This is a genomic window from Pseudomonas sp. GL_103, assembly GCF_057835175.1.
Genome location: NZ_CM174420.1, coordinates 4,857,381 through 4,914,265, shown reverse-complemented (window position 1 = coordinate 4,914,265; position 56,885 = coordinate 4,857,381). Strand labels below are relative to the sequence as shown.

At 59.3% G+C, this 56,885-nt stretch carries 48 protein-coding genes, 3 tRNA genes, 1 pseudogene and 1 riboswitch (1 of these 53 only partly in view); of the genes and pseudogenes, 30 read left to right on the top strand and 22 right to left on the bottom strand.

The genetic code is table 11. From position 1 onward, the window contains the following. Positions 1–250, bottom strand: partial view of a LysR family transcriptional regulator gene (locus AC3IP0_RS22030; protein ID WP_489316994.1) — the beginning only. 605 nt of this gene lie to the left of the window's left edge; 250 of the gene's 855 nt are visible here — the first part of the coding sequence; it begins with the start codon at positions 248–250; its stop codon lies beyond the left edge, outside the window. Positions 251–340: 90 nt separating this feature from the next. Here AC3IP0_RS22030 and AC3IP0_RS22025 point away from each other — a divergent pair, with 90 nt between their 5' ends. Next, entirely contained in the window at positions 341–775 is a 435-nt protein-coding gene (locus AC3IP0_RS22025) for a multidrug/biocide efflux PACE transporter (protein WP_489316993.1), read from the top strand. A gap of 54 nt (positions 776–829) precedes the next feature. On the opposite strand, the gene AC3IP0_RS22020 is transcribed toward AC3IP0_RS22025, so the two are convergent. Then, positions 830–1,852 carry a transporter gene (locus AC3IP0_RS22020; protein WP_489316992.1) on the bottom strand — a complete coding sequence of 341 codons (1,023 nt, stop codon included), beginning with the start codon at positions 1,850–1,852 and terminating at the stop codon, positions 830–832. A gap of 271 nt (positions 1,853–2,123) precedes the next feature. Here AC3IP0_RS22020 and AC3IP0_RS22015 point away from each other — a divergent pair, with 271 nt between their 5' ends. After that, the gene (locus tag AC3IP0_RS22015; protein ID WP_489325915.1) at positions 2,124–3,749 is read left to right on the top strand and encodes a methyl-accepting chemotaxis protein; all 1,626 of its coding nucleotides are present in this window, start codon (positions 2,124–2,126) and stop codon (positions 3,747–3,749) included. 198 nt (positions 3,750–3,947) lie between these two features. Here AC3IP0_RS22015 and AC3IP0_RS22010 read toward each other — a convergent pair whose 3' ends face one another. Then, on the bottom strand, positions 3,948–4,256 hold the full coding sequence (locus AC3IP0_RS22010; RefSeq protein WP_477778352.1) for a PepSY domain-containing protein: 309 nt from the start codon (positions 4,254–4,256) through the stop codon (positions 3,948–3,950). A 151-nt stretch (positions 4,257–4,407) separates the two neighbouring features. Here AC3IP0_RS22010 and AC3IP0_RS22005 point away from each other — a divergent pair, with 151 nt between their 5' ends. Next, positions 4,408–5,295, top strand: a complete 888-nt coding sequence (locus AC3IP0_RS22005; RefSeq protein ID WP_489316990.1) for a sterol desaturase family protein — start codon at positions 4,408–4,410, stop codon at positions 5,293–5,295. 1 nt (position 5,296) lies between these two features. On the opposite strand, the gene AC3IP0_RS22000 is transcribed toward AC3IP0_RS22005, so the two are convergent. Both AC3IP0_RS22000 and AC3IP0_RS21995 read right to left on the bottom strand, forming a co-directional pair. Then, positions 5,297–5,980 carry a helix-turn-helix transcriptional regulator gene (locus tag AC3IP0_RS22000; protein ID WP_489316989.1) on the bottom strand — a complete coding sequence of 228 codons (684 nt, stop codon included), beginning with the start codon at positions 5,978–5,980 and terminating at the stop codon, positions 5,297–5,299. Beyond that, positions 5,981–7,105, bottom strand: coding sequence for a glycerophosphodiester phosphodiesterase (locus AC3IP0_RS21995; protein WP_489325913.1), 1,125 nt, complete (start codon positions 7,103–7,105; stop codon positions 5,981–5,983). A 211-nt stretch (positions 7,106–7,316) separates the two neighbouring features. Here AC3IP0_RS21995 and AC3IP0_RS21990 point away from each other — a divergent pair, with 211 nt between their 5' ends. Further along, positions 7,317–7,643: a DUF2025 family protein gene (locus AC3IP0_RS21990; protein WP_046042374.1), complete on the top strand. Its 327-nt coding sequence runs from the start codon at positions 7,317–7,319 to the stop codon at positions 7,641–7,643. A gap of 142 nt (positions 7,644–7,785) precedes the next feature. Here AC3IP0_RS21990 and AC3IP0_RS21985 read toward each other — a convergent pair whose 3' ends face one another. Then, a complete protein-coding gene (locus AC3IP0_RS21985) occupies positions 7,786–8,109 on the bottom strand; it encodes an antibiotic biosynthesis monooxygenase family protein (protein WP_489316987.1) in 324 nt (107 codons plus the stop codon). Continuing rightward, on the bottom strand, positions 8,106–8,813 hold the full coding sequence (locus tag AC3IP0_RS21980; protein ID WP_489316986.1) for a CTP synthase C-terminal region-related (seleno)protein: 708 nt from the start codon (positions 8,811–8,813) through the stop codon (positions 8,106–8,108). The genes AC3IP0_RS21985 and AC3IP0_RS21980 overlap by 4 nt, the downstream gene beginning before the upstream one ends. A 15-nt stretch (positions 8,814–8,828) precedes the next feature. Here AC3IP0_RS21980 and AC3IP0_RS21975 point away from each other — a divergent pair, with 15 nt between their 5' ends. After that, complete coding sequence (locus AC3IP0_RS21975; protein ID WP_489325911.1) at positions 8,829–9,770, top strand: LysR family transcriptional regulator; 942 nt, start codon at positions 8,829–8,831, stop codon at positions 9,768–9,770. A gap of 120 nt (positions 9,771–9,890) precedes the next feature. On the opposite strand, the gene AC3IP0_RS21970 is transcribed toward AC3IP0_RS21975, so the two are convergent. Further along, on the bottom strand, positions 9,891–10,502 hold the full coding sequence (locus AC3IP0_RS21970; protein ID WP_489316984.1) for a TetR/AcrR family transcriptional regulator: 612 nt from the start codon (positions 10,500–10,502) through the stop codon (positions 9,891–9,893). A 215-nt stretch (positions 10,503–10,717) separates the two neighbouring features. Between AC3IP0_RS21970 and AC3IP0_RS21965 the strand changes: the two genes are divergently transcribed. Then, positions 10,718–11,776, top strand: coding sequence for an MBL fold metallo-hydrolase (locus tag AC3IP0_RS21965; protein WP_489325909.1), 1,059 nt, complete (start codon positions 10,718–10,720; stop codon positions 11,774–11,776). A 47-nt stretch (positions 11,777–11,823) separates the two neighbouring features. Here the strand turns inward: AC3IP0_RS21965 and AC3IP0_RS21960 are convergent, their stop codons facing one another. Together AC3IP0_RS21960 and AC3IP0_RS21955 are read right to left on the bottom strand one after the other, a co-directional pair. Beyond that, positions 11,824–12,141 (bottom strand): helix-turn-helix domain-containing protein, encoded by a 318-nt coding sequence (locus tag AC3IP0_RS21960; protein ID WP_046042301.1) that lies wholly within the window; start codon positions 12,139–12,141, stop codon positions 11,824–11,826. Positions 12,142–12,260: 119 nt separating this feature from the next. Further along, positions 12,261–13,226, bottom strand: a complete 966-nt coding sequence (locus AC3IP0_RS21955) for a hypothetical protein (protein WP_489325907.1) — start codon at positions 13,224–13,226, stop codon at positions 12,261–12,263. Positions 13,227–13,344: 118 nt separating this feature from the next. On the opposite strand from AC3IP0_RS21955, the gene AC3IP0_RS21950 reads away from it, so the two are divergent. The 3 genes from AC3IP0_RS21950 (at position 13,345) to AC3IP0_RS21940 (ending at position 19,097) form a co-directional block, all read left to right on the top strand. Then, positions 13,345–15,111 carry a SulP family inorganic anion transporter gene (locus tag AC3IP0_RS21950; protein WP_489325905.1) on the top strand — a complete coding sequence of 589 codons (1,767 nt, stop codon included), beginning with the start codon at positions 13,345–13,347 and terminating at the stop codon, positions 15,109–15,111. Positions 15,112–15,284: 173 nt separating this feature from the next. Next, positions 15,285–18,788, top strand: coding sequence for an alkaline phosphatase family protein (locus tag AC3IP0_RS21945; protein ID WP_489325903.1), 3,504 nt, complete (start codon positions 15,285–15,287; stop codon positions 18,786–18,788). Between the two features lie 63 nt (positions 18,789–18,851). Then, positions 18,852–19,097 (top strand): type II toxin-antitoxin system Phd/YefM family antitoxin, encoded by a 246-nt coding sequence (locus tag AC3IP0_RS21940; RefSeq protein WP_489325901.1) that lies wholly within the window; start codon positions 18,852–18,854, stop codon positions 19,095–19,097. A 365-nt stretch (positions 19,098–19,462) separates the two neighbouring features. On the opposite strand, the gene AC3IP0_RS21935 is transcribed toward AC3IP0_RS21940, so the two are convergent. The 8 genes from AC3IP0_RS21935 to AC3IP0_RS21900 form a co-directional block, all read right to left on the bottom strand. Further along, entirely contained in the window at positions 19,463–19,831 is a 369-nt protein-coding gene (locus tag AC3IP0_RS21935; protein WP_489325899.1) for a hypothetical protein, read from the bottom strand. Between the two features lie 17 nt (positions 19,832–19,848). Beyond that, positions 19,849–21,261 carry a PAAR domain-containing protein gene (locus AC3IP0_RS21930; protein WP_489325897.1) on the bottom strand — a complete coding sequence of 471 codons (1,413 nt, stop codon included), beginning with the start codon at positions 21,259–21,261 and terminating at the stop codon, positions 19,849–19,851. Then, positions 21,258–21,755 carry a hypothetical protein gene (locus tag AC3IP0_RS21925; protein ID WP_489325896.1) on the bottom strand — a complete coding sequence of 166 codons (498 nt, stop codon included), beginning with the start codon at positions 21,753–21,755 and terminating at the stop codon, positions 21,258–21,260. Before AC3IP0_RS21925 ends, AC3IP0_RS21930 begins: the two co-directional genes overlap by 4 nt. Before the next feature lie 507 nt (positions 21,756–22,262). Continuing rightward, entirely contained in the window at positions 22,263–22,976 is a 714-nt protein-coding gene (locus AC3IP0_RS21920; protein WP_489325894.1) for an HNH endonuclease, read from the bottom strand. Positions 22,977–23,092: 116 nt separating this feature from the next. Then, positions 23,093–23,626 carry a BRO-N domain-containing protein gene (locus AC3IP0_RS21915; RefSeq protein WP_489325892.1) on the bottom strand — a complete coding sequence of 178 codons (534 nt, stop codon included), beginning with the start codon at positions 23,624–23,626 and terminating at the stop codon, positions 23,093–23,095. Between the two features lie 408 nt (positions 23,627–24,034). Then, positions 24,035–25,282: a ribonucleotide-diphosphate reductase subunit beta gene (locus tag AC3IP0_RS21910; RefSeq protein WP_046042310.1), complete on the bottom strand. Its 1,248-nt coding sequence runs from the start codon at positions 25,280–25,282 to the stop codon at positions 24,035–24,037. Between the two features lie 527 nt (positions 25,283–25,809). Further along, complete coding sequence (locus AC3IP0_RS21905; RefSeq protein ID WP_489325891.1) at positions 25,810–26,085, bottom strand: hypothetical protein; 276 nt, start codon at positions 26,083–26,085, stop codon at positions 25,810–25,812. A 189-nt stretch (positions 26,086–26,274) separates the two neighbouring features. Further along, positions 26,275–26,538 (bottom strand): DUF2790 domain-containing protein, encoded by a 264-nt coding sequence (locus tag AC3IP0_RS21900; RefSeq protein WP_489325890.1) that lies wholly within the window; start codon positions 26,536–26,538, stop codon positions 26,275–26,277. Between the two features lie 474 nt (positions 26,539–27,012). Here AC3IP0_RS21900 and acs point away from each other — a divergent pair, with 474 nt between their 5' ends. From acs to argR, 6 genes are all read left to right on the top strand, one after another. Then, entirely contained in the window at positions 27,013–28,968 is a 1,956-nt protein-coding gene (gene acs / locus AC3IP0_RS21895) for an acetate--CoA ligase (protein WP_489325888.1), read from the top strand. A gap of 703 nt (positions 28,969–29,671) precedes the next feature. Continuing rightward, positions 29,672–30,448, top strand: coding sequence for an ABC transporter substrate-binding protein (locus AC3IP0_RS21890; protein ID WP_489325886.1), 777 nt, complete (start codon positions 29,672–29,674; stop codon positions 30,446–30,448). 90 nt (positions 30,449–30,538) lie between these two features. Next, positions 30,539–31,228, top strand: coding sequence for an ABC transporter permease (locus AC3IP0_RS21885; RefSeq protein ID WP_150726078.1), 690 nt, complete (start codon positions 30,539–30,541; stop codon positions 31,226–31,228). Continuing rightward, positions 31,225–31,923 (top strand): ABC transporter permease, encoded by a 699-nt coding sequence (locus tag AC3IP0_RS21880; RefSeq protein WP_150756319.1) that lies wholly within the window; start codon positions 31,225–31,227, stop codon positions 31,921–31,923. The genes AC3IP0_RS21885 and AC3IP0_RS21880 overlap by 4 nt, the downstream gene beginning before the upstream one ends. 37 nt (positions 31,924–31,960) lie before the next feature. After that, positions 31,961–32,725, top strand: coding sequence for an ABC transporter ATP-binding protein (locus AC3IP0_RS21875; RefSeq protein ID WP_489325884.1), 765 nt, complete (start codon positions 31,961–31,963; stop codon positions 32,723–32,725). Positions 32,726–32,928: 203 nt separating this feature from the next. Beyond that, positions 32,929–33,909, top strand: coding sequence for a transcriptional regulator ArgR (gene argR, locus AC3IP0_RS21870; protein WP_046042318.1), 981 nt, complete (start codon positions 32,929–32,931; stop codon positions 33,907–33,909). 17 nt (positions 33,910–33,926) lie between these two features. Here argR and AC3IP0_RS21865 read toward each other — a convergent pair whose 3' ends face one another. After that, positions 33,927–38,957: a dermonecrotic toxin domain-containing protein gene (locus AC3IP0_RS21865; RefSeq protein WP_489325883.1), complete on the bottom strand. Its 5,031-nt coding sequence runs from the start codon at positions 38,955–38,957 to the stop codon at positions 33,927–33,929. 309 nt (positions 38,958–39,266) lie between these two features. Here AC3IP0_RS21865 and AC3IP0_RS21860 point away from each other — a divergent pair, with 309 nt between their 5' ends. From AC3IP0_RS21860 to astE, 7 genes are all read left to right on the top strand, one after another. Beyond that, a complete protein-coding gene (locus AC3IP0_RS21860; RefSeq protein WP_095944564.1) occupies positions 39,267–40,487 on the top strand; it encodes an aspartate aminotransferase family protein in 1,221 nt (406 codons plus the stop codon). A 214-nt stretch (positions 40,488–40,701) separates the two neighbouring features. Continuing rightward, positions 40,702–41,721 carry an arginine/ornithine succinyltransferase subunit alpha gene (aruF, locus tag AC3IP0_RS21855; RefSeq protein ID WP_046042322.1) on the top strand — a complete coding sequence of 340 codons (1,020 nt, stop codon included), beginning with the start codon at positions 40,702–40,704 and terminating at the stop codon, positions 41,719–41,721. A gap of 80 nt (positions 41,722–41,801) precedes the next feature. Next, positions 41,802–42,827, top strand: coding sequence for an arginine N-succinyltransferase (gene astA, locus AC3IP0_RS21850; RefSeq protein WP_110658819.1), 1,026 nt, complete (start codon positions 41,802–41,804; stop codon positions 42,825–42,827). Then, the gene (astD, locus tag AC3IP0_RS21845; protein ID WP_489327831.1) at positions 42,824–44,293 is read left to right on the top strand and encodes a succinylglutamate-semialdehyde dehydrogenase; all 1,470 of its coding nucleotides are present in this window, start codon (positions 42,824–42,826) and stop codon (positions 44,291–44,293) included. The genes astA and astD overlap by 4 nt, the downstream gene beginning before the upstream one ends. Positions 44,294–44,459: 166 nt before the next feature. Further along, entirely contained in the window at positions 44,460–45,806 is a 1,347-nt protein-coding gene (gene astB, locus AC3IP0_RS21840) for an N-succinylarginine dihydrolase (protein WP_007971027.1), read from the top strand. 61 nt (positions 45,807–45,867) lie between these two features. Further along, a complete protein-coding gene (locus tag AC3IP0_RS21835) occupies positions 45,868–46,158 on the top strand; it encodes a hypothetical protein (RefSeq protein WP_046042326.1) in 291 nt (96 codons plus the stop codon). A 12-nt stretch (positions 46,159–46,170) separates the two neighbouring features. Further along, a complete protein-coding gene (gene astE / locus AC3IP0_RS21830; RefSeq protein WP_489325881.1) occupies positions 46,171–47,181 on the top strand; it encodes a succinylglutamate desuccinylase in 1,011 nt (336 codons plus the stop codon). A gap of 112 nt (positions 47,182–47,293) precedes the next feature. Here astE and AC3IP0_RS21825 read toward each other — a convergent pair whose 3' ends face one another. Beyond that, the gene (locus tag AC3IP0_RS21825) at positions 47,294–47,803 is read right to left on the bottom strand and encodes a 6,7-dimethyl-8-ribityllumazine synthase (RefSeq protein ID WP_489316967.1); all 510 of its coding nucleotides are present in this window, start codon (positions 47,801–47,803) and stop codon (positions 47,294–47,296) included. Positions 47,804–47,906: 103 nt separating this feature from the next. Further along, positions 47,907–48,077: riboswitch (FMN riboswitch) on the bottom strand. 196 nt (positions 48,078–48,273) lie between these two features. Between AC3IP0_RS21825 and ltaE the strand changes: the two genes are divergently transcribed. The 7 genes from ltaE to AC3IP0_RS21790 all read left to right on the top strand — a co-directional run bounded on the left by ltaE (position 48,274) and on the right by AC3IP0_RS21790 (position 54,242). Then, positions 48,274–49,278 (top strand): low-specificity L-threonine aldolase, encoded by a 1,005-nt coding sequence (gene ltaE / locus AC3IP0_RS21820; protein WP_489325879.1) that lies wholly within the window; start codon positions 48,274–48,276, stop codon positions 49,276–49,278. Positions 49,279–49,424: 146 nt separating this feature from the next. Then, positions 49,425–52,046 carry an alanine--tRNA ligase gene (alaS, locus tag AC3IP0_RS21815; RefSeq protein ID WP_489325877.1) on the top strand — a complete coding sequence of 874 codons (2,622 nt, stop codon included), beginning with the start codon at positions 49,425–49,427 and terminating at the stop codon, positions 52,044–52,046. Positions 52,047–52,137: 91 nt separating this feature from the next. After that, positions 52,138–53,379: an aspartate kinase gene (locus AC3IP0_RS21810; protein WP_007971040.1), complete on the top strand. Its 1,242-nt coding sequence runs from the start codon at positions 52,138–52,140 to the stop codon at positions 53,377–53,379. Positions 53,380–53,567: 188 nt separating this feature from the next. Beyond that, positions 53,568–53,756 (top strand): carbon storage regulator CsrA, encoded by a 189-nt coding sequence (csrA, locus tag AC3IP0_RS21805; protein WP_002554426.1) that lies wholly within the window; start codon positions 53,568–53,570, stop codon positions 53,754–53,756. 62 nt (positions 53,757–53,818) lie between these two features. Next, positions 53,819–53,909: transfer RNA gene (locus AC3IP0_RS21800), tRNA-Ser, on the top strand. Positions 53,910–54,016: 107 nt separating this feature from the next. Further along, positions 54,017–54,093, top strand: a tRNA-Arg gene (locus AC3IP0_RS21795). A gap of 72 nt (positions 54,094–54,165) precedes the next feature. Further along, positions 54,166–54,242: transfer RNA gene (locus tag AC3IP0_RS21790), tRNA-Arg, on the top strand. A gap of 20 nt (positions 54,243–54,262) precedes the next feature. Here the strand turns inward: AC3IP0_RS21790 and AC3IP0_RS21785 are convergent. Then, positions 54,263–54,490, bottom strand: a pseudogene (locus AC3IP0_RS21785) (cell envelope protein SmpA); the annotation flags it as partial. A gap of 314 nt (positions 54,491–54,804) precedes the next feature. On the opposite strand from AC3IP0_RS21785, the gene mgtE reads away from it, so the two are divergent. Then, the gene (gene mgtE / locus AC3IP0_RS21780; protein WP_103397747.1) at positions 54,805–56,247 is read left to right on the top strand and encodes a magnesium transporter; all 1,443 of its coding nucleotides are present in this window, start codon (positions 54,805–54,807) and stop codon (positions 56,245–56,247) included. Between the two features lie 101 nt (positions 56,248–56,348). On the opposite strand, the gene AC3IP0_RS21775 is transcribed toward mgtE, so the two are convergent. Further along, complete coding sequence (locus AC3IP0_RS21775) at positions 56,349–56,675, bottom strand: Arc family DNA-binding protein (protein WP_003178899.1); 327 nt, start codon at positions 56,673–56,675, stop codon at positions 56,349–56,351. Positions 56,676–56,885 lie beyond the last annotated feature (210 nt).

Sequence of the window (56,885 nt, the reverse complement as noted above, 5' to 3'; positions counted from 1 at the left end):
TGGCGGCTATTTCCAGGCGACTGGTGGCGGCCAGGATCTCTTCGGCCCGTTGCAGCATGACGTGCCCGGCCGGGGTCAGCCCAGGCTTGCGGCTGCTGCGGTCGAACAGGGTCAGGTTCAGGTCGATTTCCAGGCTGGCCACCGCCGCGCTGATGGTCGACTGACTGCGGCCCAACTTGCGCGCCGCGGCGGAAAACGAGCCTTGGGTCGCGGCTTCGACAAACGCCAGCAACACTTCGTGAGAGGCCATGAACTATCGCCTTGATCGATGGTTATTGGTTATGAAGTATCGGCGTGATGACAGATCATGGCAACCACAGTCACTCAAGGGAGTTCGGCCATGAGCGCCAACAAATCCATCACTGAACGTATTTTTCAAGCCATCGGCTTCGAACTGCTGGCCATCCTGATCTGTACCCCGTTGCTGGCCTGGATCATGAAGAAACCGATGCTGGAAATGGGCATGGTCACCATCCTCATCGCCGGCCTGGCCCTGGCCTGGAACGTGGTCTTCAACGGTCTGTTCGATCGGCTGCTCAAGCGCCTCGCCATCGCACACAACGCCTGGGTCCGCGTGGTGCATGCGCTGTTGTTCGAAGGCGGTCTGGTCGCCCTCGGCGTACCGCTGATCGCCTGGTGGCTGAATGTCAGCCTGTGGCAAGCGTTCCTGCTGGATATCGGCGTGTTGCTGTTCTTCCTGCCGTACACCTACGTCTACCACTGGGCGTATGACGTGGTTCGGGAGCGCATGCTGGTGACTCGCGAGGTTTGCTAAGTAGCGTTTTTGTGGCGAGGGCGCTTGCTCCTTCGCCACAGGGGTTAGCAGACGTTAATAATCCCGCTGCTTGCGAAACGCCCAGCGCCCGGCGATCACGGTAAAGGTCGCGACCAGTGCCACCAGGACCCAGAAACCCTGCGGATCATCGGCCAGCGGAATGCCGCCAACGTTCATGCCGAAGAAACCGGCGATGATGTTGATCGGCAGCGCCAGCACCGTCACCACTGTCAGGGTGAACAGCGTGCGGTTGGTCTGCTCGTTGATGTTGGCGGCGATCTCTTCCTGCAACAGCTTGATCCGCTCACCCAGCGCCGTGAGGTCGTTAATGATCAGTGCGAACTCCTCGGTGGATTTGCGCAACTCCTTCACGTCTTCCTTTTGCAGCCATTGCGGTGGCCGGTTGAGCAGTCGCAGCAACGAGCCCGGTTCCAGCGCCAGCAGCCGTTGCAATCGCACCAGCACCCGGCGATTGGCGCCCAGCTCGGCGCGGTTGGTCGACAGCCGCGAGGACAGCAATTCATCTTCGATCTGATCCACGCTCTGACTGGTCTTGCGCACGATCTGGGTCAGCACTTCACCTTGGTCGCGCAGCAAATGCACCAGCAACTCCAGCGGGGAGCGAAAGCACTCCCGGGCCTTCACCGACGAGCGCAATTTGTCCACCGAGTGCAGCGGTTGCAGGCGTGCGCTGATGATCAATTGGCTGCGGGCGCACACCCACAGGGTCGAGACATCCGACGAGACCATGTTGCTGAGGTTGAACACCACATCGTTGACCACCGCCAGCAACGCGGAGTCGACATGCTCGATTCGCGTCGAGCGCGAGCCTTCGTGCAGCGCTTCGAAAAATTCCTCGGGCAATTCCAGATGGCTTTTCATCCAGCGCTCGCACGCGGCGTGGGCGAGGTTCAGGTGCAGCCAGAGAAATTGCTCATCGCTTTCCGGTTGTTGCAGGTACTGCAAGGCCTCGGCGGAATTGATTTCCCGGCCGGCCTCACCGGGGCGAAAACTGAAACCGTAAAGCAGGCCGAACAGATCCGTATCGCGATGACTGTGATCGATGCTGTGGTTCATGAGGGCTCGCAAGGGGAGACGCCTGTCGCAGGTTTCGCAGGTTCACTTGAGCGGCATCATCGCAAGGCGGGATGACGTTTTTGTGACGGGAAAATAACGCAAACGATTGCTCTACCGGCGGTCGGGATGTTCTCAAGAAACGCTCTGGCTAGCCGATCACGCTTGGGTTGAGTTGCGCGCCGCAGGCCTAGGCCGGGACCGCAGACAGGGATGTCCGGACACTTTTCACGCCTTAACGGGCGTGCCTCATTCCTGTCATGAGTACCCTGCGATGCTTTTGCAAAAGTCCCTGAGAGCACAAATTCTCGCCCTGCTGAGCGGCAGCCTGCTGGCGATGCTGTTGATCGCCCTGGCGTGCTTTCACTTCCTGTCCAGCGGCGTGCAGAACTACGCCAATCTGATCGAAGGCCCGCTGCATACCTCGCAATTGATCGATGAAGCCAACCTGCAATTCAAGGTGCAGGTGCAGGAGTGGAAAAACGTCCTGCTGCGCGGCAAGCAATCGGCCGACCTGAGCAAGTACTGGGGGCAATTCGAGGACCGTCAGCGCGATGTGCAAAACATCCTCGGCGAACTGGCCGCGCAGAAGGGTATCGAGCCGCAACTCAAGAGCCGCATCGAGCGCTTGCGTGACGAACATCGCCAGTTGGGCGCGGCCTATCAGAAGGGCCGGGATGCGTTCGTGGCTGCCGGTGGTGACCCTGCGGCGGGCGACGCGGCGGTCAAGGGCGTGGACCGCGCGGCCAGTGATCAGATGAGTGAGCTGGTCAGCGAATTGCGCAAGCAGGGCGCCGAGCAATCGACACTGATCAGCGCCAGTGCCGATCGCACGGTGTTGCTGGGGCTGGTCGTGATGCTGGTTTCGGGGGTGCTGATCGGCCTGCTGAGCCTGTGGCTGGTCAACCGCAACCTGGTCGAGCCGATCCGCAAATTGATCGAATACGTGGCGCAGCTCAGCCAAGGGCGTATTGCCGAGCGAGTGGCCAGTACCCGTCAGGACGAGCTGGGCAAACTGGCGATGGCCGCCAACACCCTGCGCGATTTCCTCGCTGAAACCTTCAGCCGTTTGCAGCGCAGCGCGTCGGACCTGGACAGCGCCAGCGGTGAGTTGAATTCGATCGCCACCGTGATGGCCGGCGGTACCAATGAGCAGTTCAACCGCACCGATCAGGTGGCCACGGCGATGAACGAAATGTCCGCTACGGCACAGGAAGTCGCCCGTCATGCCGCCGAAGCGGCGCGGGCCGCCGACGATGCCGACCAGTCCGCCCAGCAGGGCGAAAAAGTCATGCAGGGCACCATCCACACCATCACCCAGATGCGCGGCGAAATCGCCAACACCGCCACGGTCATCCGCCAACTGGAAACCGACAGCGGGCGTATCGGCAAGGTCCTGGAAGTGATTCGCGGGATCGCCGAACAGACTAACCTGCTGGCACTCAACGCAGCCATCGAAGCGGCCCGTGCCGGTGAGGCTGGACGCGGATTCGCGGTGGTGGCCGATGAAGTGCGCAGCCTGGCCCAGCGCACGGCGGCGTCGATCATCGAGATCAACCAGATCATCCAGACCGTGCAGACCGGTGCAATCGAAGCGGCCCAGGCGATTGAAAGCGGTCAGTCGCGCAGCGAACAAAGCGTGCAGCAAGTGACGGAGGCCGGCGCCATGCTCGAACGCATCACCCTGGCCGTGGAAGCCATCCGCGACATGAACCGCCAGATCGCCACTGCCGCCGAAGAGCAGACCTCGGTGGCCGAAGACATCTCGCGCAACCTCACCGAGATCACCAGCATCGCCAGCACTAACCTGGACAACGTGCAGCGCACTGAAGCGGCCAGCACCAACCTGCACGGTTTGTCGGGGCGGTTGAATGAGGTGACGGCGCGCCTGAGCGCTTGATGAAAGGGACTGTGTACCGGGTTCCTTATCGAGTCGGTACACAGTCGGTCTCAAGTGCAGATATAGGGTGTCGATGACGGGTTGAACCTGAATCCACATTGGAAAAAAAACGCCATGGTCAGCACGTCGGCCTGATCAATCATCCAGACGCAGAAAAGCCGCACGATCCGAAAACCGTGCGGCTCTTTGTTGTGTGCATCAGACGTCTTTTTTGTTCTTCAGGACTTCGCCGGTGGTGGCGTTCAAATCCACGTCCCATTCAACGTTGCTGGCGTCACGCAGTTCGACTTCGTACTCGTAGATGGCAGAGTGTTTGTCCAGGTCGCTGTCGGTAATGGTGGCCCCCGGGTGCAGCTTCAACACGATCTGGTTCAACTCTTCCATAGGCTTGATCTTGCCCTCCTTCACCAGCTGAGGGATCTGGTCGACGGGAACGTCTTTGGCCTGGGCCAAACCAGCGGTGAGCGTCAGGGCGGCAGCGGTGAAGAGGGCAGTCAAAGTCTTCATGAGTTCTTTCCTTGGGATAGTTGTTCAAGTGGGATCAGGTTAGTCGTATCAACTTAATTCACCCTTAAAACTGAGCGTTCGATTGCTTCGTTTGTTCAATTCTGTGCCCGGATCAACTCGCATGCTTTGCCTTCAATCAATGGAGGTGGCGATGAAAACTATCATTGCGGGGTTGTACGCACCGGTATTCTGGGGCGGATTCATCGGGGCAGGGGTGTGGCTGATCGGTGTCGGTGGCCTGTCGACGCTGTGGTTGATGCTGCTGTTTATTGCAGCCTTGCTGGTGTCGTTCCTGGCTGAATGGGCACTGCCCTATGAGGCTTGCTGGAACCGCAGCGCCGGCGATCGTCGGCGGGACATCCTCCACGCACTCATCAACGAAACCTTGGGCGCCCTCGGGCTTTTGGCATTGCCGGCTCTGGTGGCGTTGCTGGCGATTGATGGTGCGTGGCCACGGGGCTGGCCGTTATGGCTGCAACTGGGGCTGGCGATTTTCGTGGCAGACGCCGGGGTCAGCCTGATGCACTACGCCAGTCATCGACTGCCCTGGCTGTGGCGATTGCACGCGGTCCATCACAGTGTGCAACGCCTGTATGGCTTCAACGGCTTGATGAAACATCCGCTGCATCAAATGCTGGAAGCCTCGGCGGGGCTGTTGCCGCTGCTGGTGCTTGGCATCCCTCAAGATATTGCAGCGCTGTTGGCGTTCGCCATGGCGATCCAGCTTTTGCTGCAGCATTCGAATGTCGACATGCGCCCCGGTCCCTGGCGCTGGATCTTTGCCTGGGCACCGATGCACCGCTTTCACCACATCAAGTACGGCAAAGCTGGCGACGTCAATTTCGCCTTGTTCTTCAACCTGTGGGACTGGCTGCTGGGGACCGGGTTTTACACGCAGGACTATCAGGTTCGCCAAGGCGATCTCGGGATCGGCAGTCGTCCGGATTTTCCTGTGGATTATGTGGCGCAGTTGCTCGACCCGTTTGAGTCGATAGCGCTGGCAGAAGAGCCGCTCGTACCGCCAGCGTTGCGTCGCTGAGTCAGTCCAGCAGATGCAGGTCGAGATGCCGCAAGGCTTGGCGGGCGGTCACGCCAAAGAGTTTTTTCAGGCTGCGGGAAAAGTGCGCCGAGTCGGCAAACCCGGCCGCATGGGCCGACAGCGTCACGGCTTCGCCCGCGAGGATCAATTCCATCGCCAGACGCAGGCGGCGCCACAGCACCAGCCTGCGCACCGGCAAGCCGACCTGGCTGACGAACAGTCGCTGTAGCTGGCTCATGGATAGATGAGCGGTGTCGGCTACCGCGCGCGCGGCCACTTTGTTTGCCAGGGATATATCGATGGCAGCGATGGCGCGTTCGATCCGTGGGTCGGTCGGTGCGCGTCGCGAACAGTTGCGCACCGCCTGATCGAGACCTTGCAGAGACTGCTCGGCGTCCGACATTGCCTGGCTGAGTGTCGGCGCATCAAAGACCAGCGGCTCGGCATATAGCGTGAACAGCGGATCCGGCGCTTCGATAATGGCATGCCGAACGTGTGAAGGAATCAGCAGGCGAGTGGCGGTGACAGGCGTGCCGTCGAGCTCAACGGTCACCGGTTTGTCGGGTGCGAAGATCAATTGATGGGCGTAGTGAGAGTGGGGCGCGGTGCGCCCCGACCGACTGTGGATCAGGGCATAGTCACGTCCGAGCCACAGTTGGCCAGTCCACTCGTTACCTTGGGTCATTTAAAAACCGTTGTTCTTCAACACCTGATCGACACTCGCCGCCGGGCGTTTATAGAACTTCAACAACTCGCTGGCGCGATTGGTGAAGATGCCGTCGACTCCGGCGTCCATGACTTTCTGGTAGTCCACCGCATCGTCGATGGTGTAGACGTGCACCAGCAGGCCCTGGTCGTGGGTGTACTGGTTCATCCAGGGTTGTACCAGATCCGAGTAACTCTGGTCGCCACCCTGGGTCAGTGCGGCGGACGGGCCGGTGCCGATGGCGCCTTGGGCCTTGGCGTAGTCGACCCATTGCTGGAATTCGGCCTTGTCCTTCGGTTGCTGTTTGGCGTAGTAAGCGGCTTTATCCTTTTCGCCGGACTCGGCAAATGTCACCTTGGACTTGGGCTCGATACTGCCTTCACCGACCCACAACAGCAGGATCTTCGGCACCTTCGGCATCTCTTTTTGCAGCAGTTCGAGGCTGCTCTTCTCGAAGGTCTGCAGGACCACCTTGCCTTTGCCCTGGCCGACTCCCAGCTCGCTTTTTGCCAGTTTCGAAGCGGTCGGGCTCAGCCAGCCCCGGTCCTGAAGTTTTTCCTTGAGGTCGTGTTCGATGCCGGGGAACTGCTTGGGCTCCTTGGTCTCGATGTACAGGCCGGGCTTGTGCAGGCTGTTGCCCTCGGCGATGTCGATGATTTCATCAAGGGTCAGAATCTTCAGGCCCGCGAAGGCGGGACGCGCGCGATCGGGGTACGCGGCGTTGAACCAGCTGCCCGCGTCCAGGGTTTTCAGTTCGGCCATGGTGAAAGCATTGGCCAGGCTGTCCTTGCGCTCGGGGAATTTGCTGGCGACGTCGGTGGTGCGTTGCAGATTGTTGTCGTGCAGGGCAAACAGCACGCCATCCTTGCTGCGCTGCAGATCCAGTTCCAGGTAGTCGGCGCCCAGATCGCGGGCAGTCTTGTAGGCGGCGGCGGTGGATTCCGGCGCATCGAACGACGCGCCACGGTGGGCGATCACCGCTGGATGCGGAATGCCCAAACGGGTCGCCAGTGCTGAGGGGCCGGGTTCGCTGGCGGCCTGTGCGTGGCCGAGGGCGAGCAACAGGCTCAGTAACAGGGCGCTTTTGGTAAAGGTTGCGGGCATGGTCGAGATCCTTTCGCAATAAGTGAGCGGTCCCTTTTAACAATTCATCTTTGCAGGCGCTATCGCCAGACCGACATAAACCTGTCGAAAGCTGATTTTCGTCAGCGTTTTTGTGCGCCCGTTTGCAGTACGCTGGGGCCCTGCAATTTCCCCGGCAGAGGGAAACGCAGGCCCTGCGTGCAAACCAATGATCACCATTGCGGGGTTTACCATGCGCATCACTTCCCAGCTCATCTGTCAGGCTGCCGACCAACTCAAAGGCTTCGTCGGCCTCAACCGCAAGACCGGGCACTACATCGTTCGCTTCAGCGAAGACTCGTTTGGCATGGACGTGGCGGACGACGGCATCATCCCGACCAGCGAATTCGTCTGGGCCGCGGGGCCCGAGCAGACCATGATGCTCAAGCGCGAATTGATTCAGTTGCTGCTGGACCAGAACATCGATGACCGGATCAACATCACCGAGCCGTTGCGGGTGTACATGAACCGGCGGGAAGTGCCGGAGATTTCGGCGGTTCGCAGTTTGGTTCGGGGCTGAGTTTTTGTACTGACTGTTCTGGCCTCTTCGCGGGCAAGCCCGCTCCCACAGGGTATGTGGGTGTACGCAAGATATGTTCCCGACACAAAAACCTGTGGGAGCGGGCTTGCCCGCGAAGGCGGCCTCAAGAACACCGCATCAATTACAGGCTGAACCCATAAGCCCGCTCAACCCGGCACACCCGCGTATGACATCGCGCATACCAGGTCGAGCGCCCACGCTCGCGAATGGCCGCATGCTCAGGATGATGCTTCCACGCCAGAATCGCCGCTTCACTGGCCCAGTACGACACCGTAATCCCAAGCCCATCCTCGCCCCGAGCCGATTCCACACCGAGAAACCCCGGCTGTTCACGGGCCAGTTCCAGCATCCGTGCGGCCGCTTCGGCGTAACCCAAGTCACCCTCGGTGCGCAGCGAGGTGAAGATCACCGCGTAATAAGGCGCGGCTGGCGTATCGGCGATCATGACGAGCGCCCCGCACAGGCTTCGACAAAGGCGCCAACCAACGGCGGCAAGACGCCCTTGAGCGCGGCCCGCTCGGGCTGGAACAAGGTCGCGACAAAAAACGGATGAGCGCTGAGTTCGATCGCCCGCAGTCCGTGTTCCGAATCGTGGCCGACCGCGTGAAGCTCGCTCTTGAGCAACTCCCCCTCGAATTGCGGGTTCACACCATAACGACAGCGATAGCCTTCACGAATCTCGGTGCTTTCGTACGCCTCGGCGATCATCGAACCCTCAAGCAAATCAATCGTATCGACTGCTTCCACCAGCGCGCATGACAGCGGCGTCAGCAGCGCACGTGCTGCATCGGGATTTGTTTCACCGTGTTCGGCATCCGACCAGCCCAGTACGTTGCGCGCATATTCCAGTACCGCGTGTTGAAAACCACCGCAGGTGCCGAGGAAAGGTCGCCGTTGTTCGCGGGCAAAGCGAATCGCCAGCAACGCACCGTCCATGCTCCGGTAAGGGGTGGCCGGCACACACCAGAACCCGTCGAATGTGTGCAACGGTGTCTCGGCGTGGATTTCATCGGTGGCCAGCCATTGCCATTGCACGTTCAAGCCACTGTGTTCAACGGCCTTTTCGAGGGCGACAGGAATGGCCTGGTGGGCGGTGACTTGTGGGTCGTAGTCGCCGATCAGGGCGATGCGAATCGGGCGGGTTTCCATGTGGGGCCTCTGCACTTGTTGATTGCTGGTGCCCACTATAGATTGGCGTACACGCACTCAATATTGGCGTTTATCCAAGTGATCAATGCAGCTACGCACTATCGACTGGACTACCCGGACCTGGCCCTGATCCTCGCGCTGGTGCGCGGCGGCTCTCTGGCCCGGGCCGCGCAACTGCTGAAGGTGGATGTCTCGACGGTGTTTCGAGCGGTGCGCCGGCTGGAGGCGGCACTGGGTCAGCAACTGTTCGAAAAAAGCCGCGCCGGTTACCTGCCCACCACCCTGGCGCAGTCCCTGGCGGAACAGGCCGAACGCGCTGAGCAGGCACTGGAGGCGGCGCGCATTGGTGTGGAGCAGGGCGGTGAAGTGATCAGCGGCATCGTGCGGCTGACCTGTACCGATTCGGTCCTGCAAGGCTTGCTATTGCCGGCGCTGGCGCAGTTCATGCCGAACTATCCGGCGCTAACGCTTGAGCTCAGCACGTCCAATGATTTTGCCAACCTCAGCCGTCGGGATGCCGATATCGCCCTGCGCCTGACCCGCACGCCACCGGAGCATCTGGTGGGACGGCGGCTGGCGGACATTGCCTACCGCGTGTGTGCCAGCGAGCGATACCTGCAATCGGTCAATAGCACTGACCTGGCCGCATTGACCTGGATCGCCCCGGATGACTTCCTGCCTGATCACCCGACCGTTACCTGGCGTCGCCAAGCCTTGCCGGGCGTAACGCCGGGCTATCGCTGCAACAGCATGCTGTCGGTCACCGAACTGGTCAGGGCGGGGCTGGGTGTAGCGGCGTTGCCGGACTTCTTGATCGGCGACGGATTACAGCCGCTGAGCGAACCGCTGCACGGATACGACACCGCGCTGTGGCTGCTGACCCGTCCCGACTGCCGCGCCTTGCGCTCGGTGGTCACCTTGTTCGATGAGTTGGGGCGGGCGCTGAAACTGCCGTGAAACCGTTTCAGGTTCTTGGCTGAAACTCACTATAGCTTCAGCGCCAGTTTCATTCTGAAACACATCACGCCATTCAAATCAGAGCCATCAATCCTTCGACACCGCCGTCGACCTTGTCATTTATTGCAACTGATAGCAGGCCAGAAACATGTCCAGCGCGGACTCGGCCACCTGGTGTTGTTCTTCAGGTGACAAGCCTGGCTTACCCATGGAAATCTGCGGCCAGAAGGCAAACGACTTGAGCAGCCCCTGCACCTGTTGCGCAGCAAAATCAGGGGCAGTGGCTTTCAATCGACCATCGGCCTGAGCGGCACGAATCCATACCGTCAGCCCCTCTTCGCGTTCGCCCATTCGCGCCACCATATCCTGCGCCCGCTCCGGGGAATGAATCGTCGCCGCTATCGCCACCCGCGCCAGGTCGAGAAAATTGTCATCGCCCAACATTTGCAGCTTGGCCATCAGCAATCCGCGCAATTGCTCGCGCAGCGGCAGGTCGGGACGGTAGGCCGTTTCCTGTTCTTCCGTTACCCGGATCCATAATTGATTGAGGATCTCGGCGAACAACTCTTCCTTGCTGGGAAAGTGGTTGTACACCGTGCGCTTCGACACACCGGCAGTGGCAGCAATTTTGTCCATGCTGGTGATCTCGAAACCGTTGTCACGGAATTCGTTGATCGCGGCTTGAATGATCGCTTGGCGTTTTCGGTCGGTGAGGCGCTGTGGAGCTGTCATAAGTACGCTTCGGCAGGAAGAGAGGGGAAATTACACTCGGTAGTTTACTTGTCATCGACTTTGATGCAACCTAGAAACTACACTGTGCAGTGTAATGTTTTGTTAACCCTGCCCAGCAAAAATAGAAAGTCCGGCTGATGCGTGCGTGCCTTGGCCATTTATCGTCCCAAAGCGGAAAGTCGCGTGATGCGCGGTTTTTCTGGAGTCATTCAGTCATGGCCAATTCAAACTCCCCGGCGGACAACGCCTCCACACCTGAAGCGTCCCGACAGGCTCAAGGGCAGTATCAAAACTTCACGCCGGTTCAGCGTTTAAGCTTTGGCAAAACCATGGGCGTCCTGTGGAACGTGCTGTTCCACAAGCCGCAAAACACCCGCCCGAGCGCGCCCGTCCCGGTGCAAGCCCTGACTCAAGCCGCTCTGATTGCCGCGCCGAACCACAGCGTCTATCGCCTGGGGCACTCCACGGTGTTGCTCAAGCTGCGCGACAAATTCTGGATCACCGACCCGGTCTTCGCCGAACGTGCCTCGCCGGTGCAATGGGCCGGCCCCAAGCGTTTCCACCAGCCACCGATCAGCCTGGAACAATTGCCACCGATTGAAGCGGTGATCCTGTCCCACGACCACTATGACCACCTGGATCATGCGGCCGTGCTCAAGCTCGCGGACAAGACCAAACACTTCCTTACCCCGTTGGGCGTAGGCGACACCCTGATCAAGTGGGGTATCGACGCCAGCAAAGTCCGCCAACTGGATTGGTGGCAAGGCACGGAAGTCGATGGCATCCAGTTCATCGCCACCCCGTCGCAGCACTTTTCCGGCCGTGGCCTGTTCGACAGCAACAGCACCCTCTGGGCCTCGTGGGTGATGGTCGACGGCGACACACGCATTTTCTTCAGCGGCGACAGCGGCTACTTCGACGGCTTCAAACGCATCGGCGAACAGTACGGTCCATTCGACCTGACCCTGATGGAAACCGGTGCCTACAACGTCGACTGGCCGCACGTGCACATGCAACCCGAACAAACCCTGCAAGCCCACCTCGACCTCAAGGGCCGCTGGCTACTGCCGATCCACAACGGCACCTTCGACCTGTCGATGCACGCCTGGTACGAACCCTTCGACCGCATCCTGGCCCTGGCCTGGGAACGCAACGTATCGATCACCACACCGCAGATGGGAGAAGCGTTCAACTTGATGCATCCGCAGCGCGGTGGGGCGTGGTGGCTGGCGGTGGAAGGGGAGAGTGATCGGGTGGTGGTGCAGAACGCGTAAGCTGCTGAGGCAGGGCCACTTGCCATGAAGTGGCCCTCATATATCCCTCACTCCACCATCGCAAAATCCGCCCGCCCAACCGGATTCGGCGTCGACCCTTTCACATTCATCCCTCGACCCGGCGCAAACCCCGGGAAGAACACCAGCCCCTCCGATTCGAACCGATAGGCCAACGCCAGGCGCGTGACATCCAGCACCTCCTGGCGTGCCTCGAAGCGTTGAATGGCATCCACCGAGACCCGGGATTCCCGCGACAGCTCTTGCACGCTCCAGCCCAGCATCGCTCGGGCCTGGGCGCAGTGGGCCGGGGTGAATTGGAAGAGGGCGATACGTTCCAGGGTGATTTTCATCGCTTGAGAGGCCATGGTGTTCTCCGGGCTCGAGAGTGTTGGTCAAAATATACTGTGTTTTTGTACAGTTGTTTTGAGCCCGGATCAAATGCATTTTTTGATTTTTCTTTTCAGACAGACGAACGGCACTGCGCTTATTTGCCCGCCAACCCCGGCGCTTCGCGCACAATAAAGTGATCCAGGTTTTCAATGTTGGCGCTGAACACCCCGAACGTCTGCTCGGGGTTTTTCTTGCTCGGCACCTGCTTCAACTCGGGCGTCACGCCATAAAAGAAGCAGTACAACTCCCGCCCGCTCTCGATGGCGTGCTTGATCTCCTCCAGGAACGCCTTGCGCTTGCGGTAGCTGTCGATCAGCTTTTTGCTCAGGTAGACATTGACCGAGTAAGGCTTTTTCTCGAACCAGACCTTCTTCTCGAAATCGATGCGAAAGCTCTGGGTGTAGTCCTTGATCTCCTTGACCTTACCCCAGTAAATCAGCCCCTTGTTGTCTTGCAGATACTCGATCTTCTTGAAAAACGACCCGTAAGGCGCGGTGTGCTCGCCAATCTTCAGCGGCACGCGCTTGAGCAAATCCTTGTCGTCGAAGTTCGACACGAAACACTCCACCGGATGGGCGAAGACGCTGGTCTTGTCCGGGGCCGATTCCCTGCTCGGTTGCTCGACATTACTAGCCGCCTTAGGCGCCAATGGCTCATCCCGAACCACATCGGCAATCACCACCGGACTGGACGGCTTACGCACATATTCACGCCGAGTCAGTAACAATTCCGACGGGAAATTTTCCTCGCGACTGTCATCCGTTTCCGCCTCATCCACACCCGACGCCGGCGTCTTCAAGCTGACATAAGGGCAGCCCTCGACATGCCGCGTACTCGGCAGGTTCTTGAAGTGCGGCGTGCGCACGTAATTCACATTATTGGCGTTGAACGTGCCCAGCTCATTGGCCGCATCGAAAGCCAGGCGACAGGCATCGTTGGGGCACTGGAAGTGTTCCCTGGCGGAGTCGAAATCCATCGTCTCGTCGAAATTCAGATCGCGCACGTCGTAGATCGACAACTTGTCGTTGAGGCTGAGGCAGTAGGCGAGGTCGAATTTCATGTCGGGTTCCAAGTCCTTTAGATGAACAGCTTCCAGTGATGGCGCATTCGAAGCAATAGCTACACTCAGATCACTTCGATATCGCCGAGTCTGCTCAGTCCATCAAAGAGGGCGGTTCATGAGCCATTCAGATGCTTCGCCCCCTCTCCCGGAGCCGGGCCGGATAGCCCGTCGCGATGAACAGACCGGTTGGCGCCGCTGGTTACCGGGGCTGGGCATGCTGCGCGAATACCAACCGGCGTGGTTGCGTTACGACATCGTGGCCGGCCTGGTGCTGACCACGATGCTGGTGCCCGTCGGTATCGCCTATGCGGTGGCTTCGGGCGTGCCGGGCATCTATGGCCTCTACGCGACCATCGTTCCGCTGCTGTTCTATGCCTTGTTCGGCCCCAGCCGAATTCTGGTGATGGGGCCGGACTCCTCCCTGGTGGCGGTCATCCTTGCCGTGATCATTCCACTCTCCGGCGGCGACCCGCAGCGTGCCGTCGCCCTGGCGGGGATGATGGCGATCGTCTCGGGAGCGGTGTGTATCCTGGCCGGTATCGCGCGCCTGGGTTTCATCACCGAACTGCTGTCCAAACCGATCCGCTACGGCTACATGAACGGCATCGCACTGACCGTATTGATCAGCCAATTGCCCAAACTGTTCGGTTTTTCGATTGAGTCCGAGGGTCCATTGAGAAACATAGGGGCCATCGCCTCGGCGGTGATGGAGGGAAAGGTCAACTGGACCACCTTCACGGTGGGCGGGCTCACCCTGGCGGTGATCCTGCTACTCAAAAGATGGCCGCGACTGCCGGGCATCCTGATCGCCGTGGTAGGCGCGACAGTCGCCGTGGGTGTGCTCGACCTTGCGACACGCTCCGGTGTGTCGGTCCTCGGTTCGCTCCCCCAAGGCTTGCCCGGTTTCGCCATCCCCTGGATCACCAGCGCCGATATCGTCCCTGTGGTGATCGGCGGGTGCGCTGTCGCACTCGTCTCGTTCGCCGACACCAGCGTGCTCTCCCGTGTCTATGCGGCGCGGACCCGAACCTACGTCAACCCGAACCAGGAAATGGTGGGCCTCGGCATTGCCAACCTGGCGGCCGGTTTTTTCCAAGGCTTCCCGATAAGCAGCAGCTCGTCACGTACGCCCGTGGCCGAGGCCGCCGGCGCCAAAACCCAACTGACCGGCGTCGTCGGCGCACTGGCAGTTGCGTTGCTGCTGATGGTGGCACCGGACCTGCTGCAACATTTACCGTCCAGCGCGCTGGCGGCAGTCGTGATCGCCTCGGCCATTGGCCTGATCGAGATCGCCGACCTGCGCCGGATCTATCGCATCCAGCGCTGGGAATGCTGGCTGTCGATCGTCTGTACCGTCGGCGTGACCGTGTTCGGCGCGATCGAGGGCATCGGCCTGGCCATCGTGATTGCCGTCATTGAGTTCCTTTGGGATGGCTGGCGCCCTTACTCCGCGGTATTGGGGCGCGCCGATGGGGTCAAGGGCTACCACGACATCAAACGCTACCCCGACGCGCGGCTGATACCCGGCCTGGTCCTGTTTCGCTGGGATGCACCCTTGTTTTTCGCCAACGCCGAACTGTTCAGCGACCGAGTGCTGGACGCCGTGGCGGCATCGCCCACGCCCGTGCGCTGGCTGGTGGTCGCCGCAGAACCGGTCACCAGCGTCGATATCACCTCCGCCGACATGCTGGCCGAACTGGACGACACTTTGCACGCCGCGGGTATCGAGTTGTGTATTGCCGAGATGAAGGACCCGGTGAAGGACAAGCTGAAGCGGTTCGGGTTGTTTGCGCGGTTGGGGGAGACGGCGTTTTTTCCTACGATTGGGACGGCTGTGGATAGCTATGTTGCGAAGTATTCGGTGGATTGGGTGAAAGGATAGGTGCTCCCGTCATTGGACAAGCCCCCATCGCCTGACTAGCGTTGTCTGGCAGATCGAATCGCCGCATGCCTCATGGGCAAGTGCCGGGCCAAGCGGACTGTCCAGCCGTCCAAGCCTTGATCGCCGTGAAACCCGAGAGGTCGAAATCGAGACTTCACAGCAAGGAGCGCACCATGCCGAACAACTGGCCCGCCGGGATTGAGCACGTTGTCGTGCTGATGATGGAAAACCGTTCGTTCGACCATTTGCTGGGGGATTACACAAGCATCAATCCCGCGTGTGACGGTATCAACCGCAAGGCGCCCAGCACCAACCCGCTGAAGCTGGCCAATGGCAATTCGACGGTGATCACCCAGGCATCGGAGTTTCCGGAGAACTACAGCCTGTGGGCGCCGCCGCCCCCTCTGCCTCCGGCGCTGCCGGCGGGTAACAGTGAGGGTTTCGACCTTGGCCACGAGTTCGTCAATGTAGAGAAACAACTGGGCGTCTCTTTCAAGACCAGCCCGGCCAACCCCACGCTCAACGGTTTTGCCCAGGACGCCTACGACAAGGCCCGCACCGACCTGAAGGTGTACAAAACCTGGTCGCAATCCATGGCCCAGCGGGCGATGAACTACATCCCGTTCGGCGCTACGCCAGCGAAGGATACGCTGCCGGCCATCCACGGATTGGCGCGTAACTTCACCGTGTGTGACCGCTGGTTTTCTTCGGTGCCAGGCCCGACCTGGCCGAACCGCTTTTTTGCCATGCTCGGCAGTTGCAATGGTCATCTGCTAATGCCCTCCACCGGTACGGTACTGGCCGGCATCAAAAGCCTGATCGCACAGTTCGGCGGCGAGAGCATTTTTTCGCTGCTGCGCAACAATGGTCACGATGCGCGCATTTATTCCGACGGCGCCGTTCCGCTGGCGGCGCTGGTCAAGGGTGGTTTGCAGCAGCTGAGCATCGACGATTTCAAGTCAGACGTCGCCGGTAACAAACTCCCCGAACTGTCCTGGATCGAGCCGAGCTACGGCCTGCTCAACGGTAAGCTCGGGCCAAACGTGTCCCATCATCCGCCTGAAGATTTGCGCTTTGGCGATCAATTTGTCGGTGAGGTGTTCAACGCCTTGTCGGCCAATACCGCTGTCTGGAACAAAACCCTGTTCGTGCTGCTGTACGACGAACATGGCGGTTTCCATGATCACGTGGTGCCGCCGACTTGCGTGGCGACCGGTTCAACGGTCGATGTCCCCTGGAAAAACCCCTTCACCCGCCTCGGCGTGCGTGTACCGGCGATCCTGGCTTCGCCGTGGCTCAAGCCGGGTTTGATCCCCTGGACGGGCGATGTCCAGGCGCAGCACTACGATCACACCAGTTTGTTGGCCTTTCTTTGCGATCATTTCAAATTGCCGCGTAGTGCCCTCGGCCCACGGGTGGTCGCCGCGCAGCACTTCGGCAATGCCCCCATCTGGCGTGCCGCGCCGAGCGTTACGGTTGCGCCGACATTTGCAGCCACCGTGGTGCCGAGTCGCGCCGGGTTGCCATTGATCGAGTCCGAACTGGCGACTCAAAGTCGGCAGGTGGTGGACAGCGCCACCGGTTACCTCGACGGTCTCGATCCAGAGCAGATCTGGAAAAGCAGCGCGCAATGGGTCAGCGGTTTTCTCGGCAACCGCAGCCGTGCCTTGGCTGATCCAGCGCAGGCCGTACTCACGCCTGCCGCACCCAGTGCGGACAGCCTGGAGGCAAAACTGCGGCGCCTGCAGGATTTGATGGTCACCGCCCAAGGGCAAACGGTGCCTTCAGTTGCGGCGCCGGCCAGCAAAGCCTTGGTCGAGCCGGGATCGGAGGTCGCGCCAACACGGCTGCGCGTCCTGTGCCTGCCCGGTGTCGGGTTCAGCCGGGCAACGGGCGGGCAGGGCGGTATCGATGCGAACTGGCAGGAACAATGGCGCACCTTGATCCGCACTCAACTGGCACAGAACGGCCGCCCCATCGATGACCAGGACATCGACTTTCTGTGCTTCGACGACCAACTCAAGGAGGGGCCTGATTTCGCCCAGATCACCCGAGGCCTGGCGATGCTGAGGGCCGATGCCAGGGGCAAGGCCGACGAGAACTTCGGCAGTTGGGGCTTGCCGGTCAACCAGATGTTGCGCACCACAGTGGGCGCCCTCGTGCAATGGATCGAAGACGCCGATTTGCGCACTGAGTTGACCCAACATCTGCTGGCGAAGATTGACGCATTCAATCCGCAAATCATCTTCGCCCAAGGCCTGGGCAGCCTGATCGGCTACGACGCCCTGCGCCGTTCGGTGGCGAAAAAGGGGGCGGCGCTCAAGCGCATCGACGGCCGGGTGTTCGTCAGTTTCGGCTCACCGATCGCACTGCCGCTGGTGATGCGCGAAGTGTGGGGCGGGCGGGTCCTGCGCCTGAGCGAAAACGGCCGAGGCATCCGTCGCTGGTTCCACCTCTACAACCCCAACGATGGCTTGCTGACCCGGCCGGTCACCTCGCCGGATTCCGCGCGAGTCGACCTGCAAACCGAATTCACCTTGCCATTGCGCGATGACCTGCTCGACCTCAATCACGCCGCCCAGGCCTACTTGTCGTCACCCACCAGCCAGACAGGCCTGTGGCCGCAACTGGCCCGCGACGTGGTGGCCGCACGCGCCCTGGAAGTGCCGGCGTTCCTGTCCCGCAGCGGCCAACGCAAACGCCGCGCCCTGGTGGTCGGCATCAACGATTACCTCGACCCGAGCGCACGCCTCGACGGCTGCATCAACGACACCTACCTGATCAGCCGCATGCTTCAGGAAAGCGGCTACGACGCCGGCGACATCCGTTTGCTGCACGACGCCCGAGCGACCCGGGCCAACTTCGTCGAGCGCCTCGAATGGCTGGTGGAAGGCGCCCGCGCCGGGGACGAGCGCGTGCTGTTCTACTCCGGCCACGGCACTCAATTGCCGGTCTACAGCAGCAGCGGCGAAGCCGACTGCATGGACGAAACCCTGGTGCTCCACGACTTCGACTGGGACGACGAAAGCACCCACTTCACCGACAAACTGTTCCGCCAGTTCTACAGCCACCTGCCATTCGACCCGGACGGCCACGGCGCCAAACTCACCGTCATGTTCGACTGCTGCTACGCCGGCGGCATGACCCGCGGCAATGGCCGAGTGCGCGGCATCACCCCACCCAGCGACATCCGCCACCGCATGCTGCGCTGGGACCCCTACGCCGGCGACTGGGACCGCCGCGTCTACGCCGTCGACACCGACCGCCGCGACTTCAGCGAACAAGACAACAAAACCCGCGGCCTCACCCGCACCCGCACCACCCAAGGCGCCGCCACCGGCCTGCGCCCCGAGAAAAAAGCTCAACTGCTGCGTCAGGGAAAACTCTACGGCCACCATGGGCCCTACATGCCCCTGATGCTCTACGCCGCGAGGGAGAACGAAAAAGCCAATGAGTATGAGGTGGGGTCGAACAGCTATGGGGCCTTCACATACGCCTTGGTTGAGCAACTGCGCAAATTGCATCAGGAGGATGCGACGTTGGGGTTTGATCAGTTGATTGAACGGGTGGGGAGTGTGTTGAGCGCCAGGTCGTTGGGGCAGACACCGGAGATTGTCGGGCCGAGTGGGGTTAGGGCGGCGGTGTGTCCTTGGCGGATTAGTGGGTTGGGGAGGTGAGGGGGCTGGCCTATCGAAAAGCTACGGCTTCGGCTAGTTTGGCTAACTCCATGGAGGTGCCAAATGACTGAGCGGGTAAAAGTGAACATGCGCGAAGCCAAATCACAGCTTTCCCAACTTGCCGAGCGTGCATGGAATGGTGACAACGTGGTGATCACCAAAAACGGTAAGCCTTACCTGGATCTGCTGCCCCATGTCGATACACCTCGGGCGCGAACGCCTGGACGGTTGAAGGGGGCAATTCGGATGTCTGCGGATTTTGACAAGACTCTCGATGATCTAATCGATGGACTTGAGGACCGTCTATGAGGTGCTTGCTGAATTGATGTTTCCCAAACCGACGCAGATCCCCTGTGGAGCGAGCTTGCTCGCAATTCGCAAGACTAACGCTGTAATTAAGCCAGGCACCAACCTTGTGGCGAGGAGGCTTGCCCCCGTTGGGCTGCGAAGCGGCCCCAAATGCTGAAACTTGGGAGCATCAGACAAATCGAGTTTTGCGGATTTACGACTGCTTTGCAGCCGGTGAAAAAACGGCACCTTCCGGTGCCGTTCGAATTTTGCAGTCCCGCTTTAACTTCCCTTGCCCAGTGTCCCGGACTTGTCACAGAGGTCCACCAGGCTACGGCGGGAAATGCCGAGGGCCGTTATAATCTTGAGGCGATAGCCCCCAAGAATCACTCCAACTTCATCAGCCCATACGCAATGAATCCCCAAACAGCAATGCCAACCAGCATTACCGCTTTGATTTTCAAAAGACGCTTTAGATGTGGGGGAAAGTTTTTAATATCCTCGGGGTCCAGCTCACCAATGCGGATTGAAACCCTTGGCATAGTCACCATCCCGGCGATTTTTGCTATCAGCAAGAGGCCCCCAAACCACCCGTGCTGCCGCAAACCTGGCCCCCAGGTGTGGACATAACGACTATTTTTTAAGGCCTCCAGCATGGCGTCAAGGTAACGCCATCTGAGGTACAGGCTGTATGCAGTGCTCGCAATGGCCAGCAAGATCGGACCGGCTAGAAGCCAAAAAGCTAGCCAGGACATCCAAAAACCCTTTCCCATCATGGCTGGGTTTTCTCGTACAAAATTTCACCCATTAGCTCACCCCCATCCCCCATATAAGTCGTACCCACCCATGCTCCAGCACCTATCAAGGTCGCGGCGCAGACAACTCCCCCGATTCCTGTAGAGACTCCAAGCGCCAGACAGACGGGTCCACTGACATATTTACCAATCCCTGCACCCGCAACGCCACCAAAGGTGGACCCAACAAACTTTCCTCCTTCTGTAAACCTGACCTCCTCGCAAGCGGCCTCAGAACCACCACTACATACCTCCTGAACCGCCAGCAACGACGAAACCCCGCCAATGCCAATGCCGATGTAACCGCCGGTGCTCATGTACTTGGCAGCCCGACTGGTTGTCTCCACATGAGTGGCATACCCCGGTATCTGCCCCGGTGCTCCAGCCTTGTCCCAGTGGTGCACCAGACTACGACTGGAAATGCCGAGGGCCGTCTTCAACTTGGGGTGATCACCCAGGGTCGTCTGGCCACGCAGGCGAGTGGAGTTCAGCAGGTGGGCGTCCAGTTGTGCGAGCAGGCGCTGGCGTTCGGCGAAAAACTGCGGCGATTTGAGGTGGCCGTGCTGACGATAGCTGTCCTGATGCAGGCGCTCCATGGCTTGCAGGGTGTCACGCAGTCGGGCCAGGTGTTTCTCCATCACCACCGCGCCGACGCCAAGCCAGGTCGAAGTATCGCCGATAAAACTGGCGATTTCCGCCGCGTGGCGGAACATGAATTCGGCTTCTTCCGGCGTCAGGGGATCAAGTGCCGATTTGACCTGCTGCGCGGCCTGCATCAGCTGCGCTTCCTGGTAGGTGCAGGAGGTGTTGTTCGGGTCGCCCAGCACAATCAACGAGCCGGCCTTGATATCGCCTTGCTCAGGATTGAGCGCTCGAAACTTGCGCATCACGGCAGCATCGGGCGTGGCGAACAGCGTGGCCTCCAATGCCTCCCGGGTCATGCTTTTGGGCACCACATAGAAGCCCGGTTCTTGAGGTTCCGCGCGGGCGAATATCGCAGGCGCTGGAGGGTTCGAAGGGGCGAAACCAGGCTGACGTGGCGCGGCCGGTTGACTGGTTGCAGCACTGGAAACGGGTTGCACAACGCTCCTGCCCGTTCGCGGTGCAGAATTAGCGCTGCGATAGGTGGCCGTGACCACCGAGGGGATCAACCGGGCCTTGCAGGGGCAATCGCTGTGGCTGTCCAGCGTGCCCGCCACGGCTTTGCCATGACTGATCATGTAGGAAATGCCACCGACGATCTTATAGGTCTTGCCGTCCTTGCCACAGGTGACCCGATCACCTTCGCGGGCATGGGCGATGCCGTACATCATGACGCCGGTATGGCCATCCAGGACCTTGCCGCCACAGGTGGTCTTGTCATGCAGACCAATGAAATGTCCTTCGTTCATTGATGTTCTTCCTCCTTGATGGAAGGCAGAAAGTCCTCGGCCATCGGTACACCTTCACGCCCCACCAACAAACAACCGCCTTGTAGTGTGTTGATGACCTCGTCGCCATTGCAGAGACGGCTGCCGACCAGCGCCACATCGCTATTTTCTTGTCCCGCGCCCGTGACGATCTGCGCCATACGCCCATCGGCGTACAGAACGTAGTCGCCTTTCTGTGTCGCTCGTACGCTCCGGCCACTCTCCAGGGTGAACTCCAGCGGCGATGTCGCTTGCTGGACTACCCCGCCGTCGCGGGTTTGGCTGCCTTCGGTTGCGAAGCGATAAACGGCGCGAGCGGGATGAGCTTCTACGTAAGCCTGCTGCTGGCGAACAACCGCCAGAGCTTCGTCACAAAAGTGCGCAAGCCGCTCTTCAGTAAAGTGGGGGGCGTCAAGACTGCGAAGAAATTCAGCGGAGACTTCGTTGGTATACAAGGGGTGCACAGGTGCATTCATTTGCAACTTCCTTATCGTCATCGGTTTGAGTTGCCTTTCCTTCTCATCTCGGCAGAAGCGCTGAGCAGAGAGAATATTGGGCGACGACGAATAAGACGGTGGGACGCTTGCTGAACGCAATCCAATGGCATAGCCAAAATGAACGAATAGGAATTTTCGCAATAACGAACAACCCATTTCCTACAACGGTAGTTACAAGAAGTATTTTTTTGCGCTGTAGGAGCCCGCCGTGTGTGTGGTTATTTCACGTGCGAACGTAGTCCGGAGTATCAGACAAACCGAATTCTGCGAATCCCCTGTCGGAGCGAGCCTCGCGATTCGCAAGACTAACGCAGCAACCAAGCCAACCACCAACCCTGTGGTGAGGGGGCTTGCCCCCGTTGGGCTGCGAAGCGGCCCCAAAACCCGCAAATGCGGTGTATCAGGTAAACCGCGTTGTCTGATTTCGCGACTGCTACGCGGCCGAAAGGGAACAAGCTTCCTTGCCACGGGTTTTGCTTTGCTCGCTTATTCGGGTCTCAACCGTTTCACCTTTGTATATAGCGAAGCTGTGAACTCCTCTCGGTCACTCGAGTGATGACAACGACGATGGCAGTTCGGACACAGTGCTACGGTATTGCTCCGACGATCTGTGCCTTGTTGTACCAAGTGCTTAACGTGGTGAACCTCAAGATAAGGTGTCCCATCCTTTTCAAACGGAGCAGGTTGGCCACAACCCTCACAGATACCTTTTGCGTTCGCTAAAATCCACTTTTTGATTTTTGATGTCCGAACAAAAGACTTGGTGATGCTGACCATTTGTTGGGGGATCAAAACGCCTTCCGGTTCACTCACCAAGTCCTGTTTTTTAACTCGCTTAACTACTCGAACTGGAGTTTCATCATCAGCGATAGGCGTATCGGTATTAAGCGTCAAAAGCCCTTTGGATTGAAGAATCCTGTTGAGGCGCGCGGTTATTCCTGAGCCAAGATGTTCCTTAGGCTTGTAAGCGGACATTGTCTTCAAGCCAAGCTCGTTGAACAAAGCGGAAATATTCTTTAGGCGGTAATCGATGGAGTTGTAGTTGCGACCTGGGAGCACGCTGGCTTGCAAAAGCCTGTGTTCCGAAGATTTTTTGAATTTTTCATCGTTTGGGTATCGCGCCTGAATTGCGAGATACGCGTCGACCGAAGCTGCCAATTCGTCATCAGTCCAGCCGATATTTTCTTTTTCCGTATCCATAAAACCGCCGAGGGTTAAATACCCTCGGACGATACTGAGTGGCCACTACGACTGTCTACGAAAATTCCTACGCAAAGAAGAGAAGGATCTCGCAATCGGTCCTACAAGCAGGTCACCTAACCCATCGAATGCTTCGACGACTGAAACACCCGCGCAACCTTACGCCACCAAGGTTTAACTACCGGCGTCTGCCGTTGCGTGTGATCAAGCAATAGGTAAGGCATGTCCCGCAGTCGAATCCAACCTTCATCCTGCCAATGCAGCAGGCTCAACGACATTTCAGGCCAATCCAACAAACTCAACATCGGTCGATCCGAATTACCCGACTGCTCCGCATCACGTAAGGCCGGAACGACTTGATGGGTGATCCACTCACGCAGCAACCGATTTCCTGGTGCGTAGTGATAGACCAGCAGCGCATAGACACCGGACTCACTTAGCATCAGTTGCTTTTCCGGTTGCCGGTAATACTCAATCCACAACGTGCGGTGTTGGTCTTTGTCTAGTTTGTTGACCATGCGTTCACTCAAATGGAAACCCATCAAGCGGCCGATATCGCGGGCGCAGAACCATGGCTGGTTTTCTAGGAGGAGAGCATGGAGAGGGAGGTTGTGGCGGGTGAGGACTGTTACAGAAAAGAGATCAGACATGACCGATCTCCATGGTTCGGAGAGTGACGAGAAGGTTGTGTTCAGGCATATCCATTACCTCTACGTTTGGACTTTGGCAGGCCTGATCCCCCAACGTAGAGTGGACATAAGAAGCTCCAACAAGCAAAAGCCTCACACAGCCGTACGATAAATCACCAAGGGTGACTGCTCATCTGTGTAATTGGCTAGCTTTCTACGTTGGGCGTTTCTTAGGCACCTGCAGTAGAGCTTAGAGCTGCTTGGCGTGGCCCTCAATACAGAAGGTGCTGGAATACATGTAGGAGGTTTAGCTACTACTGAGATTGCGAGTAAGAGTTTTCCTACTCCATAAAAAAGCCCCGATCAGATCGGGGCTTTTTGGTTTTCGATTTGTCGATTCAAGTCGTCAAATCGTGGCTAGCTTGGGAATCAATCCCAGCTCAACGCCCCACCAGTCTGATACTCAATAACCCGAGTCTCAAAGAAGTTCTTCTCTTTCTTCAAGTCCATGATCTCGCTCATCCAAGGGAACGGGTTAGTCGTCCCTGGGTACTCTTCCTTCAAGCCGATCTGCGACAGACGACGGTTAGCGATGAACTTCAGGTAGTCCTCCATCATCGCCGCATTCATGCCCAGCACGCCGCGAGGCATGGTGTCACGAGCGTATTCGATCTCCAGCTGAGTACCCTGCAGAATCATCTGCGAGGCTTCTTCCTTCATCTCGGCATCCCACAAATGCGGGTTTTCGATTTTGATCTGGTTGATCACGTCGATGCCGAAGTTCAGGTGCATGGATTCGTCGCGCAGGATGTATTGGAACTGCTCGGCGACGCCGGTCATTTTGTTGCGGCGGCCCATGGAGAGGATCTGGGTGAAGCCGCAGTAGAAGAAGATGCCTTCCAGAACGCAGTAGTAGGCGATCAGGTTGCGCAGCAGCTCTTTGTCGGTTTCGACGGTGCCGGTTTCGAACTTCGGATCGGAGATCGAACGGGTGTATTTCAGGCCCCAGGTGGCTTTTTTCGCGACCGATGGGATCTCGTGGTACATGTTGAAGATTTCGCCTTCATCCATGGCCAGCGATTCGATGCAGTACTGGTAGGCGTGGGTGTGGATCGCCTCTTCGAAGGCCTGGCGCAAGATGTACTGGCGGCATTCCGGGTTGGTGATCAGGCGGTACACGGCCAGGACCAGGTTGTTGGCAACCAGGGAGTCGGCGGTGGAGAAGAAGCCGAGGTTGCGCATCACGATGCGGCGCTCGTCGTCGGTCAGGCCTTCCGGGTTTTTCCAGAGGGCGATGTCGGCGGTCATGTTGACTTCTTGCGGCATCCAGTGGTTTGCGCAGCCGTCCAGGTACTTCTGCCAGGCCCAGTCGTACTTGAAGGGTACGAGTTGGTTGAGGTCGGCGCGGCAGTTGATCATGCGCTTTTCGTCAACGGCGACACGGGCGGAGGCGCCTTCGAGTTCGGCGAGGCCTTCGGCAACGTCGAGGGAATCCAGGGCGGCTTTGGCGCGGGCAACGGCGGCGGAGTCAGCGGCGGTCACGGCACGGGCTTCCAGGGCTGCGGCACCGCCGGCGCTGTCGAGACGGTCCATGTTGGCTTCGGTGGCGTGGCCAGCATTAGTGCCCTTGACTGCTACTTCCGTGTCTTCTTTGTCGAATTCGTCCCAGCTCAGCATGACGTGTCGTCTCCTGCGTGAGGGCCAGTGTGCCCGTGTGAAAATGGATAGGTCGGTTTTTCACACGGCCTTACTGGCCGCGTTGGATCTAAAGGAATCGTTTTTTGCAGCAGCTATACGCAGGCATCAAACAGAATTTTGTACGGGGTTCCGAGAGCCACTGATGGGCGCAGCAAGCGTTGATCGCTTGTGCGGGGCTTCAGACTGGCTTTTCGTCCCTGTAAGGGAATATTGCAGGCCCGTTTAAGGCCGCATTATAGGGAAGTTTTGCGTGCTGTGGTGCGGCGAAATGGCTCACGGATCGGTCGACGGGGGCCGTTTTTCGGTTGGAGTGAGGGTTTACAGGGCTTTGAACGATGTTGGCGGGGGAAGATTTTTTTTCTTAATTTTTTGCCCCGGATTATTTTTGTTCAAGAAATAACCAAAAAAGGCTTTTTTCACTACATCTTGTGTTTCGGTGGGGTTTTCTCAGGCTCCAGACACAACTAAGCCCGACCGAAGTCGGGCTGTGAAGTCACGCTGGCGGATCAGCTCAGGTGAGCAGCACCGACGTGATCAGCACCATCGGCGGCGAGGCGGGCGGCGCCGGTGTGGTCAGAGCCGTCGGAGGCGAGTTTGCCTGCACCGACGTGATCGGCACCGTCGGCGGCGAGACGGGCAGCGCCAGTATGGTCAGAACCGTCGGAAGCGACAGCGGCTTCAGTGGTGTAAGCAGCCGAGCCGGTGCGGTCGTAACCATCGGCGGCGAAGGTGTTGGCAGCCAGGACGGAGAGGGTCAGGGCGAGGATCAGTTGGGTTTTCATGGTCGTTGCTCCAGTTTCGTAAGCGTTGTTTGTCTTGGGTTGCAGTTGATTCTACGCCGACTATTTCGATTAAAAAGCGCAAATAAATGCTTAAAACAATCGATTTAATCGATCATTAAGGTTCGGCGTTTCATCTGCCTGATCGCGGCGGGTGGGTCGAACCTTTTGGGGGAGGGGTGAAGCAGGAGATCAGCCGTTGGAGCAGCCATTGCCCATCATGCTGTAGCGCAGGATGTGTCGTTGGCCGTGGGAATCTTCGTATTCCATTTTCATCGGCACAACTTCACACACGTTCGGGGCTTCGCTCATGGAGATCACTTTGGCGATGTCCAGATGGGTGGAGTAGGTGTATTCCTCTACTGCCGGTTGTTGCTCGGCGACATCAGTCGGGACCTCGCCGGCCATGGCGGTCAGGCACACGCTGCTGAGGGCCAGAACTAATAAAGCTTTCATTTGAAATTTACCTTTTAGAGGTCGAAAGGGGGCACGCAATCCTTTTGAGATTGCGTGTGGAGCTTCAGTACCAGGGTGTTTGATTAACTGCCTTCGTGGGGGCTGCAACTGGGTTAATCAGGTTGCCTTGTTGGCGTGGCTGATTTTAGGTGTGCGCGCCTCGTCCATATAGCCGTGGATTTGATAAACACTTTTGACAGATCCTGTAACAATCCCCGAATAGCCTCTTCTTTTGTAGGAGCGAGCTTGCTCGCGATGAGCCAGAGAGCACCGCGGGGTGTCAGATTGGGCGCGTTATCGTTGACGACCATCGCGAGCAGGCTCGCTCCCACAGGTGCTGCGGCGGAGCTGGTGTCCAGGGTTTTTCATGACAATTTGTAGGGGCTTGTTACTACCATCGTCGAATGGTTCTATAGGCCCGGCCCCGCTAAAACGTGGTCATACAAAAACAACTATTCCACCGAGGTAAGAAAGATGAGTGCGGCTTCCCTGTATCCCGTTCGTCCCGAGGTTCTGGCTAACACGCTGACCGACGAGGCGACCTACAAGGCGATGTACCAGCAGTCGGTCGTCAACCCCGACGGCTTCTGGCGCGAGCAAGCCAAGCGCCTCGACTGGATCAAGCCTTTCACCACGGTGAAGCAGACTTCCTTCGACGATCACCATGTCGACATCAAGTGGTTCGCCGATGGCACGCTGAACGTTTCCTACAACTGCCTAGACCGTCATCTGGCCGAGCGCGGTGATCAGGTCGCGATCATCTGGGAGGGTGATGACCCTGCCGAAAGCCGCAACATCACTTACCGCGAACTGCACGAGCAAGTCTGCAAGTTCGCCAACGCCCTGCGTGGCCAGGATGTGCACCGCGGCGACGTGGTGACTATCTATATGCCGATGATCCCCGAAGCCGTGGTCGCCATGCTGGCCTGTACCCGGATCGGCGCGATTCATTCGGTGGTGTTCGGCGGGTTCTCGCCAGAAGCCCTGGCCGGTCGCATCATCGACTGCAAATCCAAGGTGGTGATCACTGCTGACGAAGGCATTCGTGCCGGCAAGAAGATCCCGCTCAAGGCCAACGTCGACGACGCGCTGACCAACCCGGAAACCGGCAGCATCCAGAAAGTCATCGTGTGCAAGCGCACCGGTGGCGACATCAAGTGGAACCAGCATCGCGACATCTGGTTCGAGGATCTGATGAAAGTGGCCGGCACCGTGTGCGCGCCGAAAGAGATGGGTGCTGAAGAAGCGCTGTTCATCCTTTATACCTCCGGCTCCACCGGCAAGCCGAAGGGCGTGCAGCACACCACCGGCGGTTACCTGTTGTACGCAGCCATGACCCACGAGCGCGTGTTCGACTACCGCCCTGGTGAAATCTACTGGTGCACCGCCGACGTCGGCTGGGTCACCGGCCACAGTTACATCGTCTACGGCCCGTTGGCCAACGGCGCGACCACGCTGTTGTTCGAAGGCGTGCCGAACTATCCGGACATCACCCGGGTGGCGAAGATCGTCGACAAGCACAAGGTCAACATCCTCTACACCGCACCGACCGCGATCCGCGCCATGATGGCCTCGGGCACCGCCGCTGTTGAAGGTGCTGACGGCAGCAGCCTGCGCCTGTTGGGTTCGGTGGGCGAGCCGATCAACCCGGAAGCCTGGGACTGGTACTACAAGAATGTCGGCAAGTCCCGTTGCCCGATCGTCGACACCTGGTGGCAGACCGAAACCGGCGGCAACATGATGAGCCCGCTACCGGGTGCTCATGCGCTCAAGCCAGGTTCTGCGGCGCGTCCGTTCTTCGGCGTGGTGCCGGCACTGGTGGACAACCTGGGCAACATCGTCGAAGGCGAGGCCGAGGGCAACCTGGTGATTCTCGATTCGTGGCCAGGCCAGGCGCGTACGCTGTTTGGCGACCATGACCGCTTCGTCGACACCTACTTCAAGACTTTCCGTGGCATGTACTTCACCGGTGACGGCGCCCGTCGCGATGCCGATGGTTACTACTGGATCACCGGTCGCGTGGACGACGTGCTCAACGTGTCCGGCCACCGCATGGGCACCGCCGAGATCGAAAGCGCGATGGTCGCTCACCCGAAAGTCGCCGAAGCGGCTGTGGTCGGTGTGCCGCACGACATCAAGGGGCAGGGCATCTATGTCTATGTCACCCTTAAAAACGGTGAAGAGCCGAACGAGCAGCTGCGCCTGGAGCTGAAAAACTGGGTGCGTAAAGAGATCGGCCCGATTGCTTCGCCGGATGTTATCCAGTGGGCGCCGGGACTGCCGAAGACTCGTTCGGGCAAGATCATGCGCCGGATTCTGCGCAAGATTGCTACGGCTGAATATGATGGGTTGGGTGATATCTCCACCCTGGCTGATCCGAGTGTGGTGCAGCATTTGATTGATACGCACAAGACGATGAATGTCGCGTAAGCGCTGGTTCTGAGTCACTGAAAGCCCTGTCAGGTGTTGAGCCTGGCGGGGCTTTTTTGTGCCTGAGGTTTTTGTGTTGGCTGGGCTGGCCTCATCGCGAGCAAGCTCGCTCCCACAGGGGGATTGCGGTGTTTACACGATCTGAGTCACACCACGAATCCCTGTGGGAGCGAGCTTGCTCGCGATAGCGGTTTAGCAGGCGCTACAGCAACATCTACCAATAATTATCGGGATACTCTGTCGGCATTTTCCTACTGTTACCTACGTTCTTTCAGGTTACTGAATGTGTAACCGCATCGCGCCAATACGGGGCATTGGGAAACGCCGGGGCTCAAATCCGGGCCTGAAATGCGCCTCAAAAAAGTAAGCCATTACACTGCGCTTGCTGGATTAGAAGGGTTTGCCAATAATAGGCCCGCAATTTGCAATATAGATCGGTTCAATGTCTTTTGCTCTTGCATGATTTTGCGGAGCTGTCAACGCGCTAAAACGGCTTTCTCGGTGCATCTGTAATTAGTTGTCGCATTGAAGAAATATCGGCCTCGGGCCTGTCGTTAGAATGCCGATCACTCGCTCGTCGTTGCCTGTGTTGAAATTTCGCACACGCAATGTAGGACGCAGCACTGCTTTCCGGTTCCACTCACTCGCATATTGGGCTGTCGCTCACTCTGCCGTTTTTGCCCTTTACCGATGGAGTCCCAAGATGAAGAAACTCGTGCTGCTTGGCGCCCTGGCACTGTCCGTGCTGTCCCTGCCAACCTTCGCCGATGAAAAACCTCTGAAAATCGGTATCGAGGCGGCTTACCCTCCGTTCGCGTCCAAAGCACCGGATGGCAGCATCGTTGGTTTCGACTACGACATCGGCAATGCGCTGTGTGAAGAGATGAAGACCAAGTGCGTGTGGGTCGAGCAAGAGTTCGACGGCCTGATCCCTGCGCTTAAAGTGCGCAAGATCGACGCGATTCTGTCGTCCATGTCGATCACTGAAGATCGCAAGAAGTCCGTGGACTTCACCAACAAGTACTACAACACCCCGGCTCGCCTGGTCATGAAGGCCGGCACTCAGGTCAGCGAAGGCCTGACCGAGCTCAAGGGCAAGAACATCGGCGTGCAGCGTGGTTCGATCCACGAGCGTTTCGCTCGCGAAGTCCTGGCCCCGCTGGGTGCCGAGATCAAGCCTTACGGTTCGCAGAACGAAATTTACCTCGACGTGGCCGCCGGCCGCCTCGACGGCACCGTGGCAGACGCTACGCTTCTGGATGACGGTTTCCTGAAAACCGACGCTGGTAAAGGTTTCGCCTTCGTCGGCCCTGCGTTCACCGACGTCAAATACTTCGGCGACGGCGTAGGTATCGCGGTTCGCAAGGGCGACAAGGAAGATCTGGACAAGCTCAACAACGCTATCGCGGCCATTCGTGCGAACGGCAAGTACAAGCAAATCCAGGACAAGTACTTCGCCTTCGATATCTACGGCAAGTAATACGTCCCAGCGACAAGTCCGAAATGGCGCAAGCAACAGGATCTCTGAGGTTTGCGCCATTTTTTCATCCTACTTTCGAGGACCTGAATCATGTTGAAAGGCTACGGGGCTGTCATCCTCGATGGCGCTTGGCTGACGCTTCAGCTCGCCTTGTCGTCCATGGCCATGGCCATCGTTCTGGGTCTGATCGGCGTGGCACTGCGTCTGTCGCCGGTGCGCTGGCTGGCCTGGCTGGGCGACCTGTATTCCACGGTGATCCGCGGTATTCCCGACCTGGTGCTGATCCTGCTGATTTTCTACGGCGGCCAGGATCTGCTCAACCGCGTCGCACCGCTGCTCGGCTTTGACGATTACATCGACCTGAACCCGTTGGCCGCCGGTATCGGCACCCTGGGTTTCATCTTTGGTGCGTATCTGTCGGAAACCTTCCGTGGCGCCTTCATGGCGATCCCCAAAGGTCAGGCCGAAGCCGGCATGGCCTACGGCATGAGCAGTTTTCAGGTGTTCTTCCGGGTGTTGGTGCCACAGATGATTCGCCTGGCGATTCCGGGTTTCACCAACAACTGGCTGGTATTGACCAAGGCTACCGCGCTGATTTCGGTAGTAGGTCTGCAAGACATGATGTTCAAGGCCAAGCAGGCGGCCGATGCCACCCGCGAACCTTTCACCTTCTTCCTCGCAGTAGCCGCGATGTACCTGGTGATCACCAGTGTGTCGTTGCTGGCATTGCGTCACCTTGAGAAGCGCTACTCGGTAGGCGTAAGGGCGGCTGATCTATGATCTTCGACTACAACGTCATTTGGGAGGCCATGCCGCTGTACCTTGGCGGCCTGGTGACCACCCTCAAACTGCTCGCGCTGTCGCTGTTCTTCGGCTTGCTGTGCGCCTTGCCGCTGGGCCTGATGCGCGTCTCGAAGAACGCGGTCGTCAACATGTCGGCCTGGCTCTTCACCTACGTGATCCGCGGCACGCCGATGCTGGTGCAGCTGTTCTTGATCTACTACGGTCTGGCGCAGTTCGAAGCCGTGCGTGAAAGCTTCCTCTGGCCGTGGCTGTCCAGCGCAACGTTCTGTGCGTGCCTGGCGTTCGCGATCAACACCAGCGCCTACACCGCCGAAATCATCGCCGGCAGCCTGCGCGCCACGCCGAACGGTGAGATCGAAGCGGCCAAGGCCATGGGCATGTCGCGGGTCAAGATGTACAAGCGCATCCTGCTGCCGTCGGCCTTGCGCCGGGCGCTGCCGCAGTACAGCAACGAAGTGATCATGATGCTGCAGACCACCAGTCTGGCGTCCATCGTGACCCTGATCGACATCACCGGTGCCGCGCGCACGGTCAACGCCCAGTTCTACCTGCCGTTCGAGGCGTACATCACCGCCGGCGTGTTCTACCTGTGCCTGACCTTCATCCTGGTGAAGCTGTTCAAGATGGCCGAGCGCCGCTGGCTGGGCTACCTGGCCCCGCGCAAGCACTGAATACCACTGACTGACTGTTTTTGTGAGAACCGACAGCATGTACAAACTTGAAGTCCAAGACCTGCATAAACGCTATGGCAGTCACGAAGTGCTCAAGGGCGTGTCCCTGAAAGCGGCAGCCGGCGATGTGATCAGCATCATCGGTTCCAGTGGCTCCGGCAAAAGTACTTTCCTGCGCTGCATCAACCTGCTGGAGCAGCCGCACGCGGGCAGGATCCTGCTCAACAACGAAGAGTTGAAACTGGTGGCGAACAAGGACGGCGCGCTGAAGGCGGCCGACCCGAAACAGCTGCAACGCATGCGTTCGCGCCTGTCGATGGTGTTCCAGCACTTCAACCTGTGGTCGCACATGACCGCGCTGGAAAACATCATGGAAGCGCCGGTGCATGTACTGGGCATGTCCAAGGCCGAGGCTCGCGACAAGGCCGAGCACTACCTGAACAAGGTAGGCGTGGCACATCGCAAAGACGCTTACCCTGGGCACATGTCCGGCGGCGAGCAGCAGCGCGTGGCGATTGCCCGTGCGCTGGCGATGGAACCTGAGGTGATGCTGTTCGACGAACCAACTTCCGCACTCGACCCGGAGCTGGTCGGCGACGTGTTGAAAGTCATGCAGGCCCTGGCCCAGGAAGGCCGGACCATGGTCGTGGTGACCCACGAAATGGGCTTTGCCCGTGAAGTGTCGAACCAGTTGGTGTTCCTGCACAAAGGTGTGGTCGAAGAAAGCGGCAACCCGCGCGAAGTGCTGGTGAACCCGCAATCCGAGCGTTTGCAGCAATTCCTCTCGGGTAGCCTGAAGTAATCAGAACTGCCGTTGTGCACCTTGTAGGAGCTGCCGAAGGCTGCGATCTTTTGATCTTGATTTTTCGAGTCAAAAGATCGCAGCCTCGTTTCACTCGACAGCTCCTACAGGTTTGATCTCTGCTGGTTTTGAGATTTGCGTTCATTTACGGGCTAGCATTGGCCCATGCCTTCATCACTGTTCTCCGCTTCGGATTGCCCACCATGACTGCCCATCGAATTGGTTTCCTGATTTGGCCCAGCACTAAAGCACTGACGCTTGCGCTGGCTGAGGAGGCCTTGCGTGTTGCCCAGCGTGTGCATCCGGACGTGGTTTACGAACTGTCGTTCCTGCAGGCCGAACCGCCGGCCGAAAGCGCCTGGCAATTGCCGGGTGAGGCGTGGACCGGCAAGCTCGAAAACTTCCAGAAACTGTTCCTGCTCGCTGACGAACCGCCGACCGCACTGGCGCCGGCGCTCAGCAGTGCGCTCAAGCAACTGGTGCGTTCCGGTTGCGTGATCGGCGGTCTGTCGGCCGGTGTTTACCCGCTGGCACAACTGGGCTTGCTCGACGGTTATCGCGCGGCCGTGCATTGGCGCTGGCAGGACGATTTTGCCGAGCGTTTTCCGAAGGTCATCGCCACCAGCCACCTGTTCGATTGGGATCGCGATCGCCTGACTGCGTGCGGCGGCATGTCGGTGCTCGACTTGTTGCTGGCCGTGCTGGCCCGCGACCATGGTGCGGAACTGGCCGGTGCGGTGTCCGAAGAACTGGTGGTCGAGCGCATCCGCGAGGGCGGCGAACGTCAGCGCATTCCGTTGCAGAACCGCCTCGGTTCCAGCCATCCGAAGCTCACTCAAGCCGTGCTGCTGATGGAAGCCAACATCGAAGAGCCGCTGACCACCGACGAAATCGCCCAACACGTGTGCGTGTCCCGTCGGCAGCTGGAGCGGATCTTCAAGCAATACCTCAACCGTGTGCCGAGCCAGTACTACCTGGAACTGCGCCTGAACAAGGCCCGGCAGATGTTGATGCAAACCAGCAAGTCGATCATCCAGATCGGCCTGTCCTGCGGCTTTTCCTCGGGGCCGCATTTCTCCAGCGCCTATCGCAATTTCTTCGGTGCCACGCCGCGGGAAGATCGCAACCAGCGGCGCAGCAGCAGCCCGTTCGAATTGTCATCGGTGCCGCCGGAGCGCGGTTGATCCGCGCCTGATCCCGATCAATCTTCCGGTTCGGACGCCTCGGAAGTCGACATCTCCAGTTCTGCCCGTTCGATCACTTCCTGAACCCTGAAGTCGACACCGGTCAGCCTGAAATACTCAAGCAGGATTTGCAGGCCTTCTTCAGAGAACGGATTACCCCGCAGGCTGATGCTTTCGGCGACCTCCAGCGGCAGTTCGAGGAGGTCGGCGGGTATCTGGCTGATCGCGTTGTCACCCAGGTCTACGGTTTCCAGGCTCTTGAGCTGCAACAGTCCGGCGGGTAATTCGGTGAGCCCGCAGTTGTCCAGTTGCAGGGTCGCCAGGTCCACCATCTGGCTGATATCCGGAGCCAGCCCCAGCGGATTGTTTCTCAAGTCGATGAATTCCAGGCGGGCCATCTCGGCCAGGTTCAGGACCGACTGCGGGGTCAGGCTGATGTTGCAGTCGAGGAGATTGAGCGACTTCAAATCGCTCATCCGGAAGATCGCCTCCGGGATATCGCCCAGCCTGAAGTCGTTTAGAACGAGGGTCTGGAGTTTGGGGAAGCACTCCAGGAACCCCGTGGCACCTGTGGTCAGGCCGCTCTCGCTACTCAGGTAAACCAGAGAAACATGGCTGAAATCTGCGCTCAGTGTCGGCAGGTGACCGGTAATCCAGGTGTCCAGAGTCAGGTCATAAGTAATCGCTTGCAGCGATTCGTTGAAGTCCTCCGGATCGCTTTCCCGGCGCCAGCAGCGCAGTACGGACTCTCTGAATGCGTCCCGCGTCGAATGTTCGATCAGCAGTTGCTGGGCAGTGAAGGGTTGATTGCTGTGGGGATGGACGGCTGGAATATTGCCGGTCCAGGCCGACAGGTCGTTTTCAAGGGTGGTGAGTTCGGCTTCCAGGCGTGTCAGTTCGACTCTCCCCTCGTCCAGGGTCCCGGGCAGTTTGTAGACGAATTTGCTGGCATCTTCCTGGTCCATCCAAGGGTACAGCGCCTGCGCGCGGTGGATATCTGCTACTTCGGCATAGATACCGAAGTCTTGACGGGTCTGTTGGAAGTGCTGTTTGAGGCGCTCACGGGTTGCGCTGGAAAACGGATTGTTGCCCAGGTCGATGCCCTCCTGGGTGCTTTGTTGCAGTGTGAACAGTGCGCTGGGCAACTCTTTGATCTGGTTGTCATTGAGCAGGGCGGTGCGCAGGCGCGGACGAGTCAACAATTCGCGCGGGAGTTCAGTGATTCCTGTCTGCGATAAATCGATGTAGTTCAAATCGGGCATGCTGCCGACATCGGGTGCCAGGCCCAAGGGGTTCTTGTACAAGTCCATTGCGGTCAACCGATGCTGGCCCGCGAGCCCGACCTGGCTTTCGGGGCTGAGGGTGATCGCGCAATTGCTCAGAATGAGCTCTTCGAGTTGCAGTGATGCAAGGGTGTCTGGCAAGCGGCCAAGGTTGAAGTCGCGCAGTTTCAGGAAGCGTAGCCCGGTAAAACTGCGCAGAAACTCGTGCATGCCCCGCGTGGCGCTACCGCCATCCATCCTAAGCATTGTGACGCCGCTGAAGTCGGTGCCCAGGGTCGGCAATTGGCCGATGATGGGTTGGAAGAAGTTGAAGTCGACTGTTTCAAGCTCGGTCTCGGGAAGGGTCCATTGCTGGCGCCAGCAGTCGGCCAGATGGATAGTGAATTGACGGCGGACCTGCTGTTGCGCAGCGAACTGCTCGGGCGTGATCCTGATTTGCGTGTCTGGAATGAACAGAGGAATTTCATCGCGCCAGGACGAAAGCGTCTCCAGCAGTTGCGCGTGTTGAGTCATGAGCCGACTCAGCTCTGCCCGCGGGCCGCCGGGATGCTGTTGCAAGCGTTCGACGAAGGCGTCGAGCTCTTCGGCGGATAGATGGGGAAACAGTGTCTGTGTCCGACCTTGCAAGGTGGGTGTGTTGCCTGGCATTTGACGATACCCGTCACCGCCACCGAGCAAGCGCATTACCTTTGGGTCGTAGGTGGGTTTGAGTTCGGGGTGTTGAAGCAGCAGCGCGCGCAATTCATCACGGCTCAAGGCGTGCTGGCGAATCAACTGTTTGAGCCGTTCACCTTCACCGATATGAAGATTCAGGGCGGTACGTTCGCTGTCCGGCATGGCCTGTAGCAGGCAGGTGTAAAGCGAGTCCATGCCGCTGAGTTCTTCGCCGTCGTGATCCAGTGCCTGATACGAGCCTTCTTCTCTGAGTACCAGCACTTTACGCAGAGGCGCGTCGACACGGCCAAGGCTGTCGATCAGCGGACCTTCATGGGAGTACTGGCGGATTTCCAGGCGTAGCTCTGCCGTCCAACCCGGCAGTTTTTCCAGGGTGTGCAAGGCCAGCCGGTCGGTGTCGAGGTTGTTCTCGGTCGATGGCAAATCAAGTCCCTCGTAGGCGCGTGTCACGCGCACCTGCAATCTGGCCTCCCGGCTCAGCTCGACCAGGCGAGGGGCAACGGTTGAGTTTTTCAGCTGTTGCAGTTCCAGATCGCTTGCTGTGTCCACAATCGCTTGTGCAACGCTGCGTGGCAGTCCGGGCTCGGCATCCATGACCACTTGTACGGCTGCACGAGCGCCACGTTCGAGTCTGCGATAACGCTGGTCGAACAGCGTCTGCCGTTTCTGTTCGGCAAGCCGCTCGAGTATCTTGCGCAACCGGTGCGCCCGGTTTGCCGGGGTTGGGGAGGGGTGGCCGAATTCTTCGCCCATCAGCGTTCTGGCTTCGCTGTCCGACAGGGTCAGGAGAAAGGTTTTCAGCAGGTCGCCGTCGGTGAGGCGGGCGGTATCGATTTGCACCACGGGCACATCGGGCGCCGGGCTTTGCCAAAGGGTTTGCGCATTTTTGTCGATCAGTCGCAGGCCTTTGTCTGCTGGCCAGTAGCCGTTTTCATTGAGCAGTTCCAGCTGTGTCACGGGATCCGCCTTGAGGAAGTGCTCCGGCTGGTCACTGCCGATCTGATCGATAAAGGCTTGTATGTCCTGATCAATCCCGAAGCGTTTGAGTGTGTCGGCCAATAGCGGCGGCACCTGCCCGGTATTCACGTGCATCTTGCGCAGGACATCTTCGTGGCTGCCGCTGATGTTGAGGATGCGCTCGCGGGTGCTGGCCGAAAATCGCTGCATGTCCGGGCCGACACGGTTCAACACGGTGGTCTGGTCCCAGTTCAACGGCTGGTCGAGTTCGGTTTGCCAGGCACCGCTGCCGTTGTGTCGCAGTTGTGGTTTGTAGGCGTCAGGGCGGGAGGGATGGTCGATGCGGTACTCGCCGGTTAGCGGGTCCTTGCTCACGGCGTAGTGCTTGTTTTCCAGGGGCAGCAGGTTTTTGCCCTGATGCGGGTGCAGGCCCAGCTCATCCGGTTTTGCATCCTTGGGTAACACCGCGGGGTGTTCATAGCCGGTCAGGTCGGGCTGCCAGTAGCGGGTGTCGCCGTTCGGTCGTTTTACCGTATTGAAGCGGTCGATGAATTGAACGATCTCCCGAGGCAATACCGAGCGAAATTCGCCGGCGGCGATCGCACCACCTGCGGCAAAGGTTCCCAGTTGCACCACGGACTCCACCACACCCATCAGGTGCCCGAAGGCCTCGCGACTCTGCCCTTCGGCCCAGTCGACCACGCTTTCGAAGGTTTCGTCGAGCAACTGGTAGGCCATGTAGCCGAGCATCAGTTCGCCGAGAAACGGCACGAATGGCAGTGCCACGAACGCGGCGATGTTCAGCAGTGCCGAGGCGATTTCCGTGAAGGAATCCCACAGTGCCCAACGGGCTTTCTGGTCGACCGTTGCAGTGGACACCGCGATCACCCGCGCATCGTTGAGGATCTTGTCGAGCTTGCTCTGGTAGAGGTGAGTCCACAGTTCTGCTGTGACAGGCGTTGCCACGATCTGCAGATCCGCGCGGGGGTTGGGTTGTTCCCGCCAGGTCGGACGAGAATCGCCTGGCTGGACCGGTTGCCAGGTGATCGGGGTAAGCAGCTGGTTCAGCTGTGCGAAAAAGTAACCGCGATCCTCATGGTTAATGAAGCGGCTGAAAAACTGTTGATAGGCGGGGTCGCGAAGGCGCTGGCCCAGTTCCTCGGCGAAGGCTGCGGACGAGGGGTATTCCTTGATCGGCTGTTCGGGGTCGCCCGGTATATAAGCCACCACGCGAACCACTTCCCGGGCGCGCTCCAGGTCCGGGGCAAACAGCAGGATGCCGGTGAGGCTCGCGTTGAGGATCGTCAGGTCATGACAGCGCCATGGCTGCTTGTGCAGGCGCAGATGCGGCAGGTTGTCGAGCAGGCCGAGAATCAGGCTGTGGGTGCCGCTGCCCAGGAGTTTTTGCATCTGCGCCAGGTGCAATGCAGCGGTGAGTGCGGATTTCTGGCTGTCGCGGATTTTCCCTTGCAGGAGCGCCGAGTCCACCGGGTTGCCGATGCTCAGATTCTCTTCCAGATAGGTTTTATAGCGTTGGCCAATGTCCAGTTCCCGGCACATGCCGGTAAATACCGTGACAGGCATTTTTTCCAGGATCAGCGGCAAGGTCAGGAATTGCCCGCTGGAAGACGGCGCGGTGATGTACGTCGAGGCAGGCTCGAAGGCGTCTGCACGGGTCTCGGCACTTTCGAAATTGTGCAGCGCGGCGTCCAGCAGCGATACCGTCCAGGTGCGCGCAGCGCCTGACTTCAGCCGTAACCACGGCAGGTGATCAGGTAGGTAGAGGCGCAAAAACGTTTCGCGCACATTCAAATCCAGACCGAAGCGGCGCTTGAGTTCGGCCATGAGCAACGGTTCGGCGAAATCCGCGGGGTTTTGCAGGTTGGCCAGCGCCTTGTCGACCTGGTTCTGGCTGGAGATCTGTCGGGCGATCAGCCTGGCGAGTTCGGTGTGGTGAGGTTTCGATGCATTCCGTAGTCCGGCGGGCAGAGCGGGGGTGATGTTGCGCAGCGCCCCACGTCTGTGGGGCGCTGCCTGACGGAGCCAGGAGGGGATGACATTCTGCAGATGCTGGAAATGAGCGTCCGGCCTGAAAGCGTCGGAGGCAATAGTGGCAGTAGATTCGGTAGTCATGGGGGCAGTGGCCGTTGGCTTTGAAAGGCCACTAGGAAAACCCGCCAAGCTGGGCGCTGTGCGGTACATATTTACCGCACTCGGGCCATTGGCGTGAGTTACAACGCAGCAAGCCTGCCGCAAACGCCCGCCGCCAGTTAAACTGCGCCTTTGCGACCCTATTTGTCGCATTGCCGTAAACCCGGGAAAATCCGGGGTTTGCGCTATAAGAAGTTGTCGCTTGGCGGCAAGGCTGGGCTGAAAACTGTCCTTACAATCCTCACCAAGCTCGCCAGTTTCAGGCGAGTGTTTTCTCTTCAGGAGACTCCGATGTCCGTTGAGCACGCTGCGGTACAACGCGCCGATTTCGATCAGGTAATGGTTCCCAACTATGCGCCTGCCGCATTCATTCCTGTGCGTGGCGCCGGTTCCCGCGTTTGGGACCAGTCCGGTCGCGAGCTGATCGACTTCGCCGGCGGGATTGCCGTCAACGTATTGGGTCACGCGCATCCGGCGCTGGTCGGTGCCTTGACCGAGCAGGCGAACAAGCTGTGGCACGTGTCCAACGTGTTCACCAATGAGCCGGCCCTGCGCCTGGCCCACAAGTTGGTCGACGCCACCTTTGCCGACCGCGCCTTCTTCTGCAACTCCGGCGCCGAAGCCAACGAGGCCGCCTTCAAGCTGGCCCGTCGTGTCGGTTTCGACCGTTTCGGCAGCGAGAAGTACGAGATCATCGCCGCGCTCAACAGCTTCCACGGCCGTACCCTGTTCACCGTGAACGTCGGTGGCCAGTCGAAGTACTCCGACGGTTTCGGCCCGAAAATCACCGGCATCACCCACGTGCCGTACAACGATCTGGCCGCGCTGAAAGCCGCCATTTCCGACAAGACTTGCGCCGTGGTGCTGGAACCGATCCAGGGCGAAAGCGGTGTTATCCCGGCTGAACTGGAATACCTGCAAGGTGCCCGCGAGCTCTGCACCGCGCACAACGCGCTGCTGATTTTCGACGAAGTGCAAACCGGCATGGGCCGTACCGGCCACCTGTTCGCCTACCAGCATTACGGCGTGATCCCGGACATCCTGACCAGCGCCAAGAGCCTGGGCGGTGGTTTCCCGATCGCGGCGATGCTGACCACCGAAGACCTGGCCAAGCACCTGGTCGTCGGCACCCACGGCACCACTTACGGCGGCAACCCGCTGGCGTGTGCAGTCGCGGAAGCCGTGATCGACGTGATCAACACCCCTGAGGTGCTGGCCGGCGTCAACGCCAAGCACGACAAGTTCAAGGCCCGCCTTGAGCAGATCGGCGAAAAGTACGGCCTGTTCACCAAGGTTCGTGGCATGGGCCTGTTGATCGGTTGTGTCTTGAGCGATGCCTGGAAAGGCAAGGCCAAGGACATCTTCAACGCCGCTGAGCAAGAAGGCCTGATGGTCCTGCAAGCCGGCCCGGACGTGGTGCGTTTCGCCCCGAGCCTGGTGGTGGAAGACGCCGATATCGATGCCGGTCTGGACCGCTTCGAACGTGCCGCAGCAAAACTGACGCAAGCCTGATAGACCCTTCGACGCCTGCAAGTCAGGCGTCGAACCCAATTTTTGTTCCGGGCCGGATCAAATGTGGGAGCGGGCTTGCTCGCGAAAGCGGTGTATCAGTCAACATTTTTGCTGTCTGACCCAGCGCTTTCGCGAGCAAGCCCGCTCCCACAGTCTCCTGCGGAGATGGCCCGGAATTTTTCTTCTGTAAGTTCTGAGATTAAGGAGTGACACCATGCTGGTGATGCGCCCCGCGCAAATGGCTGATCTGGGCGAGGTACAGCGTCTGGCTGCGGACAGTCCGATTGGTGTCACTTCCTTGCCGGATGACGTTGAACGCCTGAGTGACAAGATCGCGGCAAGCGAAGCCTCGTTCGCCGCTGAAGTGAGTTTCAACGGTGAGGAAAGCTATTTCTTCGTCCTCGAAGACTCTGCTACCGGCAAGCTGGTCGGTTGCTCGGCCATCGTGGCATCGGCCGGTTACTCCGAGCCGTTCTACAGCTTTCGCAACGAAACCTTCGTGCACGCTTCGCGCGAGTTGAAGATTCACAACAAGATCCACGTACTCTCGCAGTGCCATGACCTGACCGGCAACAGCTTGCTGACCAGTTTCTATGTGCAGCGCGAGCTGGTGGGTTCGCCGTGGTCGGAGCTCAACTCCCGTGGCCGTTTGCTGTTCGTGGCCAGCCATCCGGAGCGTTTTGCCGATTCCGTGGTGACCGAGATCGTCGGTTACAGCGATGAAAACGGCGACTCGCCATTCTGGGATGCCATCGGTCGCAACTTCTTCGACCTAAACTACGCCGAAGCCGAACGTCTGTGCGGGCTGAAAAGCCGTACGTTCCTCGCCGAACTGATGCCGCATTACCCGATCTACGTGCCACTGCTGCCGGACTCCGCGCAAGAAGCCATGGGCCAGGTACACCCGCGGGCGCAGATCACCTTCGACATCCTGATGCGCGAAGGCTTCGAGACCGATCACTACATCGACATCTTCGACGGCGGCCCGACCTTGCATGCCCGTGTCTCGGGGATCCGTTCGATCGCCCAGAGCCGTGTGGTGCCGGTGAAGATCGGCGAGCCGGTCAAAGGCGTCGGTCGCCAGTATCTGGTCGCCAATGCCCAGTTGCAGGATTACCGCGCAGTGATGCTTGAGCTCGATTACGCACCAGGCAAACCCGTGACCCTGGACCTGGAAGCAGCCGAAGCCCTGGGCGTCGGCGAGGGTGCCAGCGTGCGCCTGGTGGCGGTTTAACAGCGGCCTGGCCTGATTGCTTGTTTAGTAAAGCAGCGAAGTTTCACGGGTGGCGCAAGCGGCCCGTTTGAGGAGATAGCATGATCGTTCGTCCCGTACGCAGCAGCGATTTACCCGCTCTGATCGACCTGGCCCGCAGCACCGGCACCGGCCTGACCACCTTGCCGGCCAACGAAGAGCGGCTGGCCCATCGGGTCGGCTGGGCCGAGAAGACCTTTCGCGGCGAAGCCGGGCGGGGCGATGCGGACTACCTGTTCGTGCTCGAAGATGACGACGCTCGCGTGGTAGGCATTTCCGCCATTGCCGGCGCCGTCGGCCTGCGTGAGCCCTGGTACAACTTCCGGGTCGGTCTGACGGTCAGCGCTTCGCAGGAGCTGAACATCTATCGCGAAATCCCGACGCTGTTCCTGGCCAACGACCTGACCGGCAACTCCGAGCTGTGCTCGCTGTTCCTGCACGCCGATTACCGCAGTGGCCTCAACGGTCGCATGCTGTCCAAGGCGCGGATGCTGTTCATCGCCGAATTCCCGCAACTGTTCGGCAACAAGATCATTGCCGAAATGCGCGGTGTTTCCGACGAGGCCGGGCGTTCGCCGTTCTGGGAAAGCCTGGGCCGGCACTTCTTCAAGATGGAGTTCAGCCAGGCTGACTACCTGACCGGCGTGGGCAACAAGGCGTTCATCGCCGAACTGATGCCGAAATTCCCGCTGTACACCTGCTTCCTGTCGCCGGATGCGCGCAACGTGATCGGTCAGGTTCACCCGGACACCGAGCCGGCGCTGGCCATGCTCAAGAGCGAAGGTTTCAGCTACCAGGGCTACGTCGACATTTTCGACGCAGGTCCTGCGATCGAGTGCGAAACCGGCAAGATCCGCGCCGTGCGCGACAGCCAGGCGCTGGTGCTGGCCGTTGGCACACCGGGTGACGACGCCACGCCATTCATCATTCACAACCGCAAGCGCGAAGACTGCCGGATCACTGCTGCGCCAGCACGTCTGGCCGCCGGTACCCTGGTGGTCGATCCGCAGACCGCCAAACGTCTTCAACTCAACGCGGGCGATCAAGTGCGCGCCGTGGCGTTGTCCGCAGCTCGGGAGTCGAAATAATGAAGTCGCTTTACATCGCAGGTGAATGGCTGGCAGGTGGGGGCGAAACCTTCGAGTCGCTGAACCCGGTGACCCAGCAAGGGCTGTGGTCCGGTGCCGGTGCCACCGCCGCTCAGGTCGAGTCGGCTGTGCAAGCGGCGCGTCAGGCGTTCCCGGACTGGGCGCGGCGTACCCTGGAAGAGCGTATCTCGGTGCTGGAAGCCTTTGCCGCCGCGCTGAAGAATCACGCTGACGAACTGGCCCGCACCATCGGCGAAGAAACCGGCAAACCCCTGTGGGAAGCGGCGACCGAAGTCACCAGCATGGTCAACAAGATCGCGATCTCGGTGCAGAGCTACCGCGAGCGTACCGGCGAGAAGAGCGGCCCCCTGGGCGACGCCACCGCTGTGCTGCGTCACAAGCCACACGGTGTGGTGGCGGTGTTTGGTCCTTACAACTTCCCGGGTCACCTGCCGAACGGCCACATCGTGCCGGCGCTGCTGGCCGGTAACAGCGTGCTGTTCAAGCCAAGCGAACTGACACCGAAAGTCGCCGAGTTGACGGTCAAGTGCTGGATCGAGGCTGGCCTGCCGGCCGGCGTATTGAACCTGCTGCAAGGCGCTCGCGAAACCGGCATCGCCCTGGCGGCGAACCCGGGCATCGACGGGCTGTTCTTCACCGGTTCCAGCCGCACCGGCAATCACCTGCATCAGCAATTCGCCGGTCGTCCGGACAAGATCCTCGCGCTGGAGATGGGCGGTAACAACCCGCTGGTGGTCGATCAGGTCGCCGACCTCGATGCCGCGGTTTACACCATCATTCAGTCGGCGTTCATTTCCGCCGGCCAGCGTTGCACCTGTGCCCGTCGTTTGCTGGTGCCACAAGGCGCCTGGGGCGACTCGCTGCTGGCGCGCCTGGTGGCGGTCAGCGCGACGATCGAAGTCGGTGCTTTCGATCAGCAACCGGCACCGTTCATGGGCTCGGTGGTTTCCCTTGGCGCGGCAAAAGCGTTGATGGATGCGCAAGAACATCTGCTGGCCAACGGCGCCGTGGCGCTGCTGGAAATGACTCAGCCTCAGGCTCAATCGGCCTTGCTGACCCCGGGCATCCTGGACGTGTCCGCTGTTGCCGATCGTCCTGACGAAGAGCTGTTCGGCCCGTTGCTGCAGGTGATCCGCTACGCTGATTTTGCAGCGGCGATCGCTGAAGCCAACGACACCGCCTACGGTCTGGCCGCCGGTCTGCTGTCGGACTCCGAAGCGCGTTATCAGCAATTCTGGCTGGAAAGCCGCGCCGGTATCGTCAACTGGAACAAGCAACTGACCGGTGCCGCAAGCAGCGCGCCGTTCGGCGGCGTCGGCGCCTCGGGCAACCACCGCGCCAGCGCCTACTACGCGGCGGATTACTGCGCGTACCCGGTGGCCTCGCTGGAAACGCCGAGCCTGGTGATGCCGTCGGCCCTTACGCCTGGCGTGAAAATGGCGTAACGCCCATTCGCGGGCAAGCCCGCTCCCACAAGGACTGCGACGAACACAAAATTTGTGAACACTGCTGAACCTGTGGGAGCGGGCTTGCCCGCGAAGGCCGCGACTCGGTCGCACTGAACAGTTAGTAACTGAAGCCATAACAACAGATTCTCGTGGAGCCTCGCTGATGAAATCCTATGAAGTCAATTTTGACGGTCTAGTGGGGCCGACCCATAACTACGGCGGCCTGTCCTACGGCAACGTCGCGTCCCAGAGCAACAGCCAGCAGTCTTCCAACCCCAAGGAAGCGGCGCTGCAAGGCCTGGCAAAGATGAAAGCGCTGATGGAAATGGGTTTCCAGCAAGGCGTGCTGGCACCGCAAGAGCGCCCGGATGTGGCCGCCCTGCGTCGCCTGGGTTTTGGCGGCACCGACGCTCAAGTGATCGAGCGCGCTGCCAAAGACGCGATGCCGCTGCTGGTGGCCAGTTGCTCGGCCTCGAGCATGTGGGTGGCCAACGCCGCCACCGTCAGCCCAAGCGCCGACACCGCTGACGGCCGTGTGCATTTCACCGCCGCCAACCTCAACTGCAAATATCACCGCAGCATCGAACACCCGACCACCAGCCGCGTGCTGGGTGCGATGTTCGCTGACCAGAAACACTTCGCCCACCATGCGGCCTTGCCGGCCGTGGCGCAGTTCGGTGACGAAGGCGCGGCCAACCACACGCGTTTCTGCCGTGAATACGGCGAAGCCGGTGTCGAGTTCTTCGTGTTCGGCCGCAGCGCGTTCGACACCCGCTACCCGGCACCGCAGAAGTACCCGGCGCGCCAGACCCTCGAAGCGTCCCAGGCCGTTGCCCGTCTGCACGGTTTGAGCGATGACGGCGTGGTCTACGCCCAGCAGAACCCGTCGGTGATCGACCAGGGCGTGTTCCACAACGACGTGATTGCGGTCGGTAACGGCGAAGTGCTGTTCTATCACGAGGACGCGTTCCTCGAGACCGAGAAGATGCTCGCTGAATTGCAGAGCAAACTCGCCAAAGTCGGTGGGAAATTTCAGTCAGTCTGCGTACCGCGTTCCGCAGTAAGCGTGGAAGACGCGGTACGTTCCTACCTGTTCAATAGCCAGCTGCTGTCGCGTCCTGACGGCTCCATGCTGTTGATCGTGCCGGAAGAATGCCGTGGCAACGAGCGTGTCTGGCAATACTTGCAGGGTTTGACCAGCTCCGGCGGCCTGATCCGCGAAGTGAAAGTCTTCGATCTCAAGCAAAGCATGCAGAACGGCGGTGGCCCGGCTTGCCTGCGGTTGCGCGTCGCACTCAACGAAACCGAACTGGCGGCCGTCAACCCAGGGGTTATCATGACGGCACCGTTGTACGGCACACTGACCGAATGGGTCGAGAAGCACTACCGCGACCGCATGACCGAAAACGATCTGGCGGACCCGCAATTGCTGCTTGAGTGCCGGACGGCACTGGATGAACTGACGCAAATCCTTAAACTGGGCGCGGTTTATCCATTCCAGATCAATTGATCGACGGCGCGCCGCCTTCTACGGCAGTGCGCTGCTTCATCTCAAACGAGAGCGTAAAGACATGAGCGATACCCTGCAGCTGATCCTTGAAGACACCGACGGCACGCAACTGGAGACTTCCTGCACCCGTGTCGCGGTCCTGTGGCAAGGTAAAGAGCTGTGGATCCAGCAGGACGGCCGCGGCCAATTGCTGATCGGCGTGGACGTCGAGGAAGGTGACGCCGAGTACGCCAACCTGCTGTTGCGCCCATTGGCGACTAATCTGGTAAGTCTGCAACTGGAGATGGAACCGGCTGAACTCGGCGACGACGAAGATCACGTTCACGGCCCGGATTGCAATCACGACCACTAAGGAAACCGCTCTATGCTCGCCCTCGGCAAACTGCTTGAACTGACCCTCGCCGGCCGCGAACCGGCGGAGAAGACTCAACTGACTGTCGAAGGCGTGCGCATGCGCTGGTTGAGCGAAGGTGCGCTGGAAGTCCGGCCACCTGAAGCGCGTGACAATGGCCTGGACCTGCTGCTGTCGGCGGGGATCCATGGCAACGAAACAGCGCCGATCGAGTTGCTCGATCGCCTGTTGCACGACATTGCCCGCGGTGATCTGAAGCCGCGCGCACGTATTCTGTTCCTGTTCGGCAACCCGGAAGCGATTCGCAAGGGCGAGCGTTTCGTCGAGCAGGACGTCAATCGACTATTCAATGGTCGTCACGAACAAAGCAGCGGCTCCGAAGCCCTGCGCGCCTGTGAACTGGAGCGTTTGGCAGCGAGTTTCTTCAATCTACCCGACCGTCAGCGCCTGCATTACGACCTGCATACGGCGATTCGTGGCTCGAAAATCGAGCAATTCGCCTTGTACCCGTGGAAAGAAGACCGCCAGCATTCGCGTCAGGAACTGGCGCGCCTGCGTGCTGCCGGCATGGAAGCGGTGTTGTTGCAGAACAAACCGTCCATCGTGTTCAGCTCCTATACCTACGACAAACTGGGTGCCGAGGCCTTCACCCTGGAGTTGGGCAAGGCGCGGCCGTTCGGTCAGAACGACGGGGTCAACGTCTCGCTGCTGGAGAAGCGCCTCACGCAGATCATCGAGGGCACCGAACCAGAACTGACTGAGGACGCGCTGGACGGTTTGCAGCTGTACAGCGTGGCGCGGGAAATCATCAAGCACAGCGACAGCTTCCGCCTGAACCTGCCGGCGGACATCGAGAACTTTTCGGAGCTGGAAGTGGGTTACCTGCTGGCGGAAGACATCGCCAACACCCGCTGGATCATCGAGGAAGAGGGCGCCCGGATCATCTTCCCGAACCCCAAGGTGAAGAACGGTTTGCGTGCCGGCATCCTGGTTGTGCCGACTACCGACGAGAACCTGGCCTGACACAGTCCCTGTAGGAGCTGCCGAAGGCTGCGATCTTTTGATCTTGTTCTTTTCAGATCAAAAGATCGCAGCCTCGTTGCACTCGTCAGCTCCTACAGGTTTCGGTTTGATGTCAGACGGCCATGGCACGCGGCTCAGTACGACGCAACGCACGAATCTTGCTCAGCGTATCCGCACACGTCTTTGCCGCTTCCTGGCCTTTATGCAGGAAATGCTCGAAGAAGAACTTCTGGTGCTCTTCGCCGGCATGGAAGTGGTGCGGGGTCAGGGACACCGAGAACACCGGCACTTCGGTTTCCAGTTGCACCTGCATCAGGCCGCTGACCACCGACTGGGCGACGAACTCGTGACGGTAGATGCCGCCGTCCACCACCAGGGCTGCCGCGACGATGCCGGAGTAACGACCGGTCTTGGCCAGCAACTTGGCGTGCAGGGGCATTTCAAAGGCGCCGCCGACTTCGAAGAAATCGATGTCCGATTCCTGATAACCCTGGGCAATCATTTCGGTGACGAAGCCTTTACGGCTCTGGTCGACAATGTCCTTGTGCCAGCAGGCCTGGATGAACGCTACGCGCTCGCCCTGATGGTGTTTGCTTTTGCTGTCGATTGCGGTGGGTTGCATGTTCTGACTCCTGTTTGTGTGAAAAACAGGGCGTTATGAATCGAAGGGGATCTGAGGGTACGCACGCTCGCACGAATGCCGGCGGACGGCCCTTTGTTGTCAATCCCGTTCTCTCTTCATCCGGACTATGACCGTCGGCCCCGGGATCACACCGGGTCTGCTGACCTTGCTGCCAGGCACCGCCGAAGCCGTGCTGTCACCAAGCGCTCGCGGGCTATGCGCATTGCGCGCAATTACCGCCGGTGGGGAGTTGCACCCCGCCCTGAGAACGTTTTTGCCGCCCAAATGTTTGGCGGCGCAGCGTTTTTATCACATATTTGCGGTATGCGCATGACCCCTTTTGGATGATTGTCATCGACTTTTCAGTTGGTTTAATCGGCCTTTTCCTACGCAAGGGTTGATTAATCGTCGCCATGCCCGCAGTAATTCTTTCCTGAAAGGGATTTCCCCTGCTTACCGAGGCCAGATTCATGAGTGTTATCGATCTTCGCAGCGACACCGTCACCCAACCTTGCGCCGGCATGCTCGAGGCAATGACCAAGGCCGCTACCGGCGATGACGTGTATGGCGAAGATCCGACGGTCAATCACCTGGAGGCCGAACTGGCCGGGCGCCTGGGCTTTGCCGCGGCACTGTTCGTACCGACCGGCACCATGAGCAACCTGCTGGGGTTGATGGCCCATTGCGAGCGCGGTGACGAGTACATCGTCGGCCAGCAGGCCCACACTTATAAGTACGAAGGTGGTGGCGCGGCGGTGCTTGGCTCGATCCAGCCACAGCCGCTGGAAGTACTGGCTGACGGTTCACTCGACCTGACGCAGGTTGCGGCGGCGATCAAGCCGGACGACTTCCATTTCGCCCGCACCCGTTTGCTGGCGCTGGAAAACACCATGCAAGGCAAGGTCCTGCCGCTGGAATACCTGGCCCGGGCGCGCAACTTTACCCGCGAGCATGGCTTGCAACTGCACCTGGACGGCGCACGCCTGTACAACGCGGCAGTGAAACTGGGTGTGGATGCCCGGGAAATCACCCGATATTTCGATTCCGTCTCGGTGTGCCTGTCCAAAGGCCTGGGCGCACCGGTCGGTTCGGTGCTGTGCGGTTCGGCCGAGCTGATCGACAAGGCCCGGCGCCTGCGCAAGATGGTCGGTGGCGGCATGCGTCAGTCCGGGATTCTCGCGGCGGCGGGCCTGTATGCGCTGGATAACAACGTAGAGCGCCTGGCCGATGACCATGCCAACGCGCAGTTGCTGGCCGAAGGCCTGCGCGGGGCGGGGTTCGAGGTCGAGCCGGTGCAGACCAACATGGTTTACGTGCAGATGGGCGACCAAGCCGAGGCGATCAAGGCCTTTGCCGCCGAGCGCGGGATCAAGCTCAGTGCCGCCGCGCGTCTGCGCATGGTCACGCACATGGACGTCAGCCGTGCGCAAATCGAGCAGGTCGTCGCGACATTCGTCGACTTTTCTCGCAAGTGATAGGGTTAGCGGTCCAATTGACCGTTTCTATCGTATAAACACGCTGTACCGCGCGCGCAGGGCCGATATAATGCGGCCCTTTGCCGTCGTTTCGTCTGTTGACGTTTCGAACAGGCCTTTGGCCGCAGCCTCCGTGGAAGAACCTAATGAAAAGCGCAGAAATCCGTGAAGCCTTCCTTCGCTTCTTCGAAGAGCAAGGCCACACCCGTGTAGCCTCCAGCTCTTTGATTCCGGGCAACGACCCAACCCTGCTGTTCACCAACGCGGGGATGAACCAGTTCAAGGACTGCTTCCTGGGCCAGGAAAAGCGCGCGTACACCCGCGCCGTCAGCAGCCAGAAATGCGTGCGCGCCGGCGGCAAGCACAACGACCTGGAAAACGTCGGTTATACCGCTCGTCACCACACCTTCTTCGAAATGCTGGGTAACTTCAGCTTCGGCGACTACTTCAAGCGTGACGCCATCACCTACGCCTGGAACTTCCTGACTTCCGACAAGTGGCTGAACCTGCCAAAGGAAAAGCTCTGGGTCACCGTCTACGCCAGCGATGACGAGGCGTACGACATCTGGACCAAGGAAATCGGGGTGCCGGCCGAGCGTATGGTGCGCATCGGCGACAACAAGGGCGCGCCGTACGCCTCCGACAACTTCTGGACCATGGGCGATACCGGCCCGTGCGGTCCTTGCACCGAGATTTTCTACGATCACGGCGCCGACATCTGGGGTGGCCCACCGGGCTCGCCGGAAGAAGACGGCGACCGTTACATCGAAATCTGGAACAACGTGTTCATGCAGTTCAACCGCACCGCCGATGGCGTGTTGCACCCGCTGCCAGCGCCGTCGGTCGACACCGGCATGGGCCTGGAGCGGATCAGTGCCGTGCTGCAGCACGTTCACTCGAACTATGAAGTCGACCTGTTCCAGAGCCTGCTGAGCGCTTCGGCCAAGGCCATCGGCTGCACCAACGACGCCCAGGCTTCGCTGAAAGTCGTGGCTGACCACATCCGTTCCTGCGGCTTCCTGATCGCCGACGGCGTGCTGCCGTCCAACGAAGGCCGCGGCTACGTGCTGCGCCGGATCATCCGTCGCGCCTGCCGTCACGGTAACAAGCTGGGTGCCAAGGGCAGCTTCTTCTACCAGATCGTCGCGGCCTTGGTTGCCGAGATGGGCGAAGCCTTCCCGGAGCTGAAATCCCAGCAGGCGCACATCGAGCGCGTGCTGAAGGCCGAAGAAGAGCAATTCGCCAAGACCCTGGAGCAAGGCCTGAAAATCCTCGAGCAGGATCTGGCTGAACTCAAGGGCGACGTGGTGCCGGGCGACGTGGTGTTCAAACTCTACGACACCTATGGCTTCCCGATGGACCTGACCGGCGACATCGCTCGCGAGCGCAGCCTGACCATCGACGAAGAAGGTTTCGAGCGTGAAATGGAGGCCCAGCGCGTCCGTGCCCGTTCCGCCAGCTCCTTCGGCATGGACTACAACAGCCTGGTCAAGGTCGATGTGGACACCGAATTCACCGGTTACATCGCTCACAGCGGTTCCGCCAAAATCGTTGCGCTGTATAAAGATGGACAGTCGGTCGACGTATTGAGCGAAGGCGATGAGGGCGTGATCGTTCTCGACAAGACGCCGTTCTACGCCGAGTCCGGTGGCCAAGTCGGTGATTGCGGTTACCTGCAGGCTGGCAGCGCGCGTTTCGACGTGCGTGACACCACCAAGACCGGCGGTGCATTCCTGCACCACGGAATCCTGGATTCGGGTAGCCTGATCGTCGGTGCGCCGGTCGAGACCCACGTTGACGCCGAGGTGCGTCACGCCACGTCGTTGAACCACTCCGCGACCCACTTGCTGCACGCTGCATTGCGTCAGGTGCTGGGCGATCACGTCCAGCAGAAGGGCTCGTTGGTCGACAGTCAGCGCCTGCGCTTCGACTTCAGCCACTTCGAAGCCATCAAGCCTGAACAGCTGAAAGCGCTGGAAGAAATCGTCAACGCCGAGATCCGCAGGAACTCCGAGGTTGAAACCGAAGAAACCGATATCGAAACCGCCAAGCAGAAAGGCGCCATGGCGCTGTTCGGCGAGAAATACGGCGACAACGTGCGCGTGCTGAGCATGGGTGATTTCTCCGTCGAGCTGTGCGGCGGTATCCACGCCAACCGTACCGGCGACATCGGCCTGCTGAAAATCATCAGCGAAGGCGGTGTGGCGTCGGGCGTACGTCGTATCGAGGCAGTCACCGGTGCGCAAGCGCTGGCCTACTTGAACGCGGCGGAAGAACAACTCAAGGAAGCGGCCAGCCTGGTCAAGGGCAGCCGCGACAACCTGATCGACAAGCTGTCGGCTGTGCTGGAGCGCAACCGTCTGCTGGAGAAGCAACTCGAGCAGTTGCAAGCCAAGGCTGCCAGTGCCGCGGGCGACGATCTGTCGGCCCAGGCGCTGGACGTCAAGGACGTGAAAGTGCTGGCCGTGCGTCTGGACGGTCAGGATGGCAAGGCGCTGCTGGCGCTGGTCGATCAACTGAAAAACAAACTCGGCCGCGCAGTGATCCTGCTCGGCAGTGTCCATGAGGAAAAGGTCGTTCTGGTTGCAGGCGTAACCAAAGACCTGACTGGCCAACTCAAAGCCGGTGATTTGATGAAGCAAGCCGCTGCGGCAGTGGGCGGGAAGGGTGGTGGTCGTCCAGACATGGCGCAAGGCGGCGGTACCGACGCTGGCGCACTGGATGCGGCACTGGCCCTGACCGTTCCGTTTGTAGAGCAGGGTCTATAAGGCAGTGCTTGCGGCCCACAGTCTAGTGGTGGGCCGCAACGCTGTTTGAGTGATTATTTGGGCGCCCTTCATGGGCAGAGGCGGCTTTGAAATGGCTTTGATCGTACAGAAATTTGGAGGCACCTCGGTCGGCACTGTCGAGAGAATCGAGCAGGTCGCCGACAAGGTTAAGAAATTCCGCGATGCCGGCGATGACCTGGTGGTTGTGCTGTCTGCAATGAGCGGCGAAACCAACCGTCTGATCGATCTGGCCAAGCAAATCAGTGGCGACGGCCAACCGGTTCCGCGCGAGCTGGACGTGATCGTTTCCACCGGTGAGCAGGTGACGATTGCCCTGTTGGCCATGGCGCTGATCAAGCGCGGCGTGCCGGCGGTGTCGTACACCGGCAACCAGGTGCGGATTCTGACGGATAGCGCGCACAATAAAGCGCGTATCTTGCAGATTGATGACCAGAAGATTCGCGGTGACCTGAAGGCAGGTCGTGTGGTGGTTGTCGCCGGTTTCCAGGGCGTCGACGAGCACGGCAACATCACCACCCTCGGTCGTGGCGGTTCCGACACCACCGGCGTGGCGCTGGCGGCAGCCCTGAAGGCTGACGAGTGCCAGATCTACACCGACGTCGACGGCGTCTACACCACCGACCCGCGTGTGGTGTCCGTGGCTCAGCGCCTGGACAAGATCACCTTCGAAGAGATGCTGGAAATGGCCAGCCTCGGTTCCAAGGTGTTGCAGATCCGCGCGGTCGAGTTCGCCGGCAAGTACAACGTTCCGCTGCGCGTACTGCACAGCTTCAAGGAGGGTCCGGGCACCCTCATTACTATTGATGAAGAGGAAACCATGGAACAGCCGATCATTTCCGGTATCGCTTTCAACCGCGATGAAGCCAAGCTGACCATCCGTGGCGTGCCAGATATCCCGGGCGTTGCCTTCAAGATTCTCGGCCCGATCAGTGCCGCGAACATCGAAGTCGACATGATCGTGCAGAACGTTGCGCACGATAACACCACCGACTTCACCTTCACCGTGCACCGCAATGACTACCAGGCGGCGCAAGCCGTGCTGGAAAAGACCGCTGGTGAGCTGGGTGCCCGTGAAGTAGTGGGCGACACCAAGATCGCCAAGGTGTCGATCGTCGGTGTTGGCATGCGTTCTCACGCAGGCGTGGCCAGCCGCATGTTCGAATCCCTGGCCAAGGAAAGCATCAACATCCAGATGATCTCGACTTCGGAAATCAAAGTCTCCGTAGTGATCGAAGAGAAGTACCTGGAACTGGCTGTGCGCGCTCTGCACACGGCTTTCGAACTGGACGCACCGGCCCGCCAGGGCGAGTGATGCGTTTGCCAAAAGGCGCGGTCTGACCGCGCCTTTTGTTTTTTTGAATGGCGTGACCCCCGAGGCTGTTCTTTTGCTCGCGCTAGTCAATACTCAGGCATGTAGGGCTGCGACCGCTCCGGTTGTGGGTCGAGTGCCTTTTTTTTGCAGACTGTTGTCCCTGAAATGTAATGCGTGAGGAGAAAGGTATGCTGATTCTGACTCGTCGGTGCGCAGAAAGCCTGATTATCGGTGATGGCGAAATCACCGTGACCGTGCTCGGCGTCAAAGGAAATCAAGTGCGCATCGGTGTTAATGCCCCCAAAGAGGTAGCTGTTCACCGGGAAGAAATTTACCTGCGTATCAAGAAAGAGAAGGACGAAGAACCAAGCCATTAATTTTTATCGTTTTTTATGTTTGCAAACGGGGAAGAAGCTGGTTAATATACGCCCCGTGTTGCGGAGAGCTGGCCGAGTGGCCGAAGGCGCTCCCCTGCTAAGGGAGTACACCTCAAAAGGGTGTCGGGGGTTCGAATCCCCCGTTCTCCGCCATTATTTGCGTAGTACGTTGTAATCTGGCTTCTTCGGTAAGTTGTTGAAATTACTAGAAAAAGTGCTTGACATAGAGATTAGACGGCCTATAATGCGCGGCAACAAATGCACTCGTAGCTCAGCTGGATAGAGTACTCGGCTACGAACCGAGCGGTCACAGGTTCGAATCCTGTCGAGTGCACCATTTAAGAGTTAGTTGCAGCGATGTAAGTAACTTGGCTTCAACCAGTTGTGATCTGGTATAAAAACACAAATTGCACTCGTAGCTCAGCTGGATAGAGTACTCGGCTACGAACCGAGCGGTCACAGGTTCGAATCCTGTCGAGTGCACCATACAAACAGAAAGCCCGCATTTAATGCGGGCTTTTTGCCGTCTGGAATTTGGCTTTTCCTTTCGTGCATCCCCTCTCGTCGAACTCCACCTGTGCGCTGCGACCTCTCCGGGTGTCGTAGCGGTAGCTCGTGGCTGAATTGCGAATACTGATCCTGTCCGGCTTGCCGAGGGCGCTTTCGACGTCTTGCTGGCTCATGCCGGCGACCACTCGCTGATTGACGATTGCCTCTACACGCTCCCTGGCGTCCTCCGTGACGTTCCTTTTCAAGGGTAACGACTACAATTTTCGAAGGGTGTGTGTGTTTTCCTTTCAGAATTCGTCGTCGCATTTTCATGGATCAGGACGTTGTTCAGGTTTGTTGTGCAAGCGCTTGTTTCAGCCGAGATTTTTTAACGTTTAAAACCGTCAGGCGGTGTATCATTGCGCCCGTCAGCCCCGCCGGGGCTTGTGGAATACCTCCATGGACTTACCCAGTAGTTACTCAGTACCCCGTTTCACCAATCATGAATTGACTGATTGATCCTTCCGGCGTGCCCCGCTGCTGGGAGTGGAGTTCGCCTATGTCCGATGTTGAAGTAAAGAAAACGCAGGAAAGCTTGCAGGATCGCCTGGCTCAGGTGGTCGAGTTGCTGCAGCGCCAGCGAGTTGTAGAAGACCTGACTCACCGCCAGGAAGGCCCGCATCATGACCGGGTCGAGAACCTGGTCCACCGGCAGAACCTCGTCGAGTTGCAACGCAAGCTCGATGACCTGCACTCCGCCGACGTCGCCTACATCCTTGAAGCCTTGCCGCTGGACGATCGTCTGACGCTCTGGCAACTGGTCAAGGCCGATCGTGACGGCGACATCCTTCTTGAAGTATCCGATTCGGTCCGTGAATCGCTGATCGCCGACATGGACGATCACGAGCTCCTGGCAGCCGCCAAGGACATGGATGCCGACGAACTCGCTGACCTGGCCTCCGAGCTGCCGCGAGACGTCGTCCATGAGCTCATGGAGACCCTCGACCAGCAACAACGCGAGCGCGTGCGTTCGGCACTGTCCTATGACGAGGAACAGGTCGGTGCGTTGATGGACTTCGAGATGGTGACCATCCGTGAGGACGTCAGCCTTGAAGTGGTCTTGCGTTATCTGCGTCGTCTCAAGGAGTTGCCGGGCCACACCGACAAACTGTTTGTGGTCGATTACGACGGCGTCCTCAAGGGCGTGTTGCCGATCAAGCGTTTGCTGGTCAACGATCCGGACAAACAGGTTTCCGAGGTGATGGCTAGCGATCCGGTGAGTTTCCACCCGGACGAAGACGCCTACGATGCGGCTCAGGCGTTCGAGCGTTACGACTTGATCTCCGCGCCTGTGGTCGACAAGAACGGCAAGCTGATCGGCCGTCTGACCATCGATGAAATGGTCGACCTGATCCGTGAAGAGAGCGAAAGCGAAGTTCTCAACATGGCGGGTCTGCGTGAAGAAGAAGACATTTTTGCGTCGGTCTGGAAATCCCTGCGTAACCGTTGGGCCTGGCTGGCGATCAACCTGATTACCGCGTTCGTGGCTTCTCGGGTCATCGGTTTGTTTGAAGGTTCGATCGAGAAACTCGTGGCGCTTGCGGCTTTGATGCCGATCGTGGCGGGGATCGGCGGTAACTCGGGTAACCAGACCATCACCATGATTGTTCGGGCCATGGCTCTGGATCAGGTGAGCACCGGCAATACCTCGCGCCTGATGCGCAAGGAATTGGCGGTAGCGCTGATCAACGGCGTGATCTGGGGCGGGGTGATTGGTGTGGTCGCCTACCTGCTCTATGGCAGTTGGTCATTGGGCGTGGTGATGACCGCCGCGATGACGCTCAACCTGTTGCTGGCGGCGTTGATGGGGGTTTTGATCCCGATGACCCTGGCGAAGATGGGGCGCGATCCGGCAATGGGTGCCAGTGTGATGATCACGGCCATGACCGACAGCGGTGGCTTCTTCATCTTCCTGGGGCTGGCGACAATCTTCCTGCTCTGAAGTCCGTTTCACTAAAACCCGCCATTTGGCGGGTTTTTTTGTGCCCGGATTTCAGGCAAAAAAAAGCCAGCGATCAGGCTGGCTTGGGCTTTCTTGCTGAATCAGGACGCGTCGGCGGCCATTTCAGCGTCATGGGCGATCAGCGAAACCAGGGCGTTCTGCTGTCGATGGGAGAGCTGGCGGAAGCGCTGCAGCAGCTCCCGTTCGTGCAAGGAAAGCTCGGGGCTGTCCAGGCGCATGCTCAACTCTTCTCCCAGTGCGCCTTCCTGAATAAGACTCTGCTCAAGGCGCGCAATGATTTCGGAGTTCATGCTGCGATGATGATTGCGAGCCACCTCGGCAATGCGTTCACGCATTCCGTCTGGCAGACGTACGACGAACTTGTCAGCCGTACGGCTGGAATAAATTGCCTGTTTCAATGGGCGCATATATTTAACCGGTTAGTTCAGGGGAGCGGTTTTCGGGATTGGCCGCAGGATGTCTGGTAGGACAAGCGCTCTGACCAAATGTTCAACCTGAATTGATAGAGGCGCGCATCATGCCTCAAACCAGCCAGATCCTTGGCGTCAATTCTGTGACAAATATTGAACTGGATAAAGGCGTTCTGCCAGCACCAATTATCAGAAATGCGGACTGGT

Excerpts from the sequence above, each read along its gene's own strand:
- acs (WP_489325888.1), top strand. The coding sequence starts at position 27,013 with ATGAGTGCGGCTTCCCTGTATCCCGTTCGTCCCGAGGTTCTGGCTAAC.
- AC3IP0_RS21885 (WP_150726078.1), top strand. The coding sequence starts at position 30,539 with ATGTTGAAAGGCTACGGGGCTGTCATCCTCGATGGCGCTTGGCTGACG.
- AC3IP0_RS22015 (WP_489325915.1), top strand. The coding sequence starts at position 2,124 with ATGCTTTTGCAAAAGTCCCTGAGAGCACAAATTCTCGCCCTGCTGAGC.
- AC3IP0_RS21960 (WP_046042301.1), bottom strand. The coding sequence starts at position 12,141 with ATGGCCTCTCAAGCGATGAAAATCACCCTGGAACGTATCGCCCTCTTC.
- AC3IP0_RS21875 (WP_489325884.1), top strand. The coding sequence starts at position 31,961 with ATGTACAAACTTGAAGTCCAAGACCTGCATAAACGCTATGGCAGTCAC.
- AC3IP0_RS22000 (WP_489316989.1), bottom strand. The coding sequence starts at position 5,980 with ATGACCCAAGGTAACGAGTGGACTGGCCAACTGTGGCTCGGACGTGAC.
- astE (WP_489325881.1), top strand. The coding sequence starts at position 46,171 with ATGCTCGCCCTCGGCAAACTGCTTGAACTGACCCTCGCCGGCCGCGAA.
- AC3IP0_RS21915 (WP_489325892.1), bottom strand. The coding sequence starts at position 23,626 with ATGTCTGATCTCTTTTCTGTAACAGTCCTCACCCGCCACAACCTCCCT.
- AC3IP0_RS21860 (WP_095944564.1), top strand. The coding sequence starts at position 39,267 with ATGTCCGTTGAGCACGCTGCGGTACAACGCGCCGATTTCGATCAGGTA.
- aruF (WP_046042322.1), top strand. The coding sequence starts at position 40,702 with ATGCTGGTGATGCGCCCCGCGCAAATGGCTGATCTGGGCGAGGTACAG.
- AC3IP0_RS21890 (WP_489325886.1), top strand. The coding sequence starts at position 29,672 with ATGAAGAAACTCGTGCTGCTTGGCGCCCTGGCACTGTCCGTGCTGTCC.
- AC3IP0_RS21910 (WP_046042310.1), bottom strand. The coding sequence starts at position 25,282 with ATGCTGAGCTGGGACGAATTCGACAAAGAAGACACGGAAGTAGCAGTC.
- AC3IP0_RS21810 (WP_007971040.1), top strand. The coding sequence starts at position 52,138 with ATGGCTTTGATCGTACAGAAATTTGGAGGCACCTCGGTCGGCACTGTC.
- AC3IP0_RS22010 (WP_477778352.1), bottom strand. The coding sequence starts at position 4,256 with ATGAAGACTTTGACTGCCCTCTTCACCGCTGCCGCCCTGACGCTCACC.
- AC3IP0_RS21880 (WP_150756319.1), top strand. The coding sequence starts at position 31,225 with ATGATCTTCGACTACAACGTCATTTGGGAGGCCATGCCGCTGTACCTT.
- AC3IP0_RS21935 (WP_489325899.1), bottom strand. The coding sequence starts at position 19,831 with ATGTCCTGGCTAGCTTTTTGGCTTCTAGCCGGTCCGATCTTGCTGGCC.
- AC3IP0_RS21900 (WP_489325890.1), bottom strand. The coding sequence starts at position 26,538 with ATGAAAGCTTTATTAGTTCTGGCCCTCAGCAGCGTGTGCCTGACCGCC.
- AC3IP0_RS22005 (WP_489316990.1), top strand. The coding sequence starts at position 4,408 with ATGAAAACTATCATTGCGGGGTTGTACGCACCGGTATTCTGGGGCGGA.
- AC3IP0_RS21980 (WP_489316986.1), bottom strand. The coding sequence starts at position 8,813 with ATGGAAACCCGCCCGATTCGCATCGCCCTGATCGGCGACTACGACCCA.
- AC3IP0_RS21835 (WP_046042326.1), top strand. The coding sequence starts at position 45,868 with ATGAGCGATACCCTGCAGCTGATCCTTGAAGACACCGACGGCACGCAA.
- argR (WP_046042318.1), top strand. The coding sequence starts at position 32,929 with ATGACTGCCCATCGAATTGGTTTCCTGATTTGGCCCAGCACTAAAGCA.
- AC3IP0_RS21970 (WP_489316984.1), bottom strand. The coding sequence starts at position 10,502 with ATGACAGCTCCACAGCGCCTCACCGACCGAAAACGCCAAGCGATCATT.
- AC3IP0_RS21905 (WP_489325891.1), bottom strand. The coding sequence starts at position 26,085 with ATGAAAACCCAACTGATCCTCGCCCTGACCCTCTCCGTCCTGGCTGCC.
- AC3IP0_RS21865 (WP_489325883.1), bottom strand. The coding sequence starts at position 38,957 with ATGACTACCGAATCTACTGCCACTATTGCCTCCGACGCTTTCAGGCCG.
- AC3IP0_RS21995 (WP_489325913.1), bottom strand. The coding sequence starts at position 7,105 with ATGCCCGCAACCTTTACCAAAAGCGCCCTGTTACTGAGCCTGTTGCTC.
- AC3IP0_RS21965 (WP_489325909.1), top strand. The coding sequence starts at position 10,718 with ATGGCCAATTCAAACTCCCCGGCGGACAACGCCTCCACACCTGAAGCG.
- AC3IP0_RS21825 (WP_489316967.1), bottom strand. The coding sequence starts at position 47,803 with ATGCAACCCACCGCAATCGACAGCAAAAGCAAACACCATCAGGGCGAG.
- AC3IP0_RS22020 (WP_489316992.1), bottom strand. The coding sequence starts at position 1,852 with ATGAACCACAGCATCGATCACAGTCATCGCGATACGGATCTGTTCGGC.
- AC3IP0_RS21950 (WP_489325905.1), top strand. The coding sequence starts at position 13,345 with ATGAGCCATTCAGATGCTTCGCCCCCTCTCCCGGAGCCGGGCCGGATA.
- csrA (WP_002554426.1), top strand. The coding sequence starts at position 53,568 with ATGCTGATTCTGACTCGTCGGTGCGCAGAAAGCCTGATTATCGGTGAT.
- AC3IP0_RS21925 (WP_489325896.1), bottom strand. The coding sequence starts at position 21,755 with ATGAATGCACCTGTGCACCCCTTGTATACCAACGAAGTCTCCGCTGAA.
- AC3IP0_RS21945 (WP_489325903.1), top strand. The coding sequence starts at position 15,285 with ATGCCGAACAACTGGCCCGCCGGGATTGAGCACGTTGTCGTGCTGATG.
- ltaE (WP_489325879.1), top strand. The coding sequence starts at position 48,274 with ATGAGTGTTATCGATCTTCGCAGCGACACCGTCACCCAACCTTGCGCC.
- AC3IP0_RS21775 (WP_003178899.1), bottom strand. The coding sequence starts at position 56,675 with ATGCGCCCATTGAAACAGGCAATTTATTCCAGCCGTACGGCTGACAAG.
- AC3IP0_RS21985 (WP_489316987.1), bottom strand. The coding sequence starts at position 8,109 with ATGATCGCCGATACGCCAGCCGCGCCTTATTACGCGGTGATCTTCACC.
- astB (WP_007971027.1), top strand. The coding sequence starts at position 44,460 with ATGAAATCCTATGAAGTCAATTTTGACGGTCTAGTGGGGCCGACCCAT.
- AC3IP0_RS21990 (WP_046042374.1), top strand. The coding sequence starts at position 7,317 with ATGCGCATCACTTCCCAGCTCATCTGTCAGGCTGCCGACCAACTCAAA.
- AC3IP0_RS22025 (WP_489316993.1), top strand. The coding sequence starts at position 341 with ATGAGCGCCAACAAATCCATCACTGAACGTATTTTTCAAGCCATCGGC.
- AC3IP0_RS21920 (WP_489325894.1), bottom strand. The coding sequence starts at position 22,976 with ATGGATACGGAAAAAGAAAATATCGGCTGGACTGATGACGAATTGGCA.
- AC3IP0_RS21940 (WP_489325901.1), top strand. The coding sequence starts at position 18,852 with ATGACTGAGCGGGTAAAAGTGAACATGCGCGAAGCCAAATCACAGCTT.
- AC3IP0_RS21930 (WP_489325897.1), bottom strand. The coding sequence starts at position 21,261 with ATGAACGAAGGACATTTCATTGGTCTGCATGACAAGACCACCTGTGGC.
- astA (WP_110658819.1), top strand. The coding sequence starts at position 41,802 with ATGATCGTTCGTCCCGTACGCAGCAGCGATTTACCCGCTCTGATCGAC.
- AC3IP0_RS21955 (WP_489325907.1), bottom strand. The coding sequence starts at position 13,226 with ATGAAATTCGACCTCGCCTACTGCCTCAGCCTCAACGACAAGTTGTCG.
- mgtE (WP_103397747.1), top strand. The coding sequence starts at position 54,805 with ATGTCCGATGTTGAAGTAAAGAAAACGCAGGAAAGCTTGCAGGATCGC.
- alaS (WP_489325877.1), top strand. The coding sequence starts at position 49,425 with ATGAAAAGCGCAGAAATCCGTGAAGCCTTCCTTCGCTTCTTCGAAGAG.